The 57,671-nt window shown below is 45.0% G+C and carries 57 protein-coding genes and 2 riboswitches (1 of these 59 running past the window's edge); of the genes, 15 read left to right on the top strand and 42 right to left on the bottom strand.

What is annotated here, in order from left to right; genetic code table 11:
- A protein-coding gene (locus UQ64_RS28630) for an MFS transporter (RefSeq protein ID WP_060626842.1) crosses the window boundary here: on the bottom strand, positions 1-730 show its 5' portion. The gene continues 614 nt to the left of window position 1, outside the view; only the first 730 of its 1,344 coding nucleotides appear in the window; the start codon lies at positions 728-730; its stop codon lies beyond the left edge, outside the window.
- Positions 731-1,074: 344 nt separating this feature from the next.
- Here UQ64_RS28630 and UQ64_RS28625 point away from each other — a divergent pair, with 344 nt between their 5' ends.
- Positions 1,075-1,542, top strand: coding sequence for a MarR family winged helix-turn-helix transcriptional regulator (locus UQ64_RS28625; RefSeq protein ID WP_042123913.1), 468 nt, complete (start codon positions 1,075-1,077; stop codon positions 1,540-1,542).
- 112 nt (positions 1,543-1,654) lie between these two features.
- Here UQ64_RS28625 and UQ64_RS28620 read toward each other — a convergent pair whose 3' ends face one another.
- The 3 genes from UQ64_RS28620 to UQ64_RS28610 form a co-directional block, all read right to left on the bottom strand.
- Positions 1,655-3,163: an MDR family MFS transporter gene (locus UQ64_RS28620; RefSeq protein WP_060626841.1), complete on the bottom strand. Its 1,509-nt coding sequence runs from the start codon at positions 3,161-3,163 to the stop codon at positions 1,655-1,657.
- Between the two features lie 24 nt (positions 3,164-3,187).
- The gene (locus UQ64_RS28615; protein WP_060626840.1) at positions 3,188-3,748 is read right to left on the bottom strand and encodes a GNAT family N-acetyltransferase; all 561 of its coding nucleotides are present in this window, start codon (positions 3,746-3,748) and stop codon (positions 3,188-3,190) included.
- Positions 3,749-4,021: 273 nt separating this feature from the next.
- On the bottom strand, positions 4,022-4,294 hold the full coding sequence (locus UQ64_RS28610) for a hypothetical protein (RefSeq protein ID WP_060626839.1): 273 nt from the start codon (positions 4,292-4,294) through the stop codon (positions 4,022-4,024).
- Positions 4,295-4,520: 226 nt separating this feature from the next.
- Between UQ64_RS28610 and UQ64_RS28605 the strand changes: the two genes are divergently transcribed.
- On the top strand, positions 4,521-5,000 hold the full coding sequence (locus tag UQ64_RS28605; RefSeq protein WP_060626838.1) for a GAF domain-containing protein: 480 nt from the start codon (positions 4,521-4,523) through the stop codon (positions 4,998-5,000).
- Positions 5,001-5,083: 83 nt separating this feature from the next.
- Here the strand turns inward: UQ64_RS28605 and UQ64_RS28600 are convergent, their stop codons facing one another.
- The 3 genes from UQ64_RS28600 to UQ64_RS28590 form a co-directional block, all read right to left on the bottom strand.
- A complete protein-coding gene (locus UQ64_RS28600; RefSeq protein WP_060626837.1) occupies positions 5,084-7,516 on the bottom strand; it encodes a glycogen/starch/alpha-glucan phosphorylase in 2,433 nt (810 codons plus the stop codon).
- A gap of 96 nt (positions 7,517-7,612) precedes the next feature.
- Positions 7,613-8,716: a glucose-1-phosphate adenylyltransferase subunit GlgD gene (gene glgD / locus UQ64_RS28595; protein ID WP_042123900.1), complete on the bottom strand. Its 1,104-nt coding sequence runs from the start codon at positions 8,714-8,716 to the stop codon at positions 7,613-7,615.
- 122 nt (positions 8,717-8,838) lie between these two features.
- Complete coding sequence (locus tag UQ64_RS28590) at positions 8,839-10,002, bottom strand: glucose-1-phosphate adenylyltransferase (protein ID WP_060626836.1); 1,164 nt, start codon at positions 10,000-10,002, stop codon at positions 8,839-8,841.
- Positions 10,003-10,464: 462 nt separating this feature from the next.
- On the opposite strand from UQ64_RS28590, the gene UQ64_RS28580 reads away from it, so the two are divergent.
- The 4 genes from UQ64_RS28580 to UQ64_RS31160 all read left to right on the top strand — a co-directional run bounded on the left by UQ64_RS28580 (position 10,465) and on the right by UQ64_RS31160 (position 13,640).
- Positions 10,465-11,148, top strand: a complete 684-nt coding sequence (locus UQ64_RS28580) for a response regulator transcription factor (RefSeq protein ID WP_060626834.1) — start codon at positions 10,465-10,467, stop codon at positions 11,146-11,148.
- Positions 11,145-12,728, top strand: a complete 1,584-nt coding sequence (locus UQ64_RS28575) for a sensor histidine kinase (protein WP_060626833.1) — start codon at positions 11,145-11,147, stop codon at positions 12,726-12,728. The genes UQ64_RS28580 and UQ64_RS28575 overlap by 4 nt, the downstream gene beginning before the upstream one ends.
- 174 nt (positions 12,729-12,902) lie before the next feature.
- Positions 12,903-13,469 (top strand): FAD-dependent oxidoreductase, encoded by a 567-nt coding sequence (locus UQ64_RS28570; protein WP_060626832.1) that lies wholly within the window; start codon positions 12,903-12,905, stop codon positions 13,467-13,469.
- A 3-nt stretch (positions 13,470-13,472) separates the two neighbouring features.
- Complete coding sequence (locus UQ64_RS31160; protein ID WP_156417710.1) at positions 13,473-13,640, top strand: hypothetical protein; 168 nt, start codon at positions 13,473-13,475, stop codon at positions 13,638-13,640.
- Here UQ64_RS31160 and UQ64_RS28565 read toward each other — a convergent pair.
- From UQ64_RS28565 to UQ64_RS28525, 9 genes are all read right to left on the bottom strand, one after another.
- Positions 13,626-14,606, bottom strand: a complete 981-nt coding sequence (locus UQ64_RS28565) for a glycosyltransferase family 2 protein (RefSeq protein WP_060626831.1) — start codon at positions 14,604-14,606, stop codon at positions 13,626-13,628. The genes UQ64_RS31160 and UQ64_RS28565 overlap by 15 nt on opposite strands.
- A 78-nt stretch (positions 14,607-14,684) precedes the next feature.
- Entirely contained in the window at positions 14,685-16,802 is a 2,118-nt protein-coding gene (locus tag UQ64_RS28560) for a glycosyltransferase family 39 protein (protein ID WP_082651367.1), read from the bottom strand.
- Between the two features lie 211 nt (positions 16,803-17,013).
- Positions 17,014-17,559, bottom strand: coding sequence for a DUF1697 domain-containing protein (locus UQ64_RS28555; RefSeq protein WP_060626829.1), 546 nt, complete (start codon positions 17,557-17,559; stop codon positions 17,014-17,016).
- Between the two features lie 26 nt (positions 17,560-17,585).
- Positions 17,586-18,404: a phosphotransferase family protein gene (locus tag UQ64_RS28550; RefSeq protein ID WP_060626828.1), complete on the bottom strand. Its 819-nt coding sequence runs from the start codon at positions 18,402-18,404 to the stop codon at positions 17,586-17,588.
- Between the two features lie 14 nt (positions 18,405-18,418).
- Positions 18,419-18,715: an antibiotic biosynthesis monooxygenase family protein gene (locus UQ64_RS28545; protein ID WP_060626827.1), complete on the bottom strand. Its 297-nt coding sequence runs from the start codon at positions 18,713-18,715 to the stop codon at positions 18,419-18,421.
- Between the two features lie 19 nt (positions 18,716-18,734).
- The gene (locus UQ64_RS28540; protein WP_060626826.1) at positions 18,735-19,361 is read right to left on the bottom strand and encodes a hypothetical protein; all 627 of its coding nucleotides are present in this window, start codon (positions 19,359-19,361) and stop codon (positions 18,735-18,737) included.
- 124 nt (positions 19,362-19,485) lie between these two features.
- A complete protein-coding gene (locus tag UQ64_RS28535; RefSeq protein ID WP_060626825.1) occupies positions 19,486-20,592 on the bottom strand; it encodes a GerAB/ArcD/ProY family transporter in 1,107 nt (368 codons plus the stop codon).
- Between the two features lie 244 nt (positions 20,593-20,836).
- Positions 20,837-21,982 (bottom strand): Ger(x)C family spore germination protein, encoded by a 1,146-nt coding sequence (locus tag UQ64_RS28530; RefSeq protein WP_060626824.1) that lies wholly within the window; start codon positions 21,980-21,982, stop codon positions 20,837-20,839.
- A 2-nt stretch (positions 21,983-21,984) separates the two neighbouring features.
- A complete protein-coding gene (locus tag UQ64_RS28525; protein WP_156417709.1) occupies positions 21,985-23,535 on the bottom strand; it encodes a spore germination protein in 1,551 nt (516 codons plus the stop codon).
- Positions 23,536-23,762: 227 nt separating this feature from the next.
- On the opposite strand from UQ64_RS28525, the gene UQ64_RS28520 reads away from it, so the two are divergent.
- On the top strand, positions 23,763-24,080 hold the full coding sequence (locus tag UQ64_RS28520; protein WP_060626823.1) for an MGMT family protein: 318 nt from the start codon (positions 23,763-23,765) through the stop codon (positions 24,078-24,080).
- Here the strand turns inward: UQ64_RS28520 and UQ64_RS28515 are convergent.
- The 7 genes from UQ64_RS28515 to UQ64_RS28485 all read right to left on the bottom strand — a co-directional run bounded on the left by UQ64_RS28515 (position 24,077) and on the right by UQ64_RS28485 (position 29,248).
- Positions 24,077-24,778, bottom strand: coding sequence for a DUF1361 domain-containing protein (locus tag UQ64_RS28515; RefSeq protein ID WP_060626822.1), 702 nt, complete (start codon positions 24,776-24,778; stop codon positions 24,077-24,079). The genes UQ64_RS28520 and UQ64_RS28515 overlap by 4 nt on opposite strands.
- 233 nt (positions 24,779-25,011) lie before the next feature.
- Complete coding sequence (locus UQ64_RS28510) at positions 25,012-26,793, bottom strand: SulP family inorganic anion transporter (RefSeq protein ID WP_060626821.1); 1,782 nt, start codon at positions 26,791-26,793, stop codon at positions 25,012-25,014.
- Between the two features lie 100 nt (positions 26,794-26,893).
- Complete coding sequence (locus tag UQ64_RS28505) at positions 26,894-27,220, bottom strand: ArsR/SmtB family transcription factor (protein WP_060626820.1); 327 nt, start codon at positions 27,218-27,220, stop codon at positions 26,894-26,896.
- A gap of 60 nt (positions 27,221-27,280) precedes the next feature.
- Positions 27,281-27,658 (bottom strand): hypothetical protein, encoded by a 378-nt coding sequence (locus UQ64_RS28500; RefSeq protein ID WP_060626819.1) that lies wholly within the window; start codon positions 27,656-27,658, stop codon positions 27,281-27,283.
- A gap of 155 nt (positions 27,659-27,813) precedes the next feature.
- Positions 27,814-28,107 (bottom strand): putative quinol monooxygenase, encoded by a 294-nt coding sequence (locus UQ64_RS28495; RefSeq protein ID WP_060626818.1) that lies wholly within the window; start codon positions 28,105-28,107, stop codon positions 27,814-27,816.
- 28 nt (positions 28,108-28,135) lie between these two features.
- Positions 28,136-28,777: a nitroreductase family protein gene (locus UQ64_RS28490; protein WP_060626817.1), complete on the bottom strand. Its 642-nt coding sequence runs from the start codon at positions 28,775-28,777 to the stop codon at positions 28,136-28,138.
- 42 nt (positions 28,778-28,819) lie between these two features.
- Complete coding sequence (locus tag UQ64_RS28485; protein ID WP_060626816.1) at positions 28,820-29,248, bottom strand: MarR family winged helix-turn-helix transcriptional regulator; 429 nt, start codon at positions 29,246-29,248, stop codon at positions 28,820-28,822.
- A gap of 163 nt (positions 29,249-29,411) precedes the next feature.
- Between UQ64_RS28485 and UQ64_RS28480 the strand changes: the two genes are divergently transcribed.
- Positions 29,412-30,191, top strand: a complete 780-nt coding sequence (locus tag UQ64_RS28480; RefSeq protein ID WP_060626815.1) for a carbon-nitrogen family hydrolase — start codon at positions 29,412-29,414, stop codon at positions 30,189-30,191.
- 69 nt (positions 30,192-30,260) lie between these two features.
- On the opposite strand, the gene UQ64_RS28475 is transcribed toward UQ64_RS28480, so the two are convergent.
- Entirely contained in the window at positions 30,261-31,190 is a 930-nt protein-coding gene (locus UQ64_RS28475) for a lipoate--protein ligase family protein (protein ID WP_060626814.1), read from the bottom strand.
- A gap of 178 nt (positions 31,191-31,368) precedes the next feature.
- Here UQ64_RS28475 and UQ64_RS28470 point away from each other — a divergent pair, with 178 nt between their 5' ends.
- The gene (locus UQ64_RS28470) at positions 31,369-32,253 is read left to right on the top strand and encodes a CHAD domain-containing protein (protein ID WP_060626813.1); all 885 of its coding nucleotides are present in this window, start codon (positions 31,369-31,371) and stop codon (positions 32,251-32,253) included.
- Positions 32,254-32,277: 24 nt separating this feature from the next.
- On the opposite strand, the gene UQ64_RS28465 is transcribed toward UQ64_RS28470, so the two are convergent.
- The 9 genes from UQ64_RS28465 to UQ64_RS28425 form a co-directional block, all read right to left on the bottom strand.
- A complete protein-coding gene (locus tag UQ64_RS28465; RefSeq protein ID WP_060626812.1) occupies positions 32,278-33,477 on the bottom strand; it encodes a Ger(x)C family spore germination protein in 1,200 nt (399 codons plus the stop codon).
- The gene (locus UQ64_RS28460; RefSeq protein WP_060626811.1) at positions 33,474-34,565 is read right to left on the bottom strand and encodes a GerAB/ArcD/ProY family transporter; all 1,092 of its coding nucleotides are present in this window, start codon (positions 34,563-34,565) and stop codon (positions 33,474-33,476) included. Before UQ64_RS28460 ends, UQ64_RS28465 begins: the two co-directional genes overlap by 4 nt.
- A 33-nt stretch (positions 34,566-34,598) precedes the next feature.
- Positions 34,599-36,341 carry a spore germination protein gene (locus UQ64_RS28455; RefSeq protein WP_060626810.1) on the bottom strand — a complete coding sequence of 581 codons (1,743 nt, stop codon included), beginning with the start codon at positions 36,339-36,341 and terminating at the stop codon, positions 34,599-34,601.
- A gap of 163 nt (positions 36,342-36,504) precedes the next feature.
- The gene (locus UQ64_RS28450) at positions 36,505-36,942 is read right to left on the bottom strand and encodes a carboxymuconolactone decarboxylase family protein (protein ID WP_060626809.1); all 438 of its coding nucleotides are present in this window, start codon (positions 36,940-36,942) and stop codon (positions 36,505-36,507) included.
- An 85-nt stretch (positions 36,943-37,027) separates the two neighbouring features.
- Positions 37,028-37,903 carry an RNA polymerase sigma factor SigJ gene (sigJ, locus tag UQ64_RS28445; protein ID WP_060626808.1) on the bottom strand — a complete coding sequence of 292 codons (876 nt, stop codon included), beginning with the start codon at positions 37,901-37,903 and terminating at the stop codon, positions 37,028-37,030.
- Between the two features lie 86 nt (positions 37,904-37,989).
- Complete coding sequence (locus UQ64_RS28440; RefSeq protein ID WP_060626807.1) at positions 37,990-38,325, bottom strand: thioredoxin family protein; 336 nt, start codon at positions 38,323-38,325, stop codon at positions 37,990-37,992.
- A 38-nt stretch (positions 38,326-38,363) separates the two neighbouring features.
- Positions 38,364-38,756 (bottom strand): MerR family transcriptional regulator, encoded by a 393-nt coding sequence (locus UQ64_RS28435; protein WP_060626806.1) that lies wholly within the window; start codon positions 38,754-38,756, stop codon positions 38,364-38,366.
- A gap of 144 nt (positions 38,757-38,900) precedes the next feature.
- Positions 38,901-39,536 carry a ThuA domain-containing protein gene (locus UQ64_RS28430; protein WP_060626805.1) on the bottom strand — a complete coding sequence of 212 codons (636 nt, stop codon included), beginning with the start codon at positions 39,534-39,536 and terminating at the stop codon, positions 38,901-38,903.
- Positions 39,537-39,579: 43 nt separating this feature from the next.
- Complete coding sequence (locus UQ64_RS28425) at positions 39,580-40,302, bottom strand: SDR family NAD(P)-dependent oxidoreductase (RefSeq protein WP_060626804.1); 723 nt, start codon at positions 40,300-40,302, stop codon at positions 39,580-39,582.
- 227 nt (positions 40,303-40,529) lie between these two features.
- On the opposite strand from UQ64_RS28425, the gene ytxJ reads away from it, so the two are divergent.
- The gene (gene ytxJ, locus UQ64_RS28420) at positions 40,530-40,856 is read left to right on the top strand and encodes a bacillithiol system redox-active protein YtxJ (RefSeq protein ID WP_060626803.1); all 327 of its coding nucleotides are present in this window, start codon (positions 40,530-40,532) and stop codon (positions 40,854-40,856) included.
- A complete protein-coding gene (locus UQ64_RS28415) occupies positions 40,853-41,092 on the top strand; it encodes a glutaredoxin family protein (protein ID WP_060626802.1) in 240 nt (79 codons plus the stop codon). Before ytxJ ends, UQ64_RS28415 begins: the two co-directional genes overlap by 4 nt.
- A 103-nt stretch (positions 41,093-41,195) precedes the next feature.
- On the opposite strand, the gene UQ64_RS28410 is transcribed toward UQ64_RS28415, so the two are convergent.
- The 6 genes from UQ64_RS28410 to UQ64_RS28390 form a co-directional block, all read right to left on the bottom strand.
- Positions 41,196-43,520 (bottom strand): histidine kinase, encoded by a 2,325-nt coding sequence (locus tag UQ64_RS28410; protein WP_060626801.1) that lies wholly within the window; start codon positions 43,518-43,520, stop codon positions 41,196-41,198.
- A 90-nt stretch (positions 43,521-43,610) separates the two neighbouring features.
- Positions 43,611-44,237 carry a potassium-transporting ATPase subunit KdpC gene (gene kdpC, locus UQ64_RS28405; protein ID WP_425339631.1) on the bottom strand — a complete coding sequence of 209 codons (627 nt, stop codon included), beginning with the start codon at positions 44,235-44,237 and terminating at the stop codon, positions 43,611-43,613.
- A 37-nt stretch (positions 44,238-44,274) separates the two neighbouring features.
- Positions 44,275-46,308: a potassium-transporting ATPase subunit KdpB gene (gene kdpB / locus UQ64_RS28400; protein ID WP_060626800.1), complete on the bottom strand. Its 2,034-nt coding sequence runs from the start codon at positions 46,306-46,308 to the stop codon at positions 44,275-44,277.
- Positions 46,309-46,324: 16 nt separating this feature from the next.
- A complete protein-coding gene (kdpA, locus tag UQ64_RS28395; protein ID WP_060626799.1) occupies positions 46,325-48,001 on the bottom strand; it encodes a potassium-transporting ATPase subunit KdpA in 1,677 nt (558 codons plus the stop codon).
- 12 nt (positions 48,002-48,013) lie between these two features.
- Positions 48,014-48,091, bottom strand: a complete 78-nt coding sequence (kdpF, locus tag UQ64_RS33065; RefSeq protein WP_076116927.1) for a K(+)-transporting ATPase subunit F — start codon at positions 48,089-48,091, stop codon at positions 48,014-48,016.
- A gap of 126 nt (positions 48,092-48,217) precedes the next feature.
- Positions 48,218-48,634, bottom strand: coding sequence for a hypothetical protein (locus UQ64_RS28390; protein ID WP_060626798.1), 417 nt, complete (start codon positions 48,632-48,634; stop codon positions 48,218-48,220).
- 190 nt (positions 48,635-48,824) lie between these two features.
- Positions 48,825-49,014: riboswitch (cyclic di-AMP (ydaO/yuaA leader) on the bottom strand.
- Positions 49,015-49,434: 420 nt separating this feature from the next.
- Positions 49,435-49,600: riboswitch (cyclic di-AMP (ydaO/yuaA leader) on the top strand.
- A 112-nt stretch (positions 49,601-49,712) separates the two neighbouring features.
- Here UQ64_RS28390 and UQ64_RS28385 point away from each other — a divergent pair.
- The 3 genes from UQ64_RS28385 to UQ64_RS28375 are packed head-to-tail and all read left to right on the top strand — an operon-like array spanning position 49,713 to position 51,255.
- Entirely contained in the window at positions 49,713-50,225 is a 513-nt protein-coding gene (locus tag UQ64_RS28385; protein WP_060626797.1) for a hypothetical protein, read from the top strand.
- Between the two features lie 16 nt (positions 50,226-50,241).
- The gene (locus tag UQ64_RS28380; protein WP_060626796.1) at positions 50,242-50,763 is read left to right on the top strand and encodes a hypothetical protein; all 522 of its coding nucleotides are present in this window, start codon (positions 50,242-50,244) and stop codon (positions 50,761-50,763) included.
- A 39-nt stretch (positions 50,764-50,802) separates the two neighbouring features.
- Positions 50,803-51,255 carry a hypothetical protein gene (locus UQ64_RS28375; protein ID WP_060626795.1) on the top strand — a complete coding sequence of 151 codons (453 nt, stop codon included), beginning with the start codon at positions 50,803-50,805 and terminating at the stop codon, positions 51,253-51,255.
- A gap of 136 nt (positions 51,256-51,391) precedes the next feature.
- Here UQ64_RS28375 and UQ64_RS28370 read toward each other — a convergent pair whose 3' ends face one another.
- Together UQ64_RS28370 and UQ64_RS28365 are read right to left on the bottom strand one after the other, a co-directional pair.
- Positions 51,392-52,180: a response regulator transcription factor gene (locus tag UQ64_RS28370; protein WP_167348535.1), complete on the bottom strand. Its 789-nt coding sequence runs from the start codon at positions 52,178-52,180 to the stop codon at positions 51,392-51,394.
- Positions 52,149-53,735 (bottom strand): cache domain-containing sensor histidine kinase, encoded by a 1,587-nt coding sequence (locus UQ64_RS28365; RefSeq protein WP_060626793.1) that lies wholly within the window; start codon positions 53,733-53,735, stop codon positions 52,149-52,151. Before UQ64_RS28365 ends, UQ64_RS28370 begins: the two co-directional genes overlap by 32 nt.
- A gap of 272 nt (positions 53,736-54,007) precedes the next feature.
- On the opposite strand from UQ64_RS28365, the gene UQ64_RS28360 reads away from it, so the two are divergent.
- Positions 54,008-55,798, top strand: a complete 1,791-nt coding sequence (locus UQ64_RS28360; protein WP_060626792.1) for a flavocytochrome c — start codon at positions 54,008-54,010, stop codon at positions 55,796-55,798.
- Positions 55,799-56,581: 783 nt separating this feature from the next.
- Here the strand turns inward: UQ64_RS28360 and UQ64_RS28355 are convergent.
- Complete coding sequence (locus UQ64_RS28355) at positions 56,582-57,457, bottom strand: aldose 1-epimerase family protein (RefSeq protein ID WP_060626791.1); 876 nt, start codon at positions 57,455-57,457, stop codon at positions 56,582-56,584.
- Between the last annotated feature and the right edge of the window lie 214 nt (positions 57,458-57,671).

Here is a 57,671-nt window from a genome sequence, read left to right as displayed (position 1 = left end):
CCAGTACCAACGTAACAATGCCACACAGTACTACAGGCATTCCTGCAATCACATGCAGACCCGCCGACATTTCTTGGCGGAAGGATTTACGTACCTCCGTCTCCCCCGTGCTTGCTTCCGCGTCTTCCTTCTTTGTTCCAGCTAAGCGCGGTAATCCTATTAAAATAATCGCCGATAAAACGAACGTAGCGGAATCAATCATGTAACAAACAGATATGCCGAAGGCTGCAACCAGCAATCCACCAAGTGCTGGACCCACAATTTTGGTTATCTGTTCTATCGATGAGCTAAGCGCCATTGCTTTATCCATCTGAGCCGCAGGAACAAGTTCCTTAATCTTTCCGCTTTTGGCCGGAGAGAACAGCACATCCATACATCCCTTAGCCAGTAGCAGCACATAGACCTGCCACAACGAGCCTGCAAATACCAAGCAAATAACAACCGCTGCACGGGCTATATCCGAACCAATCATTAGTACCTTGCGGTTAAAACGATCACTTAAATAACCTGCAAACGGTCCTCCTAAGAGCAAAGGCACTGCCATACATAAAGATATAGCCGTAATTTCCCACGGTGTAGCATTCCATTTAAAACCTACCATCGTCAGTAGCGCTAGTATATGCAACCAGTCTCCTACATTCGATACCAGTTGTGCCGCAATAAGCAGCATGAATGGCTTATTCGCGGTTAGCTTGCTTTCTTTTAAATCATGAATGAGATGCTCCTCCATCCTTACTTCACTCCCCGTTACTATTTCTCAATGAAATAATAGTAAAATATTGGAGATTGTCATTCATCCGTCTGGAGGCGTAAATAACACTTGAACCGGGGGATGAAATTGCTATCCTTTCAGAGACTGAAGTAAAAAAACATTCAATTTCAACATCTTCAAAAAATTGTTTGATTTTTAATAATTAAAAGTTGCTCATTGTGACAAATCACATGTTCTTCATTCGATCTTTCACGTATTCTATTGTTATCTCAAAGTTCATTGCACAGGAAAACCGTGCACTAATTAATATGATTACAGACGTGCGACGAGTTCACATGATTAACGATAGAGGGTGGAGAAGCATGATACAATCTTATGAACGTGATACACAATTAACATTACATTTGTACCGGGTATTTGCCAAATCATTCAAGAGTATTAATGAGCATGCTGTTACCGGCAGCAAAATTGAAGGTTTTAACCCTACTGCCTTTGCCGTCATGGAAGTGTTGTACTATAAGGGACCACAGCCCATTCAACAAATTGGTGCCAAACTGCTGCTACAGAGCGGCAACGTGACTTACGTTATCGACAAGCTCGAAGAACGCGGCTATTTGCAACGCAAGCCTTGTCCAAGTGATCGTCGTGTGATTTTCGCAGAGTTGACCGCGGAAGGCGAACGTCTCATGAATGAGATGTATCCGAAATACTCAGAGCGTCTTCATCTTGCTTTCAGCGGACTGAATGATGAAGAGAAGGAACAAATGATCACTCTGCTCAAGAAGATGGGTCTGCAAGCTGAGAAGCTTTCCCCTCTTCCTCGTAAGTAGAACTAGAGTCTAGGCTGCTTTTTACTTCATATGTGTTAGACAAGCTGTTATCGCACGAAGAAGCCCGACCGGCAAATGCCTGGTCGGGCTTCTTTATGCTTTAGAGAATAGATTATGCCTTTTTCAAAGATGACGTAGCATCCTCTACGGAAGGTACACCTTTGCGCAAACCCCAAGATATAACTAGTGACAAGACCGCAAAACCTGCCATCACGATAAATAGTGAATGAAGTCCCCCTTCAAGTGCACCACGTAAACTGTTTGATACTTCACCGGACAGATTAGTGCCTGTATGCGAGCCTAGCAGCTTATTAATGTCATCACCTGTAACGTTTGAATCCGGTTGTTTTCGCAACAGCTGATCAATATTCAAGTTCAGCCAAGAACCGAAAATAGCCACCCCAATGGTCTGACCTAGTGACCTTGTAAATGCATTAAGCGCTGTGGATGCACCACGTTGATCATAGGCAACCGAGGACTGAGCGATAATCGTGAAGACCGTAGAGGAGTATCCGAAGCCTACTCCGCAGACCAGCATCAAGCATAAGAGGATTAGCTGTGAAGACTCTCCAGTCAAGAAAACCAGACCAATAGCTCCGGCAGCAATCATCATCAATCCAAGCATCGCCGTTCGGCGAGAACCCGCTCGCAGAATCATCCGTCCGCCTGCGATTGACCCAAACATCCAACCTACAGACATTGGCGCAAGCAGCAAGCCTGAGATCGCAGCGCTTTTTCCAGATACGCCCTGCACCCATAAGGGGATATACGTAGAAAGTCCAATAATTAATGTGCTTACCAGCAGGTTAGCACCCGTTGATACTGCGATGTTACGATTTGAGAATAGGTTCAGTGGAAGCATAGGCTCTGGCGCACGGCGCTCCACAAACAGAAATAGGATTAGCAGGATAACCGCCGCACCCAGTGTTGTGAGTAGTAACGGAGAGGTCCATGCCAGGTTCTGTCCTCCTGTGGAGAGTCCAAAGAGCAGAGCACCCATGCCTGCTGCGAACAGAAGAACGCCTGCCACATCGATTTGTGTCTTCCGACGCACCTTTTCCTCCTTCAGGTAGCGCGCAATAAATACCATTGCCAACACGCCAAATGGTAGGTTGAACACAAATACCCAGCGCCAGCTTAAGTAATCGACCACATAACCACCAAGCAGTGGTCCTACCAAAGAGGAAATCCCCCATACAGAACTTAGCAACCCTTGTGTCTTTGCTCTTTCTTCAATGCTGTAAATATCACCGATAATGGTAAAGGTCATTGGAATAAGTGCACCCGCACCGATACCCTGTATCGCACGAAACAGGATCAGCTGTTCCATACTTTGCGATATGCCGCATAATAATGAGCCTAATAAAAAAACAGCCGCTCCCCACATGAATACAGGCTTGCGTCCAAACAGATCACTGATTTTGCCGAAAATAGGTGTTGTAATAGCCATTGCCAGCAAATATGAAGTAAATATCCAGCTCAGCCACTGCATCCCCTGAAAGTCGCCTACAATCGCCGGCCCCGCTGGCCCCGTTACAGTCCCTTCAATAGCGGCCAGAAACGTGGCCAGTAATACGCCTGTTAATATTAGTTTGCGTTCTAAATCCCCTGTTGACTTCAATGTTCCAAACCCTCTCTTTATGTATTAAGTAGATTGCCACTCCTCGCGCAGTAGAGCATGGAGAGTAGCATCCTGAAAGCCGGAAGCAACCTGCTTATATTGACGCAATACGCCTTCCTTCTGAAATCCAAGCGTATAAACCAGCCTCTCCGCACGTATATTATCAGGATGACAGAGCGCTTCTATCCGATTCAAGCCCATAATATTGAAGCCAAAATCAAATACAAGCCCAAGTGCTTCTTTCATATATCCATGCCCCCAAAAGGCAGGTGACAGATCACAACCTATCTCACCACGGTAAGCTCCCTGAAGCTGCCAATGGTTATATCCACAGCTACCTATGACTTCCTCCCCGGGTCCAATAATACTCCAACGTAAACTCTCCTCTTCCTGAGCCATCTGTGATAGAAGATCGATAAGCTGCTTCGTCTCTTCTATAGAGGATAATGCCGGTGCACCCAGCCAGTGAGCAACTTCCGGATGAGACCAGACCTGAAATAACGCTGAAGCATGTTCAGTAGTCATAGCACATAATCTTAATCTTCTACCGATCAGTATAGGTGTCACTCCATTGCATAAATACAATTCGCCGCTCCCCCTTCAACTTATCAATTATACATCAATCAAGAGTATATCCTTAAGCTAAAAGTTCTAATTTCTTTAACATCTTACATGCAAGCAAAAACGCCTTTGGTGTCCCCATAAGGACGGTTAGCGTTTATGCGAGAAATATAAGGATAATGTATAGCTTGAAACTTATACTTTCCTATATTTTAAAAAACGTCTGGATCAGGCGGCACACTCACCACTTGATCCAAACGCTTTTTAATAACCTAACCTATTAATGATTCCACTCCGTCAATTCACGACTTCACTACACAACACCTGAAGTTTGGCTCGAATATCCTTAAACTCTTCAATACCCGTGCCAGTAATACTGTACCCTTCACTATGTGCAGTCAGAAAGTTGTCCAGCGTCAGCTTTTCCAATTCCTGTTTCACTTCGCGTTCTCCTACACGATACCCCATGTCTTCCAGTCCGAGCAGCATCTCCGAGATCGTCACATCTTTATCATGGGCAGAATAAAGCATGTGAATTCCTATGAACAAGTTCTGTACATCAGCGCGCATATCCCACTCCTTCTGGCTACAAAGCCTTCGGTATTTACTCTTGCATTACCCTATGACACTTCATCGGAAACATCATCACAAGGTCAGCGTTTCAGTGAAGATTATAACTAATTCCAAGATATTACAAAAGAATGTTGTGTCTTGACGTACCCGGCATAGCTGTACTATGTTGTTAGTTACAGTTATGGTTTCATATTGACTTTAAAGTACAGGAAGGTGATGCTTCATGTTTCAAGCTATGCCATATGATGGAACGCGCAGCGAGCAGTTTGAAGCGGTTCTAATCCAACTCGAAGCATTGATGAAGGACGAACCAAGTGCTACAGCCAATCTGGCTAATGCTTCGGCACTACTTAAACACGCGCTGCCGGATACGAATTGGGCTGGTTTTTATTTATTTGACGGCAAGGAGCTAGTACTTGGACCTTTTCAAGGCCTCCCTGCATGCATTCGAATTCCGCTATCTCGCGGAGTGTGCGGAACGGCAGCAGCAGAGCGGCGCACACTTGCAGTAGGAGATGTGCATGCATTCCCAGGTCATATTGCCTGTGATGCAGCCTCAAACAGCGAGATTGTTGTTCCTTTAATAAAGGATGATCGCTTGCTTGGCGTACTTGATATCGACAGTCCGCTCAAGGATCGCTTTGATGATGAAGAACGCCGATTTCTGGAGCGGTTCGCAGCTTTAGTATCGGAAGCTATCTAAAAATCCCTTCGTTTTATATCATAAAAAAAGCTGTCTTATTTGTAGAGGTTACCTACTTATAAGACAGCCTATTTATGTTGATTCTACAATCGAACTGGACTAATGTTCCAAATTTCAGCTGCATAGCGACTAATTGTGTTATCACTGGAGAATTTACCGGAATGACCAATATTAATAATGGACTTCTTCAGCCATTCTTGCCGGTTGCGATATGCCCGATCAATTTCGACATGCGTCTCAACGTAACTAGCGAAATCCTTCAGCACAAAAAACTCATCATTATTATCCAGAAGAGAGTGGAAAATGCTCTCAAACTCCGTAGCGTGACAACATATAGGTCCTGGTTTGATTAACTGATCCAGCACTTCTTTCACACGACTATCCCCGTTGTAAATATCACGCGCATGGTAACCACCATGCTGGTAGTAATCCATGACCTGCTCAGCACGAAGTCCGAACAGGAACATATTGTTGTCTCCTACCATTTCATGCATTTCCACATTTGCGCCATCCATCGTCCCTACCGTCAATGCACCGTTCATCATAAACTTCATATTCCCGGTACCGGATGCTTCTTTGCTGGCTGTAGAAATCTGCTCACTGATGTCCGCTGCAGGAATGATCTTTTCTGCTAGGGATACCGAATAATTTTCAAGGAAAAAGATACGAATCTTCCCTTTAACATCCGGATCTTTATTGACTACCTCCGCAACTGTATTAATCAATTTGATAATCCGCTTCGCCAGATGATAACTTGGCGCTGCCTTTGCTCCAAATATAAACGTGCGTGGGACCATATCCATCGAAGGATTATCTTTGATTTGATTGTACAAATGCAGGATATGCAAAATATTAAGCAACTGACGCTTGTAGGCATGCAGACGTTTCACCTGTACATCAAAGATAGAGTCCGGATCGACATGTACTGAATGCTTACTGTAGATGTACTCTGCAAGACGAAGCTTATTCTGGCGCTTAATACTGGCTACTTGTTCCTGGAAGGAAGCATCCTCACAATATTTAATTAAGCCAATCATTTCTTGAGGATGGCTCACCCAACGGGTCCCTATCGATTGATTGATCAAATTAGCCAGATCTGGATTGGCATGCAGTAACCATCGCCGATGAGTAATTCCGTTCGTCTTATTATTGAAACGGTGTGGATACATTTCATTAAAAAGTCGCATTTCGCGCTTCATTAATATTTCTGTATGCAGCGCCGCCACTCCATTGACACTATGGCTAGCTACAATCGCCAGATGAGCCATCCGAACCTGATCCTCATGAATAATTGCCATTTGTTCAATTCGATTCTGATCACCTGGATAACGACTCATGAGCTCGCCACAGAAGCGGGCATTAATCTCTTCAATGATGAGAAAAATACGTGGCAGCAGCTCCCTAACCATTTGAATAGGCCATTTCTCAAGCGCTTCGCTCAGAATGGTGTGATTGGTATAAGAGACCATACGAGTCGTGATACTCCATGCCTCATCCCATCCTAAACCATGTACATCCATCAGAATCCTCATCAATTCAGGAATCAACAACGTTGGATGTGTATCATTAATATGAAGAGCTACCTTGTCTGGCAGCAATTCTATAGGTAGCGCAAGCTTGTTGTAGGTCCGCAGAATACTTTGCAGCCCCGCGCTACAGAGGAAATACTGCTGCTTCAGGCGAAGCAGCTTGCCTTCGTATTGAGAGTCATCTGGATATAGGAACTCCGAAATGGATTCTACAGAACGCTTATACTCCAGAAACTTATGATAATCCGTCCCGGCAAAAGAACCAAAGGTTCTAGAGGGCTGGGTGATAGATTCTGCACTCCAGTTACGCAGTGTATTCACATGCCGGCGATCTGCACCAATGATAGGGACATCGTAAGGTACTGCACGAACAGCCTCATATTGCGTATGATCGAATACGAGTCGTCCGTTCTCTTCGCGGGTCTCAATAGCCCCCCAGAACCTAACTTCTACCTGCTTATCTTCGCGGCGCACTTCCCATACATTATCATTCTGCAGCCAGTAATCAGGCAGTTCCACTTGATACCCATCAACGATCTTCTGCTCGAACAGGCCATATTTATACCGTATGCCGCAGCCATGTCCCGCATATTGCAGAGAAGCGAGTGAGTCCAGGAAGCAGGCGGCCAAACGACCGAGACCTCCATTCCCTAACCCAGCGTCCGATTCCTCCTCCTCTATATCCTGCAAACAGAAGCCAAGATCAGCTAAGCCCTCACGCACTACTTCCAGCACGCCCATATTCAGCAGATTGTTCCCCAGAAGCCTGCCGATCAAGAACTCCATTGAAAAATAGTAAACCTGCTTATCTTTATCGACCTTATACTTCTGGTTGGTCTCTGCCCAATTTTTTCCAGCGTTCTCACGAATCATGTTACCCAGTATTTTATAGACATCGGCATTCGAGGCCTCCTCAAGTGGTTTACCTAATTTACCGATGAGGGTCTCACGGAATACCTGTTTGAAAGATTCTTTATCGTTAAACAACAGTAGGTCCTCCTGACAAATGCTTTTTTTAGAAGTGCAGCAGACTGTGCCATTAGATCAGATAGGTTATACTGCTCAATTCATCTAATCCAGTCGTTAGATCTTGCTGCTCTTGGCGATGACGAATGGACGTTTACTATCTCCAACAAGAATTCGATTCTTACTCAAATGTACGTCTTTATCCATAATTACATTCTCAATGACCGCATTCTCTTCGATGACGCACTTTTGCATAATTACTGAGTTGATGATTTTCGCTCCCTTACGTATCTGTACCCCCCGAAAGATCACGCTATTCTCCACCGTTCCACCTATAATGCAGCCATTAGCCACCAGAGAATTGCTGACATTCGCACTCTCCAAATATCGGGTTGGAGCCTCATATTTAATCTTCGTCTGTACCGGGCTTTCTTTGAACAAACTGAAGTAATTCTCCTGCTGGAGCAGTTCCAAACTGTTCTTATAATAACTCTCTAATGAATTAATGACGGCATGATAGCCATGATATTCGTATGCGGCGATATTAAATTTGTGTCGGTTCTTCTGAATCACATCACGGAAAAAATAACTCTCTCCATGCGCAATGCAATGCTCCACCTGCTCCAAGAACAGTTTCTTCTCCATAATGAAGATATCCAAGTATAAATTAGGATGGTCCTTCTCATGATGGATATTGGTCACCTTATTCTCTTCGTCTACTTCAATACGCTGGCATAGATCATGCTCTGGCTGTAGTTCTTCAATCTTTTTATACACTACTGTAACGTCGGCACCCTTCTCCAGATGATAGCTGTACAAATCCTGAAGATCGATCGTATTGATATGCTGGCTGCCGGAAAACACGATATATTTAGCAGATCCCCGTTTAAAAAGATCCAGATTGTTATGATAATGCTGTAAGTCCCCGAGAGAAGTATCCGTTGGATCGTTCCAGTCTGGAGGCAAAATGAATAACCCCCCATGCTTGCGGTTCATATCCCAGGATTTCCCGTCACCTAAATGGTCCATTAGCGAACGGTATTTACGGCGGACAAACAGGCCAACGCTCTCCAGGTCTGCACGCATCATATTAGAAAGCACGAAATCAATCAACCGATAACGACTGGCAAAAGGTACGGCTGCACCACAGCGGAAATAAGTGAGTTCATTTAGTTTGTCGAGTTCATGATCCAGATTAATTACACCCATGAGTTGCTTCATCGGAATCCACCGTCCTCTTATCATTTATAAGAAAGTATAAGTTTCACGATATACTTTATCCTTATAAATCTCGCATAAACGCGTACCGTCCCTAGAAGGACGCCGAAGGCGTTTTAGCTTGATTATATGGTTTTGGCTACAACTGATTTTCGCTTCTTGCTTTTATTGTCGATCAGCAGAATTTCATTCTCATTCTCCCGTTCGATGCCTATTTCCATATAATCGTCGATTACCGTATTCTCACTAATAATCGCTTTATGAATGCGTACGTTCTTGCCAATCTTGACCTTAGGCATAATCACAGAGTCCGTAATTACACTGCCCTCACCCACCTCTACACCATAAAAGAGGACCGAGTGATTCACTTCTCCGTGCACAATGCAGCCTTCATTAATAATGCAGCCTGACACTTTCGCCCCAGGGGCGACATATTGGGCAGGTTGATTTGGATTACGTGTAAAAATGCGCCAGCTGGGATCATTTAGATTAAGTGGCGGGGTATCGCTCAGCAAATCCATATTAGCTTCCCATAGACTGGTTATAGTTCCTACATCTCTCCAATATCCTTCAAAAGGGTACGCAAATAAGGAGTTTCCGTCCTCCAGCATTAAAGGAATGATATCCTTGCCGAAATCGTGGGATGAACCTACATTCTCCCCGTCCTCCAGTAGATGCTTGCGGAGAATCTCCCATTTGAAAATATACACGCCCATAGAAGCTAAAGTGCTTTTTGGTTGAGGGGGCTTCTCCTCAAATTCGTAAATTTTCAGATCGTCCTCCGTATTCAAAATTCCAAATCGGCTGGCTTCCTCCAGCGGAACGTCAATGACAGAAATCGTGCAATCGGCGTTTCTTTCCTTGTGGTATTGAAGCATAGCGTGATAATCCATTTTATAAATGTGATCACCGGACAGAATAAGAACATGCTCTGGATCAAACTGATCCACAAACTTAAGATTCCGATAAATCGCATCGGCCGTTCCCCGATACCAGCTACTTCCATTCTCGCGTTCATGTGGCGGCAATACGAATACACCACCGTTCTTACGGTTCAAATCCCAATCACTGCCTACTCCGATGTAAGAATGCAGTATGAGTGGCTCATATTGAGTCAGCACACCCACTGTATCAATACCTGAATTGGAGCAGTTACTTAAAGGGAAGTCGATGATCCGATAGGTCCCTCCAAAATAAACAGCGGGCTTGGCAAGCGATTTGGTTAAACCTTTCAATCTTTTGCCTTGGCCTCCAGCCAATAGCATGGCTACCATTTCCTTTTTCTTCATGGAAAAGCCTCCCTTGACTTATGGGTAATATGAAATTCAGCAAGCACAGGTTGAATGAACAGAAGTTCCAGAAAGAAGTGAATTAACAAGAAATACACTTAATAGAAATGAGCCTTGATAGGAAGTTGGACAAAGTTGAAAAAAACGTGGAAGGAAATGTAATACAATCGAAAGATCTAACTAAAATGGGGAACTCCCTCCAAAATCAGGAGATTATCCTTATTGTAAAGTGTTCTATATCCGGCGTCAAAACCCTTTATCACATTTTCGGAAATCCGGAATTTTTAACCCTGTTTGTTATTAAACACATTAATATTACTTATAACTAAATGAACCCCTTTGAATCATCATGAAAGAACAAATGGCTTATTTAAGCGTATAGCAAAGGGACGGATCTTCAGCAAACATTCAACCGAATATGTCATAATGTAGCTATCTATCACTGATTTGGAGGTACCTATGATGAAAGCTGCTCAAGGCGTTCGACTACTGCTCGTAGATGATGAGCCTCATATACTACAATTTCTGGAGCTGGGTCTCCTTAACGAAGGATTTGAAGTCAGAACCGCACCCGACGGAATCACAGCCATCTCGGTTGCTGCTGAGTTCAAGCCACATGTAGCCATCCTGGATGTCATGATGCCCGGCATGGATGGATTCGAGTTATGTCATTACCTTCGCTCGGAAGAGACGGAAATAGCCGTCATTATGCTAACTGCAAAGGATGAAGTGGACGATCGAGTCAAGGGGCTCACTATTGGCGCTGACGATTATATGGTTAAGCCCTTCAGCTTCGACGAATTGCTTGCCCGAATTCAAGCGCGGCTACGTAATCAGTTTCCAGGTCTGCTAGGTGAGGTGCGCTGCGGCCCATTCCGAATGGACAGCCGCCGAAAAGAAATTCGCTTCAAGGAAGAAGTGCTTGAACTCTCCCCCACAGAATACGAGTTACTGCAGTATCTCGTTATTAATCACGGCCTTGTACTAAGTAAGCCCATGATTCTTGATAAGGTGTGGGGCTATGATTTTGGCGGTGAGGAAAATATCGTTGAGGTCTATATCCGTTCGCTTCGCGAGAAGCTCGGGGATAAGGAGCACCGTATTATCCGTACCCTGCGGGGAGCAGGCTACCGGGTGGATCTATGAGCACGCGCATCTCTAAATGGTTTCGTAAGCTGCCTGCTTCACGCTCCCTGCGCAAGCAGCTTCTAGCCATTTCGCTGCTCATTCTATCAGGATTGCTGCTGCTAATCGGAGTATTACAATATATACTCATGAGGGATATCATATATAGCAATAGAGCGAAGTCTATGGAAGCGCAAATACGTTCTGTTCCCCGTGAGATGTTTTTCAACTTTTTCAATTCCTATGACGAAGACACTACAACTCCGAATGAAGGAAACACCGAGCATAGTGGTAATCTGCCGGGGGAAAGAGACGGCGAGAATAAAATTCCAGAAGGTCTACGAACGGGTGAGAATAGGCGTCCACTCCTGCTGGATGCCCATACGACCCTCGCCATTTATAGCTCGGATGGTACCTTCAGGGACTTGCAGCAAATGACTTTATCTGATTCAGCCGCGCCGAGATTAACGAACGAGCAATACAATAATCTGCTCATTCATATCACGGATAGAGCAACAGGGAACTACAAACTCATAGAGGCCGAAGACGGCACTGAACATTTAGCCATATTCGTGAACCTCTATAGACCTGGAAATACTAGATTGCTGCTACAAATGAGTGTGAATACAGGACCGCTTACGGATGTAATCTTACAGCAATTGATGATCTACGCAGGTTTGTCAGTGATTGCTTTATTGGCTGGCTTTTCCCTATACTTACCTGCCCTTCGAAAGACGCTGGTCCCCCTTTCAAATATGGGAGAATCCGCCCAGATCATTAATGCCGGTAATCTGGATATTCGGTTTCCAATTAATCAAGGACAGGCCGAAATCGACAAGCTGGCTCTTTCATTCAATGGTATGCTCGAGCGTCTCGAAATATCCTTTCATAATGAACGCGAAGCCAAGGAACAAATGCGCCGCTTCGCTGCCGATGCTTCTCATGAGCTGCGAACGCCGCTGACCTCGATCCACGGTTTTCTGGAGGTCTTACTGCGAGGTGCTGCGGACAACAAAGAACAGTTATACAACTCATTGCGTAGCATGCATGGCGAATCGAAACGGATCAACAAGCTGGTGGAAGATTTGCTGCTGCTCGCTCGGATGGATGGCGCCCCGCAATTGCGGATGACGGATCTACTGCTCGGTGAGGTGGTTTCCGAAATGAAGCCGCATCTGCTCTTGTTAGCGGATCAGCGCAAGGTTACTTTTGATATCTCGTATGGCATCCATGGTAAATATGAACCCAATAAGATCAAGCAGGTGATTCTAAATCTGTTCCACAATGCAGTTCAGCATACGGATGCAGAATCTGGCACCATACATCTCTCTTTACATGCTAGTGGAAATGAGGCAATTCTAACGGTGCGGGACAACGGCTGCGGGATCTCCGCAGAGCATATCCCACATATCTTCGATCGCTTCTACCGCAGTGATTCCTCCCGCACACGTAAATACGGTGGATCCGGACTCGGCCTTTCTATTACCAAGTCTATCGTCGAGGCACATCACGGCAAGATTAGTGTAAACAGCACCCTCGGTGAGAGAACAACCTTTAGGGTTACCCTCCCTTGTGAGGAAGGATTAGCCAAGAGAGAGTAACAACCGTTATAATAGATGATAGACTTTAGCCTATGTCTATGAAGCCAGTTATGCTATGTTGTCCATTCTAAGGAGCATCGCTTCACAAAACTTAAGCCTATGCTTACGAAGTAGTTTTGCTATGTTGTCCATTCTAAGGAGCATCGCTCCGCAAAACTTTGAGGAGGTCAAATCATGTACGAAATCGCCGTAATTGGAGCCGGTCCTGCCGGTGCAAGCGCAGCCCTATTCGCCGCCAAGGCGGGCAAAAAAACGCTGCTGATCGACAATGATAAGGGCATGACCCGCAGAGGATGGTTCGAGAACTTTTATGGAATTTCCGAAGTAGGCGGTCCTGATCTCGTAGAAACCGGACATAAGCAAGCCGTCAAATTTGGCGCTGAGCTAGTTTCGGAACAAGCGATCAACCTCACTTCCAGCGGCAACGGATTCGTCATTGAAACCGAAGACGGAATCATTTATGAAGCCAAACATGTTATTCTTGCAACAGGTGCCCTTACGGATCTAGCCGCCAAAGCTGGCGTGGAGACTAAGGATGGCACAGAGCCAAGAATCAAAACAGTCGTCGCTGTTACTCCGGAAGGCAAAACAAATGTTGAAGGCATTTGGGCCGCAGGTACCGTTGCCGGAGTAAGTGTACATGCCATTATTACGGCAGGTGATGGCGCGAAGGTAGCGATTAATGTAATTAGCGAGTTAAATGGTGCACGTTACGTGGATCATGATGTGCTAAAGGCTTAATCAATGACTGAAAACATAGATCCGGAGACGATTCTTAGGAATCTGTTCTCCGGATTTTTTATAACGCAAAAAATAACTGCACTTGGTGCAGCTGGTGCAGCTATTTCAACCATTAGCACTCCTGAACTCTTTTTACAACGAATTCCTCCCTTGCATTTATTGACGATGTAGAACTTGCTGCTCACGAACATCCTGCTGTTTCTTACCTTCATAGAAATCTTGAACAATATAGAGCGGACGTCCCTTGGTCTCATCATAAATCCGGCCGACATACTCACCCAGAATTCCTAACATAATGAGTACAAAGCCATTAAAGGTCACTGTGATTCCAATCATCGATGCCCAGCCTTTAACGACTGAATCCGTAAAAATCACCAGATAAAGTACATACATCAGGTACAGAAACCCAGAAACCGACAATAGTGCTCCCAGATATCCTGCCAGTTTCAGTGGCTTATAAGAGAAGGAAGTAATTCCGTCCAGTGAGAGCTTGATCATGCGCTTCAGCGGATATTTTGTCTCTCCAGCCAGACGTTCATCGCGTTCATATTCAATGGCTTTTTGGCGAAATCCGACCCAGCTGACCAGACCACGTACGAACCGATTCTTCTCAGGTAGACGCTTGAGCTCTTCACAGACTTTACGATCGATGAGGCGAAAATCCCCCGTATCCACAGGTATTGAAATATCGGTTGAATAACGTAGCACTCTATAAAAGAGGCTGGCCGTCCACTTTTTGAACAGGGATTCTCCGTTTCGCTTTATCCTTTTGGCATATACAACTTCATACCCCTGCTTCCATTCCGCAATCATGTCCAGAATCAGTTCCGGTGGATCTTGCAAATCGGCATCAATGATGACGACTGCATCCCCTAGGGCATAATCCATTCCGGCAGTAATAGCGATCTGATGTCCAAAGTTACGAGACAAATCGATCAGCTTCACACTCTCATCCCAGTAGCTATATTCCTCAATCATCTGGGCACAATTGTCTGTACTGCCGTCATTCACAAAGATCAGTTCATACACTTCATGGGTTAAACCCATTACTTTTTTGATCCGGCGATAGGTCTCCTGAATAACCGCCTCTTCGTTAAACATCGGTATAACAATGGAATAGCGCACGTTGGTACTCATGAGCAGCTCCTCCTTAAATTTGAATAATGAAGCGTGCCAGATCCATCTCATAACACGCCTCATATGATTAACATTCGCCTAGTTTACAGTGACTTTATACAACGTCCCGCTGTTTCCTGCATCGTTTCCTGCCCAATCAGCTGTTGGAATTTCTGTACCATTCTCCGTGATCCAAGTCGTCAACTCGGAGCTCCCCCCACGTCCGCCACCCATACCACCGCTATTGATCAGAAAGTATTTCACCTTACCACTCTCTACTAACTCCTTTAGGGTATCTGGGGTATAAACTGTGTCTGAGTTAGAAAATCCGTTCAAAATAACAACCGATGCCCCCTTGTCAACGATATAAGGTGCTGCTGTACCATAATCCAATGCAGCGAACAGATAAGGCTCCCCGGTATTATTCTCCTCCAAATAGGACAGCAGACTCTCATTCGCACTTGCGGCGTTATTACGTCCAAAATTACTTGAATTGCCGCCCATCCCCCCTCTACCCTCACTACTGCTCGGGCCTGCCTCTGGGGTTTGACTGTTCAAGCCATAAGTAATGGGGGTAGCTGCCCAGTAGAGCGGCCCAATTAACATTACTAATACGGCTGCAATACCTGTCGCATAAATAAAGGACTTCTTGCCTTTAAGAACTACCAGTGCCAGTGAAACCACTATGCCTGCAGCTAGAATCCCAATGGACCAGCCACTTCCAATCGTATCGTCATAAGGATGAACAATGTACCATTGGAAACCTGCTGTAACCAGTGTTGCGGCTTGCAATAGCCAAGACAGCCAACCAGAGTTCTTGCGATATAGCGTCCACAGCTTTGACCAGCCTGCGCCGGCTAACGCTGCAATTGGCGGAGCCATCATCACCAGATAATATTGATGGAAGAACCCTGCAATGCTGAAGAATCCCATAACGGGCACTAGCCACGCTAACCAGAAGAGAGCTTCCTTATGGGCTTGGGTGAAGTTTTTTCTCCGCAGATTGGCGAATAATCCAATACAGCCTAGCAATACGAAAGGTAGCAGCCAGCTAGCCTGTCCTGACAGCTCTGATTGGAACAGACGCAGTGGTCCTGCTGTTCCTGTATTGAACATTCCGCCTCCGCTTCCACCGCGATTTCCTCGCCCGCCGTTATCTCCACCAAATTGTCGGCCTTGGCTGACTATTCCACCAGGAGGTTGACCTGGTGAACCTCCATCATCATCACCAATCTGGCTATTCGACGTCGAATTTGTGCCTTGCCGCTCCGAAGATGATCCACGTTCACCATCCGTGCCATTGTTGCCACCTGCCCCATTCATAGCGGGCATCTCACCATTCATGTTTGGCAAATCACCGTTCATTGCCGGCATCTGACCATTCGCTCCCGGCATTCCACCTCCGCCTCCGCCTGTCCCTCGATCGCCCGTCAAACGTGCGACACCATTATAACCAAAGGCCAGATTCAGCACGGAATTAGTACCGCTACTGCCGATATAAGGACGTTTGCTGGCGGGAATCGAATCCACGATCACTGCCCAGGACAAGGAGACTACAAGCAATATTGCTGTCGAGGCTGCCAATACTCCCGTTTTCCGCTTCCAGTTCACTTTGGCAACCAAAATATAAAAGAAATAAAACGCCGGTAGAACCATATATGCCTGCAGCATCTTCTCGTTAAACCCTACACCGACTAACGCAAATGCGGTTAGAAGACTGCCCAGCTTGTTGCTCTTCGTCCCTTTAAATAGAAACCATGCCGCGAGCAGAAGGGTGAATACAAGCAGCGCATCAATATTATTCGTCCGGCTGACAGCCGCCGCTACCGGAGTAGTCGCCATGACCAGAGCCGCTATACGTGCTGACGCTCTGCCAAAGGTAGGCTTAACTAGCAGGTATAGGAGTAGCACAGAGCCGACGCCCCCAAGGGCTTGAGGCAAAATCACACTCCAGCCATGCAGCCCGAAGATAAGTGCGCTCAGCGTCTGAATCCAAAAGGTAACCGGTGGTTTATCCACCGTTACTGAACCCGCAGAGTCAAGTGAAGCGAAGAAGAAATTATGAAAGTTCTGCAGCATACTTCCCACCGCGGTGGTGTAGTATGTATTCACATAGTGGTCATTCCAAACTCCATAACCGTACAAAAAAGCGGCAAGTAATAAAATGAGCCACAGTATAAGATCCGAGCTTATTTTTTTGACCCAACTCATCTCCATCCACTCCTATCCTTTGATCGTCTATATCCGGCAGTTCTGTGCCCCCGGTTCAAACTTTCTGTAGGTGTATTATTTCACCCGTACCTTAACTCTCAATGAGTCCAAGCTGAATGTTTGCTGAATATACAAGGCTGCCAGAACGCAAAAAAAGCCCCACAACTGTGGAGCCTTTCTGTTCAAATCCCAACCCAAGCAAATATTTTAAAATAAACTATTCCATCCTGCCCATAGTAACGAGCTTATTCACTGTATTCCAGTTGCGTGCAGTAACAGACATACCCAATATTTTGTCAAAAGGAACCTTAAAAAGTGGCGATTGGCTCACACTGACATCATATAACACGTACATCTCTCTGCCGATAAAATGCATTTTATCCGGTCCATCCTCATAAATACGCAGCTTATCTAACGCTTCCGCTGAAGGCTCTGTTGGTAGAAAAGAAACATACCATCTTTTGAATTCCTCTGGCTCGGAGAGCTGAAAGGGATCGTTAGCGATCACGTTCTCCATTTCTGCTAAGGTACGGATAATAACAGAGACCTCGAATCCAAAAACCTCATGAATCTTACGTTCAATGACTCCAGTAAGCAGACTCTCCGAACCTTCATCACTCTCAAACACAACATTTCCGCTCTGAATATACGTTCGTACATTTTCAAACCCAAGAGTCTGAAACATCGCCTTCAGGTCCAACATTTTAATAATTTTGTTGCCACCGACGTTAATGCCACGCAGCAGCGCAATATAGGTAGTCATGGAATACACTCCGTTTCTTATCATGATCAAGTTATTCCCACGGTTAAGGTCTGCAGACGTTTACGCACTTCTTTTACTAGAAGCTCCTTCTCCGGTGGCGGAAGTCCCTCCACCAGACGCGCGGCAGCGATTGGCAAAATCCAGCGGTCTACGTCCTCATAGGTGAGACCTGATAAACGGAGATACTCCCGAATGTATCCCTTAGTTAATTTCTTTCTAATAAAACCTATCATCATTCTCGATAAGGCAGAGGCTCCAGGGGGCATGGCTCCCATACTGAACATCACTACAGATCGCGCAGCATCGGCCGCTGGTTCTCCTGCCACTCCTGTCATCCAGTCGATTACCCAGAGCTGATCGTCCATAAGTACATTGTCAGGATGAAAATCTCCATGACATAAATGATTTCCTTGTGGCAACTTCTCCAGATAGCTCAGAATGGCAGACTTCTCATCTTCACTAAGCATAGGAGCGCCCATGATATTCCACTTTAATATATCCTTCTGCTGTCCGATCTCCTCAGTAATTTCAAGCTTATGCAAATCGTAGTGAAGCCTAGCCATCATTCTGACATACATACTAACTTTCCAAGGCTTCTCACCCATCACCTTTAGCAGAGAGGAACCTTTAATTTGTTGAAATACAATACCTTGTCTTGTCTGTTCAGTAATGAGTTCAAATGGCTGCGGTGTCCGAACGCCCTGTGAGTGTACAAACTGGCTGATGTTATATTCTCGGCTAATGTTCTGCTCTGAAACATCCTCTAGGTACAACTTAAGAATCTTCTGATCCTCATGCTCCCAAATCTCCGCTGTTCTGCCTCTCCCAACAAGCTTCGCCTTCACTTGGCTTCCTCCATTTAGTCCAGATTAATACGGGTGAAATGTTCAACTACCGGAAATGGGTCGTAGTAATGGTGAAGTAGTGCTTTCCATTCCTGATACTGGCTCGATTCTCTGAATCCTATGGTGTGGTCCTCAAGCGTTCTCCACTTCACAAGCAGCAGATACTTATGATCATCCTCTAAACAATGTTGTAGTTCATGCCCCATGTAGCCCTCGATCGAAGAAATTAAGCTTGATGCCTCCTTGAAACTTTTTTCAAATTCAGTAGTCAAACCAGGCTTCACTTGCAGCATCGCAGCTTCCAAAATCATAATCAGCATCCTCCAAAGGTTATGTATTTAAAGCATCACGGAAAAACTCATGATAAAAATTAATAATAACAAGCAGGATTGCCAGTGACTCGTTGACCTGTCCTACCTCAAGACTATGATTAGCATCATCGATTCTATACACTTTTAAATGATGGAGTTCACTGATTTCACCGGAATGCTGTTCACTAAATAAAGGATCGCCTCCGCCATAAATAACACTGCCTTTACTCTGCTGAATCAGAGGGATTGCCTCAGGTAATGGTGTTATAAATAGATGAGAAGTCTTTTTCTGTATCTCCAGCTCTTCTGCAATTCTCCCTGCTATGACCGCACCTACGCTTTTGCTGATAAATAGTATCTTTTTGTATTCAGGAAGAGAAGCAATGGCCGCCTTACATTCCTGAATGAGAATAATCATTTCATCACGCTTAAATCCTACTCGCGCACTCTGATAGCCATACTCAAGTAGCAGGACGTCGCAATTATGTTCCCGTGCTGCTTTGGCCGCATAATCCAGCAGGGGGCGCTCAGCCGAATAATTTTTACCTGGAAAAATAACAGCCAGTGTCTTAGATCCTTGAGTGATATATTTATGTCTAACCTCTCTACCCCAATAAGAGGACATAATGATATTGCTGACGTTCATACCTGTTTCCCTCTCTTCTAAAACAACCATTCTATGTATCTATCATTATAGCTAACTTATGTTTAGTTTTGAAATCAAAGAATTCCCAATCTTAACTAGAGATCAGGAATGGTTGAAAGTAGGTCTATTGCTGTGATGCTACCTGCTTATGTTTACTTCTACTAACCATAATCTCAGCGCAAATCCACAATACCAGTGGAATAATCACCTGAAATGGAAAGGCGTAGATTTTATAAATATGGTAGGAAAAATATTGCATCTCCATGATATCCTTGTACACAAAATCCGCAAAATAAATCATTAACAGTCCCATTTGGAGTACAACAGATCGATAACTCTTTAACTTGAATACTTTAGCTACTCCGCAGCTAGCTACATACAGACATAAGCTCGCTTTTATGAAGGTTGTGATTACAAATACAACAGCTGTGGAAGCCTCAATTCGGGACAGAAAATCACCTACATTAATACGACTCGCAGACACATAAGAGGGAAAATTCAGACTGGACACTACTTCAGGGCCGAGCATCAATAGATTACGTAGCGTAGCCGAAAGAATAATCATCCCAGAAATCAGTACACTACCAAATAATATTTTCTTACCTGCGGCTTTGTTCGATATAGTACTAAATGCCCCCAGTATTATTATAATCTCTGCAAATGTAACAGAAAACGTGCCCATAGTATCACTTAATACCGACTGTAAGCCTTTGTCAAACAATGGGAGTAAATGATGATACTCTAGCTTGGAAATAGATAATGTGAAAATAATCAAATTCACAGCTATAGTAAATAGAAGCAGAAGTTTCGCGCTTCTTCCCAGCACCTCAATCCCCGCCTTAACCACCCAAATGCACAATAACCCAAGACATAGCATAGGAACAAGCATCGGTGTTTCGGTCAAGGCGACCGATCTACTGAATTCTCCAAAGACCCTGAGAGCCAGTGCCCCCAGATGAAAAGCATACCAAATATAGAGACAGGAGATCATTCGCCCGAGAACTCTTCCATATACAGCGATCAGCATATCAAACAGATCCTTACCCGGAAAAAGAACATGAAGTCTTGCGTATATCAGTATAAGAGGAACTACAAGTACCATGGCAAAAAGCAGAGCGATCCACTTGCTGTTACCGGATTGTCCTGGCAAGCCCATAAATATGGAAGTTCCTACAGTAAACAAAACCGTAACGCTAATCATATGCCCTACAGGAATGATCTCCTTATTCATACACTTTCTCCTTTTAAGCTTGTTCCCTAAAATAGCTTCTTGATCCAATTTGCAATTAGTGGTGAAGGGCTGGGAATCGACCACTTCATGGACAATGCAATAGCAATACCAAATGAAACTAGACATAAGGCTGAACAAACCCAAAAGTCCCGCTTTATCCCCTGCTTTAACAATCCGTAAGAATCGAACAATACGATAACCGCATAGACAAGAATAACTATAGCAACCAATTCATCACCTATTTTTAATGAGTCTGGATAGATCTTGAAGTTTGCCCACTGCTCTTAATTATCACTTTGGAATTTACAACCACGTCCAATTCGCTGAATTCCTGTCCCCAGTTTTCCTTAACTTTCTTCCAGGTTTGCGGCATTCTCTCATGGATAAGCTCTCCAAATCCAAAAATATCAGCATGATAATCCTTCTGTACCCTATGGATAATGGAGAGGATCCGCTCCTGTAATTCCTTTCCGGCCCGCTCCTCAAGTACATTCTTGCTATTAATATTATTGAATTCTTCCGGAGTCATTACCTCATCCAATCCGACTTGCGTTTCTGTGTTAATTTGCATTTGTAATTTGCCATCGATCCATACAGGCTTTACTTTTGTTTTATTAGACAGAATCTCTAGAGAAAAGGCGGTTTTTCCTTGCTTATCATTTACAGTTAACACCCCACCCTGGATTTGATCTTTTGCAAACAACATATACTTCGTTTCTTCACCGCTGATCGTCCCAACCATTTTATCCATACTGAATATAGCGGTCCCACTTACCCGAGCATTTTTTATCTTATTTTGTTCATGAATATAGATAAGCGGAGCCATTGCAAATTCTCCAGAAGCCTCTAACTTATCAATGAAATCCCAAATTTCCACGACGGGAGCCGTACTGACATTCTTCTCAGACCTCATCTGTTGTGCTAGTGCAAAGGCTGTAATACTTTCCGTTACACTGCTTAGACTGATCACTTCCTTAGCCGTCTTCTCTTTAGAGACGAATATGTATACATCCGATCGTGTCTCTGTATCTCTGTTATACCAATCAATCACTTTGATAACTCCTTCCCGGGCTACCTCTTCACTGAGAACAATCGCTTTGGAATGACTCCAAAATAATTTTTTTCCTGTTATGGAGATTATTCCTCGCGCAATCTCAAAAATCGTCTTGCCAGAGAGTGTTAGTATTTTAAATCCAGCTGGACTTGATTTCATCCCTTCCTTCGTATCCACAATCTCTACCGTTACCGACAGTTCCCCTTCAGATTCGCCCTTGTCAATCCCCACCCCGGCTACAATCGATATATCATCCACTTCAGAGTAGTTCCAACAGCCAGTTACACTTATAAGAAGGATCAGGGATATAAAGGCCAGGATTACCTTTTTCAGCATGTTCATGGCCTTCTCTCTATTTTATTGGACCCTTTTCTCTTCCTGTTTCGTGCCCCGATCATCGCTGGACGCAGATGCATATGCCACCACGGTGCCCTGATCGCTGTATCTTTAATATCCTGCGGACGGATAGAGCCTATCCCAAGCATGTATGATACCCCAAAGGAGCGCAAACTCATCAAATGAATAACAAGCCCGAGCATTCCCAGAAAGTACCCATAAATGCCCAGCATAAAGCTTGCACATAATAAAAGTGCTCTTACTATAATTAACGGGCCTGTCAATCTAGAATTGAGCAGCGTCATGATTCCGGTTAAGCCGACGACAATAATCATTGGGGCACTCACTAATCTTGCTTCTACGGCCGCCTGTCCCAACACAAGAGCCCCTACAATGCTGATCGCCTGTCCAATATAGGTAGGAATCCGTTCTCCTGCCTCTCTTAGGATTTCAAATATCGTTAACATGAACACTGCCTCTACTACTGTCGGAAAGGGGACTGCTACTCTTGAAGTAGCAATGCTGAGCAATAACTGGGTCGGTATCATTTCCTGACTGAAGGTGACCAAAGCCACATAAAGTGCGGGAATACTAATAGACAGAAAAGCTCCAACCATTCTTAGCATTCGGTTAAATGAACCAAAATAATAGTTAATGTAATAATCAGAACTTGCTTGAAAATTTTCCACAAATAGATAGGGTACGGTCATCGCATACGGGCTACCTTCTATAAGTAAGGCCACTCTACCCTCCATCATTTTACTGACTAAGGAATCCGGGCGTTCTGTGCTTCCTGTCATCTCAAAGGGTGAAAAAGGTTCGTCTCTTATTAATTCCGAAAGATAGGCCGTATCCAGAACAAGATCTATATCAACCTGTCTAAGCCGATCCTGCAATTCTTTAACAATACTTGGTGATGCCAGGCTTTCCATATAGCAAATACATATCTGTGTGTTAGAACGGGATCCGATCTTGCTAAAAATAAACTTCAAGTCGGAATCTTGTACTCTTCGGCGGATTTGGGTCAGGTTTACTATTAACGATTCTGTAAATCCTTCCCGCGGGCCATAAACACTTTTCTCGGTCACTGGCTCCGTAATAGCCTTTTTATCCCAGCCTTGTGCACCAATAGTGAGAACACCGGCATAACCGTCGAGTAGCAATAAAGTCTTGCCAGCTATAATCGCACTAATCATTTCATTCAAATCTGTAGAAGTAACCACATCAGTAACATTAATGACCTGCGTCCTAATTTTCTCCATTAGCTCCGCTGTGTTGCCATACTCCATTCTGGTGAAGTCAAAAGCCATCAATGGCTTAATAACTCCCTCCTGAATCATATGCTTGTCAACCATCCCGTCAACGTTAACTAACCCGAAGCGAAGAATTTCACTACCCTCATTATTTAGCACTCTGATTCTAAGTGTTCCATCATCCTTGAATATTTGTCGAAACAGGTTCATCATTTCATCTAGTGACGTACTCGGAGTCTGCCCAGACGTCGTATTTTGTTGAGAATCTTTGCGGTTACCTCCTGCTGTCTGTTCCTCCACAGTAGTCACTCCTGTCACAATAGGTTTCCTAGAAATTATCCCCCATCTCACTAAATACTATCCGCCAAAATTATACTGAAAAGGGATCAACTTCTTCGTAAAGGAGAGTAGTAAACTCCCTCCATTAAAAATGAAAAAAGCCGCTTCGGCGGCGGCATTAATGAATGTTTATGATTGCAGTGACCATCTGGTATAATTTGATAAAAATAAGAGATAGGAGCTCCCCTATGACACCATTTACGGAACAAGTGATACGTATCATACAGTCCATACCTGAAGGTAAAGTGATGACCTATGGAGGTATTGCCCGTGCGGCGGGAAGCCCAAGAGGAGCGAGGCAGGTTGTGCGTATCCTTCACTCCATGAGTAGAAAATATAAACTTCCTTGGCACCGGGTCATCAACTCCAAAGGAATGATCTCCTTAACTGAAGATGAGTCTAGTTCCCTCCAGAAGCTTTATTTGCAGGAAGAAGGGATTATTTTTGATGAAAAAGGTGTGGTAGAACTTAAGCAATTCCAATTTGATCCGGAATGTGCGGATTAACCATGTATGTGTTTGGAGCCCTTTCCTCTTGCACCGGTTCCAAGACCATTTAGCAAACAGTACATCGTAGCGTAGATAACCAGCAACACAAAGGCAATAAACAAGCTAAAAAATACCGACTGACGATTCAAGCTATCCATAACCAGTTGATACAACTGATGCCGGTCTGTTAGTACGTCCCAGCTATTCAGCCTGTAGACTCGGCCAAGCAGTACACCATACCCCCCAAGCACACATGCTGCGAGGACGAATACCCAAGAGAACAGCAGGCTGCTTTTGCGATATACAACCGTCTGGAACTGGTATAAAGAGAAGAACCCGGTCAACCAGCCGCTCCAAGTGAATAATAGGAGGGTAACCATATCATACCAATACCGATTCTGAATGGTGCCATCCACGATATATCTGCTTTTTCTTATCGTTAGATGCACCAGATCCGTCATGAGATAAGGCGCGTTCGGAAAGAACAGCAGCCAAGCGACGCCTAGTGGAACAAGCAGCAAGCCACCTATCTTCCTTTTATCCAGTTCATAAGCAGCCATAGAGAACAAGAACGGAATCCAAGCCAGGAACAAATTCCAGATTAAGAAAGCATAAAACGAATCCGTCTGAAGTGACACTACACGATATACGGCCAATGTCGCCACAGAGAGACCTGCCAAGAGCATAAACACCTTTGGATAATTCAATTCCTTCATGAGCTTATATTCTCCTTATCGATATAGTTTACATTTAACTTATACCCAATTGTACAAATTTGGCATTCTTAAGTCCAATCTCAAGCATAAACGTCTTCATCATCCTTATTAGGATGATAAGCGTTTAAGCGAGAAATATAAGGATAATGTATAGTGTGAAACTTATACTTTCTTATATTTGAATACAAAAGCCCGGACGCAGAAACGTCCGGGCTGACTCTTATCTATTTAACTCAAAGACCACTATTTAGTTCAGGTGCAATTACAGGTTTCTTACGCCCTTTCACACCGCGCAGGCTTCCCGCCTCTTCCAGACAGGAGAACGCTGTACACTCCCTAAATGCGGCATGGCTACATCCAATGCACTTATTGTAATCGATGCTGCTAAGCGCATCATTTATCGCTTCCCCAGTGTGCTTATAAAACTGCGCCTCACCTATGGTGCTATACAGGCCAGTTCTCTTGAGTAGTTCAAGCGGCTGTGGCTGAATGCCGGAGATCATTAGTTTCCCTCCAACGGCTTGTAAATGCCTCACCAGCTCTGCTAAATTGGATTCTCCGGTGGTATCCATGAATGGTACTTTTCCCATCCGCATTAATATAATTCTGGGTTGATCCGAGCCGCCATAGCTTGGCATAGTGTCATCGAATCGATAAGCAGCGCCAAAAAACAGCGGACCCTCCACCGTGTAAATTCCAATTTGCGGACAATCATGACTCTCCGTAACCATATGTGCTTCAACCTTAACGGAATTCGGATCAGGCAGTACTTTGGCTACCAAATGAACCTCTCCCATTCGTTTCACAAACAGAATGACTGCAAGAATCAATCCCACCTCTACAGCCAGCGTTAAATCTGCAAATATCGTTAACAAGAAAGTGATGAATAACACCAAGGAATCGCCGGTCTTGATCTTTAGCAAATGAAGAAATTCTTTGCGCTCACTCATATTCCAGGCAACCACCATTAAGATAGGTGCCATCGCAGCCAAAGGAATACTGGAAGCATAGGGTGCGAACAACAGGAGAATTAGAAACACTACAACCCCGTGAACGATCCCTGAGATTGGAGAAACAGCACCACTCTTGATGTTCGTCGCTGTTCTAGCAATTGCACCTGTCGCTGGTATGCCTCCGAACAATGGAGCGGCAATATTTGCGACCCCCTGACCAATCAGCTCACGGTTGCTATTATGGCGGCTACCTGTCATCCCATCCGCTACAACAGCGGATAACAATGACTCTATAGCACCGAGCATCGCTATGATAAATGCCGGACGAATTAGCAGTGTAATTCGTTCCCAAGTAATGTTCGGAAATCGAAAGCTTGGTAAGGTATTAGGGATATCTCCGTAAGCAGAGCCAATCGTAGTCACTTGGCCGCTAAAGAATAACGCGGCAATCACAGTCGCGCACAGAAGACCTACCAATGATCCAGGCACCTTCGGAGCGAATCGAATCGCTAGAATGACCACGGCAAGACAAATCACGGCGGTCAGGATACTGTAACCATTCAGCGTCGATAGATGAAGCCCTATTTCTTTCATGTTATCTAGAAAGCTCTCATGCCGTTCTATATTCCTTAATCCAAGAAAATTAGCAATCTGTCCGGTGAAGATAATGACTGCTATTCCCGCTGTGAAACCAATCGTTACCGGCCTCGGAATAAACTTAATCAGTACACCCAGCTTTAATAATCCCATGAGGACTAGTATTACCCCTGCCATCATCCCGGCGATAAGCAGGTTCTCATAGCCATACTCCATCGCAATGGCAAACAAGATAGGAATAAAAGCACCTGTCGGCCCGCCAATCTGAAATTTTGAACCTCCGAACAATGAAATACATATGCCGGCAACGATCGTCGTGTAAATGCCATACTCCGGTTTAACACCAGAAGCAATAGCAAATGCCATCCCCAAAGGAATGGCAATAACACCGACGATTGTCCCCGAAATCAAATCCTTGCGAAATGCATTCATGTTGTAGCCTTTATACCGGCCCCACCCTGTCATGATCAAACCTTCTTTTCTTTAAATATCTGATTATTTGAATATAAGAAAAACATTACTCTAGGGCGCGACTGTTGTCAACGCCAAAATAATGTTATTCCATTTATTCTCCGCGCATACCTTCGAGCAATGAAATGGTATTCACCAGATGGTTATCAAATATTTGTTTAGCTACGATTAGCAGATCTTTAATCAGAGGATCACGTAACGAATAGATCACAGTAGTACCCTCTTTAACACTGGCTACTACATTCTTGGCGCGTAAAACGGCTAACTGCTGGGATACAGCAGAGCCCTCTGATCCTAGAATCGCCTGCAGTTCATTTACATTCTTCTCACCTTCGCTGAGCAGTTCCAGTATACGAATACGCATCGGATGAGCCAGCGCCTTGAAGAATTCGGTCTTAAATTGCTGAATTTCGGTGTTCATAGACTTCTACTCCTCATAGCTTACTTCTAAATCTAATGTTATCTTAGTCCCTGATAAGCGTCAAATACTCAAGGGGTAGATGCTTACATCACGGACCTGTACTTCTACAAACACACCAAGTGCCATAGGCTCACCGAGACACTCGAACATCACTAAGCTTTCACCTAATCGCAAATATCCTGTTCCGTCTTCTTCAATATTCTCCAGCACACCCGTAAAAACAACCTTATCTCCCTCTAACCTGATGTTGAACCCACTAGCAGGTACAGGTAGAATATCCACCCATCTCATGAGCAGCTCCGAAAGCTCGAATTCTACATCCGTTTCTGTCCCTGGCTTCACAGGAGCACTGCACCAGATCCCCCGGCCCTCGCCGAATTCTGTAAGAAAGAATACCTCGTCCTTTTTTAAACCACTCTTTGTAATTTTGATTTTCATAGCGATTACTCCACCTTGATAATTTATAACGATCATTATACATGACAATGGGCCTTATATAACGGGGAAGACAAAAACAGGGATGCCCGCAGCCATTATGGCTATGGATCATCCCTGTTTAGGATAAAACAAGATTCCCTAAGAATCGAGATAACTTATTTCACTTGCTCTGCGCTAAATACTTTTACGTCTAGTGGCGCAGCCAAGAATTCACCAGCTTTAGCTGAGAACGTGGTAAAATGAGGGCTCGTATTGTGGTTGGATACGGCTTCAGCGTCGCGCCATGTCTCCACCATAATAAATGAATTTGCTTCTCCTGCATTCTCATACAGCTCGTAAGAGAGATTTCCCTCCTCAGCGTGAGTAGCAGTGAGCAGTGTTTTGGACTCCTCCAAAAACTGCTCGCGACGTTCCGGATTCACTTTGAGCTCAGCATGGATAATGATCATTGTATATTCCTCCTAAGGTGTAATTTATTTATTTCCACTCAGCAATCTTATCGATAGGCAAACGGACAGATGGGTAACCTGCATCAACAGCCTTACCAATGGAAAGCAACATTACAGGAACGTAACGATCTTTTTCCATGCCAAACGCTTCTGCGATTTGATCTTTCTCATAACCACCAATTGGATTCGTATCGTAACCATGTGCACGGGCAACCAGCATCAACTGCATCGCAACAAGAGCACCATCGATCAGCACAGTATCTTTGTTAACTTCACGTGGCAAGGTAGCAAAGTGAGCGGATAATCTAGTCAATTGGTTTTCTTTAACTTCAGCAGGCATTAGTCCACGTTCAACAGCTGTACCATAAATCTCCTCAGCATAATCGAAATTATTCAAATCACCGAAGATGGCAATCATAGCGGCAGAGGTTTCAACCTGTACGCCATTAAAGCGAGCAAGTGGAGCTAAAGTCGCTTTCGCTTCGTCACTTTCAATGACAAGAAACCGCCAAGGCTGCATGTTTACAGAAGAAGGTGCAAGGGTCGCTTCCGTAAGAATCTGTGTCATCTCTTCTTTGCTGATCTTAACGGTTGGATCATATTTGCGGATAGAGCGGCGACCCGTAATAATTTCTTTAAAATCATTGGTTTGTGTTTGTGTAGCGTTCATATGTGTATTTCTCCTTTGAATGTGTAATTTAGGTAGTTACAGTTACAACAGATTGATATTAGATTGCAGACGATTAAGCATATCTATAAGCACTGTTCGCTCCTGATCGTTAAATCCAGTAAGCAGAGTAGCGACAAACCGCCTCTTCTCTTCGCTATATTGAATCATTCTTTCCCGCCCTTGATCCGTTAATGAGACCAATGTAACCCTGTTATCTGCTGGGTTATTGCGGCGAGTGATCGTACCGCTCTCTTCCATCCCTTTCAAGTGCCGAGTGACGGCGGCCGCATCTATATCCATGCCCTTTTGCAGAGTAATTTGGCTGACTTCGTCTACCTGGAATAGTTCATGCAGGAGGCGAAGCCGTGTAGGACTAATCCCAGCACATCGTTCGAATTTCGGACAGATTCCCTTGTTTAATGCCTGCAGCAGTTCAAATATGCGGTCTTCCTCAGGATAGTGCTCCGTCAAAATATACCTCCTCTATAAATTTAATTGTATGCAATTGTTTTGTATAAAATTATATTAACTGATAATCATTGACCCGTCAACTAATATATCAAATCATTTTTTTAAAATCAACATTGCTTAGCACCTTAAGGTGCTATATTCTTGAACAAAAAGGAGGAATCCTATGAGAATCTCCCTGATTCAGCTGGACATAGCATTTGGCAATCCCGATATGAATTATGCTACTGTAGCAAATAAAATTAGAGAATCTGCTGACGCAGCCCCCGACTGTATAATTCTTCCTGAGCTTTGGACCACTGGCTATGATCTAACCCGACTAGAAGAAATTGGTGACCCAGATGGAGAATTTACCAAAGAATTCATCTCCAGCTTGGCTAAGCAATACAACATCAATATCGTCGCTGGATCAGTCGCTAGCAGGAACGCCTCCGGTGTAACTAATCGCATGTTTGTTTTTAATCGATCTGGAGAACTCGTAGGCGAATACAGTAAGCTGCATTTGTTTCAGCTCATGGATGAACATCTGTATTTACAGCCGGGAGATGCCAAAGGACTCTTCCAGTTGGAAGGCATATTATGTGCGGGGCTAATCTGTTATGATATCCGATTTCCAGAATGGGTTCGTACCCATACCGCGCAAGGCGCAGAAATCTTGTTTATCAGTGCAGAATGGCCGCTATCCAGGCTGTCCCATTGGCGTGCGCTACTGATTAGCCGAGCCATCGAGAACCAATGTTATGTAGTAGCCTGCAACCGTGCAGGAAGCGATCCTAACAATACCTTTGCTGGGCATTCCATGATTATTGATCCGTGGGGAGAAATTTTGTGTGAAGCTTCTGAAGGGGAAGAAATCCTAACGGGGAATACCGATTTACATAAGGTGCGTGAAATCAGAGCACAAATCCCGATTTTTGCAGACAGACGTCCGGACTTATATGATTAAAAAGGACGTAACAGATGCTGGCCTCTTGCCATGTTTCTGTTACGTCCTTCTTAACGATGCTCAATATCCTTATCCTTGGGAATAACGTTCATGCAGGACTCGCGCAGCATCCAGCACACGCGGATCCTCGTAGTCCAAGAAATATCCTGTCTCCTGCTGCAGCCTATCAGAGGATTTAAGCAACACTCCTCGGCGAGCTAATGCTTGTCTAATCCCTTCGGCAAATACTTCAGTGGCATTGGGTCCACCTAGTTCACCAAGCCCAGCGATCGTCTCTGGACGAACCTGCGGATAAGATAATACCGAGTCTCCTCCAGAGGCATGCTCATAGAATTTATGAATGAGTTCACCACGTTCCTGTCCCGAACCCGAAACCACTACAAATGCATGTACGAAATAGGCATTATTTTGTCTGCGCTGGGCAATGCCGCAAAATTTTCGCCCGCCGATCGCCAAATCGAAGTCCCCCGGGCAGTAAGAACCAACAATTTCACCCGCCTCAATTTGAGCCGCAGCCTGTGGATGACTCATAGCAACTGCCTCAGTGATCAGAGAAGCCAGTAGCCTAAAGTCATCATGAAAGTCCAGCTTTCTGCGTCCTTTGGGGAGTACTAGCGAAACATTAACAATTCCATCATCCAGAGGCACCGCAGCACCACCGGAATGTCTTACCGCTGTACGAATTCCTTGCTGCTCCAGCTTATCCATCGCTTGAGCCGCGTACGGAAGCTTGCTGTCCCGTAGGCCGAGCGCAACCCCCCCGGAATGACTCCATAGGTGCAGACTAGGAGGGACAAGCCCCGCTCCGACATCCCTACATAGGGTCTCTTCAAAGGCGAACGGAATCAACATCTCCCCAGAGCCCCCTGCTTCCACCTCTTTACTGTTATCCTTTAAGATCAGATGCTGAAAGAGTCCCATTTCTGCAGGAAGTCCGATGACTTCCTTATTTCTATCAAAAGATCCATTGATCATTGCATCGTACTCCCGAGTATCCACCGATTCCCCTCTTTCCCGTATTATCCGTGATATTGTAACCGATCTGCCTCGCTAGTGCGAAATCAGAATTGAAATGAGGTTATGATAACGCTATCCTTATAGTATACGAACACGCCCCAGCTCGAATAGGGGGGAGCCTTAGGTTCATGCTATACACAACGTTAAGGAGTGATGCCGCATGACAGTGGAAGTGATGAAGGAACGACAGTTAACTAAGACAAGACAATGGGAAGAAGCACTTAACCTGCTGTATATTGATTTTTGGGATTACTGCCATGATGCACTTAGCAAATTCGACGACGAGGAGATTCACCTTGCAAGAGTGAACTGCCGCAAACTGTTGACACTGCTATCTATTCTCGATCCAGGCCATACTCTAGGGCTTTACCCCCTTTTTGAGAAAGCCCAAAAGAGATTAGGCAAGGTCAGAGATGCAGACGTTCTCATCGAATCGTTCAAGACTAAACGCAAACAGGCTAAGGAAAACGGTGATACAAAGACCGCAGAATTGTTGAAGGCAGTGATCGACCACCAAAAGGACAAACGCAAAACTTATCGGAAGAAGCTGGCCGATGAGCTGCCTAAGCTAATCAATGAAGATCTGGATGAGAAGTGGAAAGCTTTCCTAAGTGAACAGCTTGAGGCTCTGGTAGCGAAAAAGGATGCCAACGTTGTCATGCGCGAACTTGAGGTGGCTTACGAGCAGAAGAAAAAAGCTTGCAAGGCTATATTTCGTAGACAAGATGCCGAATCAGAATCAGCCTTCGACTCACTGCATGAGCTGAGGATGGCTGCTAAGGAACTGCGATATACCGCTAGTGCAGCCTCTTTTGCGTTAAATCAGAAATTTCATGCCCATGAGGAAATATATAAACAGATCCAAGATCAGCTCGGGCTGATTAACGATAAACGCCTTTGGCTGGAAACACTAAATGCTATTGGGCGAGAAGAGCTGAATGTTGGCAAAAAAACATGGACTACCTTTACTGAACAATTAAAAACCGAAGTACTCGATGCGCTGCACCAAAATGATGTTATACCTATCATATATCAGAAGAAGTAGCTCTGAATCCATTACATTCGCTCTCTATTCAGCCGATGTATCTGATGCACCGTATTCTTCAATATTCAGATTTACTTCATAGGTTATCGGAATTTCGCTGAAGGTTTCGTCCCAGTTATCCTTGACGCTCCGCCATACCGCTGGATGCTGATTACGTAGACTGGTGCCGAAACCGGCAGCTTCGGTATGCAGTTCCTTCTGCATTTTCTTTACAGTGGTTTGCATCATTTCTACGACATGCTTTTGCAGCACAGCTTTATCCTTTTTTACAATCCCATCGTGTAATTTTTTCGATTCCTTGGCAAAGACCTCCGCATATCTACCTGTAGATTTTACCTTTACGTTAAAAGAGATCTGACCATTATTCACATTGGCCTTGATCTTGCTATGCATGGATTTCACTTCATAGGTTATGAGGTTATGGTTATTTGGGTCATACGTTTTCAGCACTCCGCCTATTCCTTTTCCGGTTAGCCATACCATTCCCTCCAGCTCAGACTCATCCAAGAAGCCCACAAGCTTCCCCGTTGACCCTTTGATTACGCCTGCCCCTGCTAATTTTATCTCCTTTTCATAAGGGATAACATTTTGTAATAGAAAGCTTCTCTTTCCCTCCAATGGGCCCACTACTTTAGCTAGAGTTACCGGCTCCCATATCCCCATATTCCGGTCTCTGTTATTGAAGATCCCTTCCAGTACAAATGAAGGAGCCTGACCTGGCAGTGTATTTTCAAATACATCTTTGGCCTTTCCCTTGGTTACAAATAACATAACACTGGGACGAATATCATTATCCCGAGTAAAAAAATCTATGAGTTTAGTGAGGTTATTGGATCTCGCCAGTTCTTCACTAATTACAATAACCTTAAGGTGATGGCCAATCGGGGTGCGTCTAGTACGCAGTGAAAGCTGCCGTATTGCTTCAAAGATAGAATCGCTAGTTTCACTCATATTATAATAATTCTTAATTGAATTCCCAGCAGACTTCATTAAGGCCCCTCCCGACCCTTGCGGAATCGTAAATTGATAAGTACTTATTATTTTCGCAGGCTTCGTATGGTTTCCATATTCTGGATTAGCAACTCCCGTCTCTCCTGACTCTTCCGCACTGTCCAGAGCAACACCAATCTGCATGTCTAAATCCTCAATAGGTGTGCTGCTCCAGCAGCCGGATAAGATAGAACATAGAACAGAGAGTACGATCCACATCCTCCATTTTTTCATGAAACAGTCCTCCGGAAATATGTGATGATTAACAGTGGCAATGGAAGTAATCCGAATAGAATGAGCATACAATCACCGATACCTGTTCCTAATGCAAACAGAGCATTTACATTTGGAGGAATTCTAGAAATTATATATACAACGGGGAGCATAGCCAACAAACAGCTTTTAAAGTTCTTATGAATGACTTGAGACAATCCTAAAGCCCCCGCATAAATTGCTATGCAAAAGGTACAAAAGATCTGCATAATCCAGATCACCAATAACAACGATTCAAATCTTTCAAAAATGAGATAGTTCACCTCAAAACTTCTTACAAGATCGAGAAACGGCCAAGTTCTTGTGACCACTCCATCTATAGAAAAGGCACCTATAGTCGCTACAACTGCCAGGACATAAAATATTGTCGATATACAAGTTCCAGCTATAATTACCTTCACTGCTTTTTGGGGCTTGTCCATAAAAGCAACAACGAACAGCATTGCTTCTCCAGCTGTAAAGGTCAGGATGGATGGCCTAATCCCTTTCCACACCGGTTCCAATCCGTTTCCAAGGACGGGAAGCAGGTTATTGAGGTCGAAAACTTGGAAACTTAACAGACAAACCCCCAGAAACACTGTCCAGGTAATCGGGACAATAAGTCTGCACATGCTAGTGATTGCATTAATTCCTCCTCTGCATAAATAGAAGGCAATCCACATAAAAGCAGCCACTATCGCCCAAGGAGGTGTTCCTTCCAGTAGAAAAAAAGAGGTCACTTCCTGCACCGAACGTATCTCAAGGCCGGCGATACAGAGAAAATACCCAATGACTCCTAGTGAGAGAACTATTCCGAGTGGCTTGCCGATGATCTTCCCGATATATTGAAAGAACGTTAGGCCTGGGAAACGTTGACTAAGCTTGACTATGATCAATCCTAACAGAAAGGAAATTACTCCCCCTAAAAAAATACTTATCCATACATCAGGACTACCGCTGGCCTCTACAATGGTCCGAGGAAGCGTAAGTACCCCTGCCGCAATTGTATAATTGGCTAGAATGATCGTCGCTTGAATTGCCGTAACTCGGTCCTTTACCTCGGTGCTCATGTTCTCATCCTCCTTCTCCTTTACCTAGACTTCTCATCCTTTACGCAAGGGGTCCTTTGGTTTCAACAACGTTGGGCGACCTGTTAGAAATTGCAAAGGCATACGGAATATAAAATCCTTCCAATTTACTGTCTTGTTTGGGACTGCCAGACCAAGATAGGGAACACCAAAGCTCTTCAGCTTAATTAAATGACTACTAAGCAAAAGAAAAAACAGTACAACTCCGTATAATCCAAAGATTGCTGCAAAAAACATGGCTGCAAACCGGAGCATTCGAAGTGTCATCCCTGCACTATACATTGGCATAGAGAAGGAAGAAACAGCCGTAACTGAAACTACAATGACTAGGATTGGACTCACAATTCCAGCTTCTACTGCGGCTTGCCCGATGATCAGACCGCCAACAATCCCCATCGCTGGACCGATAGGTTTAGGTAAGCGAAGGCCAGCCTCTCTTAAAATTTCAATCGAGATCTCCATAATCAATGCTTCAATTAATACAGAGAAGGGTACCCCTTGCCTAGAGCTGATAATAGAAATAGCCAACTTCGTTGGAATCAATCCTGGCTGGAACGAGAGGAAGGAAATATATAGTGCTGGCGCAAAAAGTGATATCGCAGCCGCGAAAAAACGCAAAAGACGTATCAGCGATCCTACCATCCAGCGATCGTTATAATCCTCTGGCGATTGCAGTAACATCCCGAGGGTAACTGGCATAATCAAGGCGAAGGGAGTACCATCAATTAAGATAGCTACTCTTCCTTCCAGAAGTGCTGCCATTACGCGGTCCGGTCTTTCTGTATTCTGAATCTGCTGGAAAGGACTATAGCTATTATCTTCAATTAGTTGCTCGACATAACCAGATTCTTGAACATCATCTATATCTATCGTTTTAATTCTTCGTTTGACCTCTTCTACAAGTTCATCATTCGCAACATCTTTGATATAAGTTAGGATCAATTCCTTCTGCATTCTCTTTCCTACGGTAAAAGAAATCATCGCTAGTTCTGTACTCTGCCCGTGTCTGCGCAAGATTGCTGTGTTATCGCTTAATGTCTCGTTAAATCCGCTTCGTGACCCTCGCAGGACTGCTTCAGATTCTGGCTCCTGAATCCCTCTTGTATTTCCCTTCGGACTACTAAGCACAAGAGCCCCAGATATCCCCTCTACAAGCAGTACTACAGATCCAAATAACACCTTCTGTAGGGAGAGGTTTGTATCTTCTGTAAGCTCAATCTCCGAGATGAGTAATATCTCATGAATGAGAATATCTTGTAGATCCTTCGCTTCCGGTATGGTATCCATATTCTTAAAAGGCTGATATGCATTCATTAACGGCTTCAATATATTCTGATCCATCTTATCTTTGTCCGTTAGCCCGTTTACGTACAAAAGCGCTGCCCTTGTCTTTATGCTTCCGATTCGCAATTCCCTTACATTCACATCATGCATATCGGCGCTGAGCTCCTTGAATTTCTGCAAATCCTCCTTTAAATGACCGCTATAAGTTATTCTTGTACCCCTATCTTTAGTTACTATCTCCGAGCTAGACTGCTCCTCTGGTCCTTCTAAGATGCTTGTTCTTCCAGATGCTCCTACATTAGAAACACCTCCACCTTTGCTGCCAGTAGCTTTTTCCGCTCTAGTCGTTATCCTGTCTTCTTTGGCTTTAGCCCAGCTTATGGTACGAAGTAGGAAGAAAGGGACACAGAAGATCATAATCCCTTGGAAAACCACACCCCAACTTGGAATTAACTCTATTACCTCATTCCACACCCTTAACACCCCCTTTATAGCTGTGACCGTATTTTTTACCGAAGATGGATAATTCATGCATACAAAAAAGACCCCACAATATGGGGTCTTCGGCTTCGACAAAGGTTCTGTTAAAGAAGTGTCGGATACCAAGCCTTGGACGTTCGGCTGATGTGATTAAAATTTATTGCGGCATCATGCGAGTGGTGATCGCGATGCGATTCCATGCATTGATTGTAACAATTGCCATGATGATCTCACCAAGTCGCTTAGTATCGAAATGGCGCTCCGCTTCCGAATAGACATCGTCCGGTACATGTCCTTGCGTCACGAGCGTAACCGATTCGGTCAGCGCAAGCACTGCGCGTTCCTCGTCGCTGTAGAACGGCGCTTCACGCCATGCGTTCAGCATGTAGATGCGCTGTTCCGACACGCCTGCCTTACGAGCATCCTTCGTATGCATATCGATGCAGAAGGCGCAGCCGTTAATTTGTGACGCTCTGATTTTGATTAACTCCAATAACGACTTCTCCATGCCTGTCGATTGTACGAACGCTTCAAGACCCATCATCGCTTTGTATGCGGCTGGAATTTCACCGGCCAGATCCATTCTTTGTTCCATGTGGATAGCTCCTCTCCGGCTGTAGACCGGTTATCTTTTGATTGTTTCACTACTAAGACAATGCAGAAGCTCCTTTTGTGACAGGTTACCCTATTCGTTGTAATTTATCGGGATTGAGTACGATATAAATATGCTCGATCCGCTCCCCTACCGCATCAAGCTGGAAGCTGATCGCCTTATGCGGCCGGCCATCCCGAAAGATGACGATGCCCAGCTGGCCGTTAAGGAGCACCATACTTTGCGAATCTCCGAGGAAGCCCTTCGGAATTACGCCTTCAATGAAAGCTTGAACACGATCTCTGCCCGTAATGGTGAAGATCGCTGCGCGAACTTTACCGCCGCCGTCCGACGTAAGCAGCGCGTCCTCGGTCAGCAGGCTGACAAGCGCATCGACGCTGCCGCCTCGTGCAGCTGCGAGGAATGCTGTCGCAAGAGGTGCTGCCTGAGCCGTGTTGCCTGGCAGAACGGGTGATTGTTGATGCAGCTTATCATTAGCGCGGCTAAATATTTTTCGACAGTTGGCTTCTGTTTTTCCTAATACATCGGCAATTTCGCTATATTCGAAAGCGAAGGATTGGCGCAAGATGAAGACGGCTCTCTCGACAGCCGACAAATGTTCCAACATGACGAGCAGGGCGTAGGATACATTTTCATCGTGATCGAAGAGGTCGGCAGGATTATCGCCGCCTCCATTCGTAAAGCTGACGAGCGGCTCCGGCAGCCATGTGCCGACATATTGCTCTCTCCTTATACGGGCGGATTGCATATAGTTGATGCAACGATTTGTAGTCATACGGATTAAGTAAGCTTTCGGATGGGTGATATCTATAGTTTGTAGCTTGCTGTACTCGATGAATACATCTTGAACGAGGTCCTCTGCATCTGCTATAGAGCCGGTCATACGGTAAGCGATGGCTTGCAGCAGAGAGTGATAGTTGGTATATGCGACCTGAAAATCCATACGGGCTAAACTCCTTCCTTCTAAAGCTGTGCCTTTCATACTCACGGCTCACCACGGCTTGAGATCAATATAGCATCCAAATACAACTAAATTCCAATCGCTTGAATAACCTTATTCAATATCCCTTGGTAGGCTGCTATAGGACGTAGGCCAACCAACTTTTCTATTGGCTGCCCATCTTTATATACAATGACTGTAGGCATCCCCATAACACCAGCTTCCCCAGCCAGATCCGGCAATTCGTCACAATTCACCTTCACAATAGAGACATCGTCTCCATATTCCTGATGAAGATCTTCCAAAAGAGGCAGCAGCACCTTGCACGGGGGACACCATGGCGCACCGTAATCTACCAATACCGTTCCACCACCGCTTATTTCTGCTCGTACCCAATCAGCGCTATCTGCATTTGTAATAGCCATTTGTCATTCCTCCTAACAGTTTTCAATACCAGCAGTACCTACTCCAAGTTCTCCAGTTTACATGCACCTAAACTACTCTCGTTCTGCTCTTGCAAGATAGATGCCATTCTTTCTTCCAAATTGCGTTTGATCTGATTCAGTTCTACAAGCTGACGTTCAATATCTTCAAGCTTACTGCGGTATAGTGGCATCACTTCTGCGCAGAAAGCTTCTTTGTTCTTCAAGACACAATGTAGAAAGCCCGCGATCTGCTCTGTGGACAGACCCAGGTTCAAATATAATTTTATCGTTTCTACCGTCTCCACAGCGAGCGGAGAGTACTCCCGATATCCGTTGGCCTGACGGATCGGCGAAATTAATCCCTGACTCTCATAATAACGAAGTGAACGGACGCTTACGCCCGTCAGTTTAGCAAGCTCACCTATTTTCATAGCATTCTCCCCGGGGTTCATGAGAATTGTTCTACACCAGTATAAACCCTGACATCAATGTAAGAGTCAACAAAAAAATCCAACCGTAGTTATCCCACAGTTGGTCTCATTTATAATCTTACAACAAATATATCCGATTATATTCTACAATAATCCTGCTGCCCAAAGCCCACCTCTACGAATCATTTCGCGGAATGGCTCTACTGAGAATGAAGGTAAATGATGCCCTGGCATTAAATAAACAACCCGGCCCAAACCAAATTCGTGACACCAAGCCGCTTGGCGCATAGCTCCCTCATGAGGATATTCAGCGAGCACCGTCGTTTCGAAATAAGGATGCCTCTCAAAATAATACGGCTCATCCTCGATCACAAATTCTTCTATCCCCTGCATAATGGGGTGCTCGCGTGCGGGTATAGACATCTGTAGCGAAGTGTATTCTGGATGATGAGTGAAATGTGCGCCCAGCATAGCACCTAGCTCCTGATTGCGCTGTAAGGAAATTCCGTTATGTACCACTAGTAGTCCGCCCCCGCCAGCCACATAGGAGAGCAAAGCACTGCTTTGTTCTGCCGGGATTTTGTCATCAGAAAATTCGGTGTAGGAGATTACCAGCTTGTAATCAGACAACGTTTCTTTATTAAGCAACCCATGATCCTCTGAAGAGAAAACCTGTAGGTCATTTGCAAGTATTTGCTCGATCTCCCGGTCCACACCTGCAAATGGGTGATATTTAACCTCCGAGTAGCTTCCAAGTGCAAGTGCTTTTAGTGTAGACATGTTATCAACGCCCTTCTTCTTATCCTATTTTGAGATATCTGTTCTACCACGACCAAGGGCTGCCATCCGTATCCAGATAGGCCGGTTCCTCGCCCATATATTTTTTATAATTCAGAACAAGATCGATAATCTGCTCTGCCGACTGGTCCGGAGTCATTTCCGCTTGCTCATCCTTCTTCCCATGCATATAAGTCTGCAGCCAGCCAGGATGGAACACCATCACTTGACCCCCAAGCGTTTTCAGATGATTATGCATCAAGGAGGACTGCATATTCAGTGCTGCCTTCGACATACAATAGCCATACATGTTGATGCGCTTATTTCGGGTAATACTGCCTGCCTCCGATGAAATATTGACGATTAATTTATCCTCACTTTGTAGTAACAGTCCCATAAGTGCATTGCTGACTCTTAACGCGCCAAGCGTATTTACATTATATATTTCTGCCATGCCTTCATCATCCAGTTCCACCAGCACAGTAGCATTATCAGCAGAACGAATAATACCTGCATTATTAATTATAATATCGACATATCCAGTTTTACTGGATATTACTCGTGCAGCCTGCTTTACACTATCTTTATTGCTGATATCTAGGGGAATAAGCTCCAACTGTTCAGGATATCGCTCTTTAAGCGCTTTCAAATCTTCTGATTCTTTCAAAAACTGTCCTGCAAATACTGAGAACTGTTTGGCTAATAACGAACGTACAAGCGACAGTCCGAGCCCCTGGTCAGCTCCAGTTACACATGCAACTCTCTTCATTCTTCTGAACACTCCTATCTCGTAGCGATATGGTTAGGCATGTTGCTTCTTTTCACCTTAGCATGCGATACTCTTTTTTTCAACGCGACTGGATTCAGGTATAGCACCTCTTGTGCAAGCCTTTCAGAATCCTTTTTGTTTTAATTTTGATATATGTTACAATCATGATTACAGGTTGTTAACAACACAATTGTTAGCAAAATAACGATCCCAGGAGGGTGATATCTATGTCTATTCAACAACTCCATACGCTGGAGGATCTTGAGCAATATGTAGCTAAGCCTGGCAAGAAGCTGCTGTTCAAACACAGCACCACCTGCCCGATTAGCGCTAAAGCTAATGAAGAGTTTCAGGTTTATCTGAAGGATGCGGATACTGCTGCAGCAGTGGTCTTAGTCATCGAGGATCGTTCCGTTTCTAATCAAATTGCTGAGGATTTTGGCATCAAACATGAATCTCCACAACTCTTCCTGCTTGAGGACAATGAGGTTCGTTGGAACACTTCCCACTGGAAGATCACACGAGATGCTATTAAAGAGGCTGTGAACCAATGAGTGAGCCAGTGATTGTCTATTCAACCGCAGGGTGCAGTGACTGTAATTTGGTTAAAAATTATCTTACGGAGCAGGGTGTCCCTTTTGAAGTAAGAGATGTTATGACCAGCACAGTCTATCAAGAGGAAGTTGAGAAGCTTGGATTCATGGGCGTTCCTGTCACCGTAGCAGGGGATCAAGCGATCAAGGGATTTAATCTTCCTGCGCTGCAAGCACTCATCGAAGCTGCCCAATAATTCAGCTATTAAATTATTCAGCACATGATGTAATTCATAGCTGCAAAAAAGGGTATCCTCATAGCCAACCGGCTTGAAGGTACCCTTTTTCATTAGTCATTGTCTATGCTTCCTCACGTATGAGATCTGCCACGACCAGCACATCCACGTTTCTGGCAGAACGCAGAATCTGCTTGGTAACATCGCCGCGAAGACTTTTTCGCAGCCATGAGCGCTGTGATTGACCGATAATAATCTGAGTGCTCTGCAAAGCTTGAGATCTTTCAAGCAGCAAGGACGCCACTCGGGCGGGGAGCACGTTAGGAATCATTTTAAACGTTCCACCCAGTCGTTCCGTCAATTCCTTTAAATCATTTATACGTTTATCATAAACGGGTCCATTCTGTTTAAGTTCCTGCACATACGTAACATACCAGCAAGCTTTTAGACGATATGCAATCCGAAAACCACGCCGAATTAAGCGCTCCGCATGATCCCCCAAGGTGATACATACATAAATGACTTCCTGACGCCTCCAAGGCCCCCGTAGCGAACCGACACGCTCCCAAGCTTCTAACCGCTCATCCACATCATCAGCAATTTCCCGCAGCGCCAGCTCCCGAAGAGCGATCAAATTCCCGATTTTGAAAAAAGCTCCCAGCGCCTGGTCCACCTTGGCCATGGCATATATTTTTCCGTCCTTCATCCGCTCTTGAAGCGTCTTAGGGGATACATCAATAAGCTCTACCTCGTTCGCTCGCTGCAGGATACTGTCTGGAAAAGTCTCTCTTACTCTAACTCCTGTAATTTGCTCTACCGCATCATTCAGACTTTCTAAATGCTGAACGTTCACGGTTGAGATCACAGATATTCCCGCATCCAGCAGCTCCATAACATCCATGTAACGCTTCTTATGTTTGCTGCCTGGCATATTGGTATGAGCGAGTTCATCCACTAGCACGACTTCAGGATTGCGCTTAATAATAGCTGCCGTATCCATTTCCTCAAGGACAGTCCCGCGGTACTCCATACGTAGACGTGGAAGGATCTCCAAATCGCCGATTTGTTCAAGAGTTTCTTTGCGGCCATGCGTTTCAAGGAGTCCTATCACGACATCGATCCCTCTCTTCAAGAGATCATTTCCTTCACGCAGCATCTTGTAAGTCTTGCCCACACCGGGAGCAGCCCCAATATATACCTTAAAGGTTCCTCCGCGAATCGCATCGATTTTATCCTTTACTTCCTGACTGCTTAACCTGTGATAGGCATCCGCTTTCCGTTCATTACGACTCTGCCGGGTTGGAAGTACACGTTCTCCTTCACGATCTGCGCGATCCGCCACGAAGAACACATCCACACCTCTGATTTGCTTCAGTAACGAATTAGCGATTGAGCCTTTCCATAATTCCTGCCAAGCGGTCTGCTTGGAGTGTCCCATAACGATTCGGGTAATATTGTGTTCGATCGCGTATTTTACCAACAGACGTGGGATCTCCCGCTTCGAGCGAAAGGTGATCTCCTCCATAGAGGCATCAATCTTCTCGGTCAGCTTCCAGAGGGAACGCTTAAAGGTAGCTGCTTCCTTAGAAAGGGTGAGACCCTGCTTCCAGAATGACACTACTGAAAGATCGCCATTTAACCGCTTGGCAATCTGCTGTCCACGCCGGATATGGATCGAGCCATTCCAATAATACTGTGCGGACACCAACACCTTCTCTGCGATCCCCGAAGCTCCCTGCAGCCCTTGTTCTTCCCGGTGTTTCTCCAATGAATCATTAACATCCTCAGCGACCATCCGAAGTGCCAGCTCCCGCAGTTTGCTTAAATTACCCTTGTTAAAAAGCGATCTCTGCTGGCGCTTCCCTAAATGTCCTTCGGACAAGCGCTGAAGTATCTTTTCTGGAGTCACATCAATTAGAACGATATCATCGGCAAGGGCAAGCACCTCAGCGGGAAGAGAATGCTCTACCTCAATCCCGGTCCATTTCCGTGCCAGATCCGCAGCACCTTCCAGTTCGTATACGTTTACAGTTGTGATGACACTAATCCCATTGCTCAATAAATATTTGATATCGTCCAGTCTTCCAGACCTCTCCGCACCCTCGCGGTTCTGGTGCGCCAAGCCGTCAGTAAGCACAACTTCAGGATTACGTGCCACAATAGCTTCCACATCAAGATCCTTCTTCTCGATATCCTTCTGAAACCAATGAATACTTGGAATCCGTTCCAAATCGCCCAGCTGATCCTTAGTTTCTGGACTCTGATTCGTCGAAACCGCACAGATCACGACATCGATTCCCTGCGCTTTTAGCGCCTGGCCCTCACGCAGCATCTGATACGTTTTGCCCGACCCACTGACCGGACCAATATAAATCTTCATACGTCCCCGATGCAGCTCATAGATCGAGAGCAGCAGTTCCTCCGGCGTCTTCCTCCGGTATGTTCCCATCAAGACCACTCCTTCATAAACCCGATCATGCACTAGAAAGCAAGATATCCCTGCCCGATTCTAGAGATCTGGCAGGGACATTTGCAATATTTATTTGTTCGATAGTTTCAGAAGATCCATGTTCAGCTTCAACACATTTACCCGTTCTTCACCGAACAGCCCCAAATCACGACCCTCGGTATGCTTATTCACGAGCTCTTCCAGCTGTGTGGCAGGAATACCCGTTAAATTGCTAATCCGAGGAATCTGTACGATAGCCGAACCAGGTGTGATATGCGGATCAAGCCCCGAACCCGAGTTGGTCACCAAATCGACGGGCAATTTGTTCACGGGCACATCCGGGTTATCGAGCTGCCACTGCGTAATGAAGTCCTTGGTCCGCTGAAGCATATCCGGATTGGATGGAGCGTAGTTATTGGAGCCCGAAGCTTCTGCTTTATACTCAATACTGGACACACGACCATGAAATAAAGCTGGATTCGTAAAGTTCTGACCAATGAGCTCCGAGCCTACAACTACTCCAGCATCATTCTTAAGCAAGCTACCGTTCGCTTGCGACGGCATCAGAACCTGGGCAAGCGCTGTAGTCGTCAGAGGATAGATCACTCCGCAGAGAACAATAAATACTAAACTTAGTCGTAGAATAATAAAGAAATAAGCACCTTTCGATGATGACAACTGCTCTTCAGTGTCCTCAATAGAGTTTCCGTTATTCACGATGCTCTCACCCTTCCAATAATTAGTCAACACGTCTTTAAATCCATACACTTACGATCATATCAATGAGCTTGATGCCCGCAAAAGGAACCACCACTCCACCTAGCCCATAGATAAAAATATTTCGTCCGAGCAGCTTCGTAGAGCTCATAGCTTTATACGAAACACCCTTCATAGCCAGCGGAATGAGCAGCGGAATAATAATTGCATTAAATATTAATGCGGATATTATAGCCGAGCTTGGCGAGCCCAGTCCCATCACATTCAGGGCTTCCATTTCCGGAATGGCAATCATGAACATCGCCGGAATAATGGCGAAATACTTTGCAATATCATTCGCAATACTAAAAGTTGTCAACGCGCCCCGCGTCATCAGCAGCTGTTTACCAATCGCAACGACCTCAATAATCTTCGAAGGGTCGGAGTCCAAATCTACCATATTTGCTGCTTCCTTAGCAGCTGTAGTACCACTGTTCATGGCTAAGCCCACATCAGCTTGTGCAAGGGCCGGGGCATCATTTGTACCATCCCCTGTCATGGCAACCAGTTTGCCCTCGTTCTGTTCGCGGCGAATAACTGCTATTTTATCCTCAGGTGTACTTTCAGCGATGAAATCATCTACACCCGCCTCGCGAGCAATCGTAGCGGCGGTCAGCGGATTGTCACCCGTACACATGATGGTCTTGATCCCCATTTTCCGCAGCTCATCAAACCGCTCTTTCATGCCTGGCTTAACGGTATCCTTCAAGTAAATAAGTCCATAGATCCGATTATCTACCGCAACCGCTAACGGGGTTCCCCCCATCCGAGCGATAGCATCAGAATTACTGTCAAGATTCGCGGGAATGACTCCGCCTTTCGACTGTACCCACTTCTTCACGGAGTCTACTGCGCCTTTACGTACACAGCGTCCATCTTGCAGATCAATACCACTCATCCGGGTTTCCGCCTTAAACTCTACGAATTCCCCACCTTCAGCAAGCTTGCCGTCATAGCTGCGTTCCAGCTTCTTGGCCAGCTCAACAACAGATCGACCCTCAGGCGTCTCATCCTTTAGAGAACTAATGGTCGCCCATGCCGTAAGCTCAGCTTCGGATTCATTTCCGACAGGTACAAATTCACTCGCCATCCGGTTTCCGAAGGTAATCGTACCGGTCTTATCTAAGATCATCGTATTAATATCGCCGGCAGCCTCAACGGCCTTCCCTGACATCGCGAGTACATTAAACTGGGTCACCCGGTCCATACCCGCTATTCCGATTGCGGAGAGCAGTCCCCCAATTGTTGTCGGGATCAGACAGACCAACAAGGCGATCATGACAGGAATATCAAGATCAACGCCTAGATAAGTTGCAATCGGCCGCAAGGTCACTACTACTATCAGAAAAATTAGCGTCAGACTGATCAAGAGCGTATTTAGTGCAATTTCATTAGGTGTCTTCTGACGTTTCGCCCCTTCTACAAGGGAGATCATTCGATCTAGAAACGACTCACCAGGATCGCTTGTAATTTTGACTTTAATCTCATCACTGACGACCCGTGTGCCGCCTGTAACGGAACCAAAGTCCCCGCCAGCTTCCTTGATTACTGGGGCAGATTCACCAGTAATCGCTGATTCATCTACGGAAGCCAGCCCTTCAATCACCTCACCGTCACCAGGGATGAGTTCTCCCTGACTGACGATGACGATATCTCCTTTACGTAGCTCGGAAGAAGAGACTGTCTTCACCGCTCCTCCAACCAGTTTGTTAGCTGTGATATCTTGTTTTGTTTTCTTGAGCGAATCTGCTTGGGCTTTCCCCCGGCCTTCCGCCAGTGCCTCAGCGAAGTTCGCAAACAGCACTGTAAATAGCAGAATGAACAACACTGTGATATTGAAGCCTATCGATTGCTCTGCATTAAAATATCCAGGAGCCAGCACCATGAGGAGGACAATGATCGTACCGACCTCTACCACGAACATGACTGGATTTTTGATTAGTGTTACTGGGTTAAGCTTTATAAAACTATCCTTTACAGCGCTAAGGAGTATGGGTCCCGTCAGCAGCTTTTTTCTTTTTACAGTACTCATCTTATTCTCCCTCTTCCTACCGTAAGGTTAGATATTCTGCAATGGGGCCGAGTACAATGACCGGCAGGAACGTCAGCGCACCGATAATCACTACGGTACCAATCAGAATCCCCGTAAACAGTCCATTGTCTGTGCGGAATGTGCCAATCGTCTCAGGAACCGGCTTCTTCTTAAGCAGAGAACCTGCTACTGCCAGCATTGCGATCATAGAGACATAACGACCTAGCAGCATGACAATCCCGGTTGTAACATTCCAAAAGGTTGTGTTGTCCGCGAGTCCTTCAAATCCTGAGCCATTGTTCGCGGCAGAAGAGACATATTCATATAACACTTGGCTGAGTCCATGGAATCCAGTGTTCGTAATCGCCCCTTGCCCCAAATCGGTCAGGAACGCAGCTGCGGTTGGCACAAGGATAATGAACGGATGAACAAGGATCGCAATGGCAATCAGCTTCATCTCCTTGGCCTCTATCTTCCGTCCGAGGAACTCCGGTGTCCTGCCGACCATCAGACCGCACAGGAAGACACCCAGAATCGCATACATCAGCATATTGATCAGTCCGACACCTTTACCACCGAAGACATTGTTGAGCATCATCAGTGCCAGAGGCGTAATGCCTCCCAGCGGTGTCAGCGTATCATGCATATTGTTAACACTACCTGTCGTAGCTGCGGTTGTTACTGAAGTAAACAAGGAAGATTGCGGTATGCCGAAGCGTACCTCTTTACCTTCCATGCTACCTTGTGAAGATTCGATTCCTAGTGCATTGATCGCCGGATTACCCTTTGATTCAGCATAGAAGTTTAGGCTTAATAGCAGAACAAACAAGGTCATCATTGCGGTAAAAATTACCCAGCCCTGACGTTTGTTCTTGGCAAACAATCCGTACATATAAGGGAGCGAAGCTGGCAGCATCCACATAGAGAGAATCTCCAGAACGTTCGTTAGTGGATTAGGGTTCTCAAAAGGATGGGATGAATTGGCCCCGAAGAAGCCGCCACCATTCGTGCCCAGATGTTTGATCGATTCCAAAGAAGCTACTGGACCGATAGCAATTTGTTGTGTTTGGCCCTCTAGTGTAGTGACTTCAAGTGATGGCTTGAGCGTTTGTGGCACATGCAGTCCTACCAGCACCAATGAAACTAACAAAGCTAGCGGAATGAACACACGAATATGTGCTTTGACGAAATCCTCGAAGAAGTTCCCGACTGATTTCCGTCCTGTGATTCCTCTGACAAAGGCAACCGCAACAGAAAATCCGCTCGCTGCAGATGTGAACATCATCATCGTGATGACAGCCATTTGTGAAAAATACGAAAGCCCTGTCTCCCCGCTATAATGCTGCAGGTTCGTATTGGTCATAAAGCTGATCACTGTATTGAATGAAAGCGTCTGTTCCATATCCGTAATTCCATTCGGGTTTAACGGCAATCCCCGCTGCAATCTAAGAACAATATAACTGAAAGTAACCAATACGATATTTGTTAACACAAAGCTGAGCGCATACTTCTTCCAGGACATTCCGTCCCGTTTTTTCAGGCCGATCAGCTTATAAACTCCTTTTTCCATGCCTCCAAACCATCGATCCGTACGGTTCGGTTCATTAGAAAATACATGATATAAATACGTGCCCATCGGCTTAACCAGCAAGATAAGAATTACGATTACAGCAACTATTTGCAAAATGCCCATGAATGCCCCTCCTTAAAATTTCTCCGGATGAATCAATGCGTAAACCAGATATAGAAACAGCAGTAGGGTAACAGCGATTACTAGAATCACAGCTTATCCCTCCCTGTATCCTCAACTACACCTGCGCACCAGCGCATAAATCCATAAAACAACCCGTAAATTACAGCTAACGAAGCCACCATATACAGATCCATCATATCTCCCGCACTCCTTCTTTTATCCTTGATGAGGTGATTTATCTACCAGAAAATCAGCATCACCACTGTGGGAATAGATTACATAACTCGCGCCAAGTCTTTTATAGACCAATCTAGGATTTATTGAACTTGTGATTACAAAAATCGGCTGCGTCGTCCAGGTGCGGCACATCTGAATATAGCGGCAGCATAACGTAAAGCTGCTTTCGAACAGATATACCCGGCCTACCGGGAACGATGGGCGAAACCAAGTATTCTGATGGCGGGTATCTACTAAAATAACTCGCTCAATCCCCATCTCTTCGAGTAGGGCTTTCTCAGCTAAGTTGTTGGTCAACCCCGCCATCTTAATGCCTCTGAATTTCAATAGCTTAATGAAATGTTCGCCAGCCTTCGTTGGCGCACATACCAGTACGTATTCATTCTGATCCGTCATCTCTTATTCTCCTCAAATGCTTTACTTGTAAGATCAGAGAGTGATCACCCTAATCTTTGTAAGAAAAGCTACCGCTAATAATGAATTTAACGACCTCTTCGTGAGGGCTCCATAAATGCTTTGCTTAAAAAAGCACAGCAAAAAGCCACAAAGGATTCTCCTCTGTGGCTCGCTAGCGGTCACATTGCACTCATCCTCTCTCCATACGCTTACGAGGTTAGCTGTCGGATTCGGGCGGTGAGAGTCGCCCTACCTGTATAGATGCGAGCTCACTCGCACCCTCTACAGGATTCACCCCATAACCGGCTTCCGACTCTCACATCGTCTGCCGATTGTTGGTTCCCCCGCTTTCCTTAACGGAAATTAAGCGGATCAAATATTCGATTGTTGTTGAAACAGGAGTAATCATACCCTTATGCAGGAAGAATTGTAAAACCTGAATGATGGCAAAATAATGCAAATTAAAAACCATTTTCCCATTGGATAGCGCTTACTTGATATCCAATCTCTCTATATCTCTTGTTTACTCGAGTTTGGATCCATTAGCGAAAAGCGGGCATGCCATGTGATTTTATTCACCACAAATTGAGAAATCTCCAAAAATCGCCCTAATAGGTAAGAAAACAAAAAGCCGAGATTAAGCGAGGAAGAGGCTCGATAACTCGCAATAAATACCTATTTGGTTCTCTTTTTCGTCGTAGTCGGCAGGATATGGTTTAAATTGCGCTCAAAAGAACACTTTCTGTTTTTACAGAAACACCTTGAAAAGAGTATGATTCGGGTTGAATCTATTTCACGAAATACATTCAACGCTGAGTTCCTGCATTTGCAGGGAACGGGGGAACCATCAGGCCACATGGCCTACTTGGGGTGAATCCGAAGGAGACTGTTCAAGTCTCACATAGGTAGGGCGACTCTCACCGTCCGAATCCGACAGCTAACCTCGTAAGCGTAAAGAGAGAGACCCTTGATCCGCCACGCTTTGGTACAGGTGTGTGTATACCTGTATTCCAAAACCGCAGCAGAGGTCCTCCTCTTGCTGCGGTTTTTGCGTTACCTGAATCTATAGGGTGATAGCATGCTGGACGGGGTGAAAGGAATGAAACACTATTATTGGGGAACTCAGAAAGGGCTGCTTGAGCCGATAAGTCTAAATTATGTTTGCTTTGGAGCGTTATGGTTCGAAGAGAATCATCACAGAACGATTGTCGGCTACGCATTTGGTCAGAACCAGATTGAATCACTGCGCCATTTCGGCAGCCCATCTACCTGTGAACACTGTATGGACCGAAGAATAATATACGAAATATATAAAAATATCCGAGAAAAGCAGCAGCTGCAGGATTGGTCTGCACACCAACGTTTTCCGTGGCTCACCGCTTTTAAGGAACCTTGGAAAGATGTTGCTGTCGGTTGGTACGTAATGAGATCCCGCAACACCTTTCCCTTACATTTATCCGTTATACGCAAACAGAAATTTCGATTATGGCTGGAGCATGCCGCAGTCTGTGAGAATGAAGCTGAAATGCTCGCCTGTATAGAGAAGGCTAACGTCGCTCACCATGTTGATCTTAAGCTTTTGGAAACCTAAGGAGGAGAAATCTGTCATGGACCAGCGAAGACTATCTCGCATAGAAGTATTCGTCTTTGATTCACCTGAGCCTATTCACTATGGAATGGAGGCCGATCCAGGCAGCCGTTATGGCATCCTGAAGCTTACCTGTAAAGGAGGTAGCAGCTGGGGGGCATGTCTTATCTCTGCCAATACCAAAACCTTCGACCTCATTAAATGGAGCTCTTTTCTCAGAATGATTTACCATTGTCGACTTGAGGAAGCTATAGATCGAGTGCATACCCATGGTTCAGAGTGGGATCAGACTCAGTTTGAACTAGTTCAAGGTGCATTACAGGATTTAAAAGCCAAGCTGCAGGGTAAATCCTTGGCAGGGCATATTGAGCAAGGTCGTCTGTACAGAGCTGTCGCCGGCGGGAGAGACTCCAGAGGAGGGCGGCTATACTATAAACCGTCTAAGGCTATATCCAGTGTTGCGCTTCAAAAACATAGTTATCCAGAACCTGATACCACCGAGCTTATCAACAAATCCATTTCTTACTTTTCTATATTATAGGTTCATCCCATAACTCATTTTGAAAGGATCGTGTTTATCATGCCTGACCCCTTACCTGCCGAATCAACCCGCAGAATTATATTTGCAGAGTGTGTTCAAAAGTATACGAATGATATCTATACGCTCAGTTCCATGTTGTTACAACAATCAGCAGAAGCCGAGAAAGTTACGATACGTACTTTTAAAGAGCTTCATAAAATATTCCGTCAAAAAAGCTTCGACAGCCAGCTATTCTCTATCGAAGCTTACCGCTCTTGTATCCGACAATGCGCCGATTATTACGCACGCCGGTCTCTCCTGTCTGCCAAGGCATTGCCTTGGGAGGAGCAGCTTGTAAAAGTGATGTGGTATGGCCTAAAGCTATCTTTACCTCAAATAAGCATCATCCTGCAAAAGAGTGTTCCTGTACTTAAAACGCAACTTAGGCATGTGCGGGAGCAACTGACAGCTCAAGAGGATTTGCTGCCTTGTGGTAATCTATCCGTTGTATAATTTTTCAAGCAGCAAATAGATTTCCGTCCAACCGTATTGATAGAAGGCGGCTCCGAACATAGCATCCGTGGCGTGCTGCAGAGGGCTTCAATCTTATTATAAGGCAAGTTTATACAACAGGATGAGAATGGCCCTTCTATCCACTACCGAACGGATGCTTCTTGTACTCTAAGGGGCTTGAGCCGACTCTATTTTTGAACACACGACTAAAATAATACTGGCTCTTATACCCTACCTTCACGGCCAGATCCCCGATCTTGATATTCGGCATTACGTTATCCAGAATCTCCTTCGCCTTCGATATCCGAAGCTCGGTGACATAGTCAAGGAATGAAGCACCGATTTCTTGCTTCATACGCTTGCTAAGATAGGTTTGATTGATATGAAATAGCGCTGCTACTCGAGCAATAGATAGCTCCGAATCCTGATAATGACTATCAATATACTCGGTCACTTTTTGGATAAGCACTGTTCCATCTCCTGTAAACCCGGGAAGCTCCCGCTCCTTATCCACCCTGCTTTCATGTGAATGCAAAGGATATTTTGCCTGAAGATGCTCATTGATTCGATGAAGCAGCTTGTTCAGATCACTCTTCGGCACAGGTTTTAATACATAATCGAATGCCTGCAGTTGCACGGCTTGACGCGCATATTCAAAGTTATCGTAGCCGCTGATGATGACAACCAGAACCGACGGGCAGCGTTCACGCAATATATTCATTAGATCGAGTCCATTCATATTCGGCATGTTGATGTCCACAAGACATACATGTGGTGGGGCTTCCTCCACCATATTCAATGCTTCGTTTGCACTTTTCGCTTCTCCTGCAACCTCAAAAAGATACGGACTCTCCTCAATGTATTGTCGCAAGCCTTTGCGAATGATCGTTTCATCATCGACGATGACAATCTTCCACATCTTCATTCCACTCCCCTTCCAAAGGTATTCGAATGTCCATAACGGTAATACCATCTTCGCTCTTCACTGCAAGGCCATAGGGCGCCCCGTAAGCTAGTCGAATGCGATGGTTTACACTGTATAGCCCAAAGCCTGTGGCAGAACGATCATATTTATCATCAAGAAGGGCTTGATTCATCTGTTCAAGCTTCTCTTCCGGAATCATAACCCCATTATTTTCAACCTTAATGACCAAATAATCGACCTGTTTATATGCTGTAATCGAAATTTTGCACTTTTGATCCCCAAGTGGCTTAATCCCGTGATAAATCGCATTTTCCACCAACGGCTGCAGCATGAAGCGAACGACTTGGCACTGAGCAAGCTTTTCATCATATCGAAGCTCGTAGTCCAGAATCTCCTCATATCGCACGCCTTGAATACGAAGATAACTCTCGACATGGTACAACTCCTGATCAAGCGGAATGTAGGGACTGCCTGTGCCAAGCCCTAATCGGAAATACGCGCTAAGCGCTTCCACCATCTCCACCACATTGTCTGCTCCATGTTCCATTGCCATCCACTGGATCGTATCCAATGTGTTGTATAAAAAGTGCGGCTTGATCTGCTCATGAATCAGTCTGAGTTCCATCTCCTTTCGGTCCTGCTCCACAGCGTACAATTGAACAAGCATGTCATTGAAGCTTCGCCCAAGATCACCGATCTCATCCGAGCGCGTAACATCTGCTCGTATGGTTTGGTTGCCGTTCTGTACAGTTTCCATTACCTGGCGAAGCAACTGAATTGGACGAATAATGGAAGAAGCAAGCAGCATCAGCAAGACGAAAAACACACTACCGATCAGAACGCCTACCAGTAATGCAGTCCGCTGGGTTTTGATCACCGCTAGCGATAGACTTGAATTCGGTACTTCGAGTACGAGCTTCCAGCCTTCCACATTTTGAATTGGAGCCTCAAATACACTCATGTTCTTCTTATCTGCTGCATCCTCCGCTCTATCTCCTTCACCCAGCTCTCTACAATCGACGATAAGCTGGCCTGACTGGTCATATAGCATTACATCTTGAGCAATCTCCTTCATCTTCTTGACGGAGACGGCTGCGGCAATATAAGCTACCTCATCATTCACCGATGGATTCACGCGATAGAGAATGACGACGATTTCGGCTGCATTCGCTTTGGATACGATCGGATTGCTCACCACATAATTGGAATCTGAATTCAGCAGTTTTCGATAGTAGGGTCGGTTTAGTATCGAAAAAGGCTTGTCCCTTGCTGACCAGGAATTCCCGTCAATATCTACCACGCGTATGGATTCGTACTCTACTTGCTTCTTCGCCTCGAACTTATCGATCTCTTGCAGCAATTCATCTCGTGTCCACTGATGGTCCGAAGCTAGAGAAGCAAGCATGTCTATCTCACCGATGCGCTGATTAAACCAATAATCGATCTGGTCGCTGCGTGCAGTAACCACTTGCTGCGTTAAGTTCTTATTCAAAGGGAGAACCGTATGGTTCATCTCCAAATATATCGTTACAAGCAATGCAACGAACAGCAGCAAGAAGCAGCCTCCTGCGATTAACGTTATTTTTAAGTGAATTGATTTCATTGTAATCATAGCCTTTCACAATATCCGTTTCTTACATGCCCGAAAAAGACAAAAAAACGCTAATCTGTGCAAATACATAATGCTGTACTAAATCTATAATAGGTCTTGTGCATATTTTCACATGAAACACCATTCATGTCTAGGCTAGAGATAAAGCATTTGCCTAGCAGATCTTTCTCTCCCTAGTGTATGTAACCAATTCACAACAGAATGAAGGAGATATTATGCGAACTCACACGAAAAAGCTGTTATCTATTCTGCTAGTCCTCAGTCTTATGTTCACGCTTGCTGCCTGCGGCGGTAAAGATGCAGCACCCGCTGCAGATGCAAACGGAGTTCAAGTCTTTGAAGGAGTTGGGCAAGGTAAACATGGCGATATTAAAGTACAAGTTTCCTTATTAGATAACAAGATCACTGACATTAAAGTAACAGAGCATAAGGAAAATGAAGTACTTGCAGAACCTGTTTATACGCAGCTCAAGCAAGATGTCATGGCAACTAACAGCGCAAAAGTTGATGCCGTTAGCGGATCTACGGTTACAAGCAAAGGATATCTCGAAGCCATTCAAGATGCAATTACGAAGTCTGGACTTACCCTTGCCGCTGGCACTGCAGTCAGTAGAAGCAAAGACAAAGAAGAAGCCGAGCAAACCTATGATGTTGTCGTCATCGGTGCCGGGGGTGCTGGCTTTAGTGCGGCTATCGAAGCGAAGAGCGCTGGAGCTAATGTAGTTCTGCTCGAGAAAATGCCAGCTGTTGGCGGCAACACATTGATCTCCGGTGGTGAGATGAATGCGCCTGACAACTGGGTTGAACGTGCTCTTGGCATCACAGATGACACGGCTGACTTGTTCTATAATGATACGATGAAAGGCGGAGACAACCTCGGGGATCCAAAGATGGTTCGTATTCTTGCCGACAATGCTCTAACATCTGCCGAATGGCTGCGCGATGAGATCAAGGTAGAGTTCTTACCTGATCATCTGTTCCAATTTGGAGGCCATTCCAGAAAACGTGCGTTGATTCCTGTAGGTCATACAGGTGTTGAATTGATTACCAAGTTAAAAGCCAAAACAGACGCTGATCGAATCACGATCAAAACGAATATGAAAGCCGAAACCTTGCTGAAGGACGAAAGCGGCAAAGTAACAGGTGTAACTGCGACTTCGGGTACTGGCGACAAGATCACATTCCATGCGAACAAAGGCGTCATCATCGCTACCGGTGGTTTTGGATCCAATGTAGAGATGCGTAAAAAGTATAACCCTAAAATGGACGAAAAATATATGTCTACCGATACACCAGGATCTACAGGTGACGGTATCGTTATGGCAGAAACGATTGGCGCCAAGCTGACAAACATGGAGAATATTCAAACGTATCCAATCTGTAATCCTGAGACCGGTGTTATTTCCCTGGTTGCAGACTCCCGCTTCGATGGTGCGATCCTGATTAACCAAGAAGGCAAGCGCTTCGTTGAGGAATTAGAACGTCGTGACGTTATTTCTAAAGCAATTCTTGCCCAAACGGGCGGATATACGTATCAATTATGGAATCAAGGCATTGCGGATATCGGTAAAACGATCGAAGTTCATCAAGACGAATACGATCAACTCGTTAAACAAGGCTTGCTCTTTAAAGCCGATACGATTGAAGAGGCGGCTAATTTCTTCAAAATTGACGTGAACACTTTGAAAGAAACGATTAATAAAGTAAATGATTATGCGAAAACAGGTAAAGACCTTGATTTCAAACATCGCGGTGGATTGAAATCTCTTGAAAAAGGTCCATACTACATCGAAAAAGCTGTACCATCCGTTCACCATACAATGGGCGGCTTGGTGATCGACGAGAAGACTCGCGTATTGAATGAAAAAGGCGAAGTCATCCCTGGGCTGTTCGCTGCAGGTGAAGTAACAGGGGTCATTCATGGTGCAAACCGTCTTGGCGGTAATGCCATCGCTGATATCTTCACATTCGGCCGGATTGCAGGCAAACAAGTTGTAGCAGAGTAATCTTAAAAACGTGCAAGATAGTTTGTTGAGCGCAGGTTGTCTACTAACGTTCAAGCTGCCCTCTATGACATAGAAAACCGCCCTGTCAGCAACATTGCGAACAGGGCGGTTTTCTATGTATTCGTCTCTTCGTCATGAAAAAAATAAGCACTGTGACCAAAAGTGTGACCACGAAGATCTTCACGGTTTTTTTATGGTGGAGCCTAGGGGCTACGCTCGTCTAACTCGCTGCTCTTTTATCGTTCTCTGTTAGTGGAATCAAAATTGCCCATTTATTTTCTGGTACTATCAACAACTATCATTATTAGATATATCCCCATAAGCAATGGCATTAAATGATAATTACTATGAATGGGTAAGTAAGCGTTACGTAATTCAAACCCTTCTGACAGCAATACTGTGATTGGAAGGGCTAAAACAATATTAGATAACAAATTGCTTCCACGCGCATACCACATAATATACGCACAATCAGGTGCTACAGCCGCTAATTTGGGCGAATAAAAACCGATAAAAGTGTCGCAACAAAAAACATATACCAAGACGATTACCTATATTAGTGAATATTGGGTTGAAATCAGGACTATCCATAATTTTTGCTACTAAACCAAAAAAAACTCCGGTAATAATTGCATATACTATTGAAAAAACTTTTTGTTTTGTAGTTTGATTTGTTCACAATTCTAATCTGATTTAACCTATTGTGAATTTACATTACCCCCTCCTATAAAATATTTTACCAGGACTTAACCAGTTGAGAACCCTGCTGATCCCTTCGGATCGTCAGTTGATTTCTATGGTCAGGGAGCTTGTGAAATTCGCCCCCGGCTCCAGGGTGATTATTCCCTCTTTAGCTTGAAGTTCACCTTCGAAGACGTCCATATCCGCTACTCCTTGCCAAGGCTCGATGCATATGAAGGGAGCGTTCAAAGGCTGCCAGATGCCGAGGTCGGGAAAACCCTTATAGCTGACAACTACGCTTTTGGCGGAGTGCTTGCTTCTAAGCGAAATCTGCCGAGAGCTCACATTTCGGAAAATCAATGCGCCTTCGGCGAACATTTCATGGGATAAAGGCAAGATGGTCTCTTGTTTCAGAACGGGCTCCGATTTGCCGCTGATCAGCAGGCCGTCCGAATTCAAGAACAACCTTTCAAGGTTTTCCGATTCAGCGAACTCCAGATAGTAATCGTTCAGGCTACCGTTGTCATCAAGCGGACAATTGAACGCCGGGTGGGTTCCGAGCTGGAAGAAGATATCCTGTTCATCGCTATTTTCCACCCGGTAACTAAGTTCCAGTGTGCTTGCATTCAGTTTATATGTAATATATAGGTTGAATTTAAAAGGATAACTGGCCAGGGTTTTCTCATCATAAGAGAGGCGGTAAACCGCGTGGGTGTCGCTTTCTTGGACCAGCGTAAATTCGCTGCGTCTGGCGAATCCGTGATTGCCGATCTTATAGGCTTTGCAGTCCACCTTAATCTCTCCGTTCCGGGCCGCACCAATAATGGGAAACAGCACCGGAGAACGGCCTGTCCAAAACGTGGCGTCACCGCTCCAGATGTATTCAGCTTCCGGATCCAGCTTTCTGAAGCTGATCAGTTCCGCCCCAAGGGTATTAATCTCAGCTTCCGCCGAGCTGCTGCGCAAAATTTTATTCATTGTTGTACTCCCCTTTCATACTTATAGTCTAGATACCCATATTATATCAAAGTTCTTGAGGGAGTTGAGAAAAAGACAGCCAATTCATCAGCTGCCGTTTCTTCGTGCTTATTGAGCTCCCTCAGTACGATTCAGTTTTCTCATGAATGCTCGCTTATTCGCAGGATTTCACCCCTGTCAGATTTACCGAAGGATTGTTAGAGCAACCCGGTTG

Origin of the sequence: Paenibacillus etheri (assembly GCF_001012825.1) — a bacterium.
Taxonomy (GTDB): Bacteria; Bacillota; Bacilli; order Paenibacillales; family Paenibacillaceae; genus Paenibacillus_AQ; species Paenibacillus_AQ etheri.
Note: the sequence above shows the minus strand (reverse complement) of the source record. Positions and strands in the feature narration are given on the sequence as shown.

What these genes read in the sequence shown, in the direction of transcription:
- UQ64_RS28625 (WP_042123913.1), top strand. Translation starts at nt 1,075, where the DNA reads ATGATACAATCTTATGAACGTGATACACAATTAACATTACATTTGTAC.
- UQ64_RS28610 (WP_060626839.1), bottom strand. Translation starts at nt 4,294, where the DNA reads ATGCGCGCTGATGTACAGAACTTGTTCATAGGAATTCACATGCTTTAT.
- UQ64_RS28605 (WP_060626838.1), top strand. Translation starts at nt 4,521, where the DNA reads ATGTTTCAAGCTATGCCATATGATGGAACGCGCAGCGAGCAGTTTGAA.
- glgD (WP_042123900.1), bottom strand. Translation starts at nt 8,716, where the DNA reads ATGAAGCAACTCATGGGTGTAATTAATCTGGATCATGAACTCGACAAA.
- UQ64_RS28590 (WP_060626836.1), bottom strand. Translation starts at nt 10,002, where the DNA reads ATGAAGAAAAAGGAAATGGTAGCCATGCTATTGGCTGGAGGCCAAGGC.
- UQ64_RS28580 (WP_060626834.1), top strand. Translation starts at nt 10,465, where the DNA reads ATGAAAGCTGCTCAAGGCGTTCGACTACTGCTCGTAGATGATGAGCCT.
- UQ64_RS28575 (WP_060626833.1), top strand. Translation starts at nt 11,145, where the DNA reads ATGAGCACGCGCATCTCTAAATGGTTTCGTAAGCTGCCTGCTTCACGC.
- UQ64_RS28570 (WP_060626832.1), top strand. Translation starts at nt 12,903, where the DNA reads ATGTACGAAATCGCCGTAATTGGAGCCGGTCCTGCCGGTGCAAGCGCA.
- UQ64_RS31160 (WP_156417710.1), top strand. Translation starts at nt 13,473, where the DNA reads ATGACTGAAAACATAGATCCGGAGACGATTCTTAGGAATCTGTTCTCC.
- UQ64_RS28565 (WP_060626831.1), bottom strand. Translation starts at nt 14,606, where the DNA reads ATGAGTACCAACGTGCGCTATTCCATTGTTATACCGATGTTTAACGAA.
- UQ64_RS28560 (WP_082651367.1), bottom strand. Translation starts at nt 16,802, where the DNA reads ATGGAGATGAGTTGGGTCAAAAAAATAAGCTCGGATCTTATACTGTGG.
- UQ64_RS28555 (WP_060626829.1), bottom strand. Translation starts at nt 17,559, where the DNA reads ATGACTACCTATATTGCGCTGCTGCGTGGCATTAACGTCGGTGGCAAC.
- UQ64_RS28545 (WP_060626827.1), bottom strand. Translation starts at nt 18,715, where the DNA reads ATGATTTTGGAAGCTGCGATGCTGCAAGTGAAGCCTGGTTTGACTACT.
- UQ64_RS28540 (WP_060626826.1), bottom strand. Translation starts at nt 19,361, where the DNA reads ATGAACGTCAGCAATATCATTATGTCCTCTTATTGGGGTAGAGAGGTT.
- UQ64_RS28535 (WP_060626825.1), bottom strand. Translation starts at nt 20,592, where the DNA reads ATGAATAAGGAGATCATTCCTGTAGGGCATATGATTAGCGTTACGGTT.
- UQ64_RS28530 (WP_060626824.1), bottom strand. Translation starts at nt 21,982, where the DNA reads ATGCTGAAAAAGGTAATCCTGGCCTTTATATCCCTGATCCTTCTTATA.
- UQ64_RS28520 (WP_060626823.1), top strand. Translation starts at nt 23,763, where the DNA reads ATGACACCATTTACGGAACAAGTGATACGTATCATACAGTCCATACCT.
- UQ64_RS28515 (WP_060626822.1), bottom strand. Translation starts at nt 24,778, where the DNA reads ATGAAGGAATTGAATTATCCAAAGGTGTTTATGCTCTTGGCAGGTCTC.
- UQ64_RS28510 (WP_060626821.1), bottom strand. Translation starts at nt 26,793, where the DNA reads ATGACAGGGTGGGGCCGGTATAAAGGCTACAACATGAATGCATTTCGC.
- UQ64_RS28505 (WP_060626820.1), bottom strand. Translation starts at nt 27,220, where the DNA reads ATGAACACCGAAATTCAGCAATTTAAGACCGAATTCTTCAAGGCGCTG.
- UQ64_RS28500 (WP_060626819.1), bottom strand. Translation starts at nt 27,658, where the DNA reads ATGAAAATCAAAATTACAAAGAGTGGTTTAAAAAAGGACGAGGTATTC.
- UQ64_RS28495 (WP_060626818.1), bottom strand. Translation starts at nt 28,107, where the DNA reads ATGATCATTATCCATGCTGAGCTCAAAGTGAATCCGGAACGTCGCGAG.
- UQ64_RS28490 (WP_060626817.1), bottom strand. Translation starts at nt 28,777, where the DNA reads ATGAACGCTACACAAACACAAACCAATGATTTTAAAGAAATTATTACG.
- UQ64_RS28480 (WP_060626815.1), top strand. Translation starts at nt 29,412, where the DNA reads ATGAGAATCTCCCTGATTCAGCTGGACATAGCATTTGGCAATCCCGAT.
- UQ64_RS28470 (WP_060626813.1), top strand. Translation starts at nt 31,369, where the DNA reads ATGACAGTGGAAGTGATGAAGGAACGACAGTTAACTAAGACAAGACAA.
- UQ64_RS28465 (WP_060626812.1), bottom strand. Translation starts at nt 33,477, where the DNA reads ATGAAAAAATGGAGGATGTGGATCGTACTCTCTGTTCTATGTTCTATC.
- UQ64_RS28460 (WP_060626811.1), bottom strand. Translation starts at nt 34,565, where the DNA reads ATGAGCACCGAGGTAAAGGACCGAGTTACGGCAATTCAAGCGACGATC.
- UQ64_RS28450 (WP_060626809.1), bottom strand. Translation starts at nt 36,942, where the DNA reads ATGGAACAAAGAATGGATCTGGCCGGTGAAATTCCAGCCGCATACAAA.
- sigJ (WP_060626808.1), bottom strand. Translation starts at nt 37,903, where the DNA reads ATGGATTTTCAGGTCGCATATACCAACTATCACTCTCTGCTGCAAGCC.
- UQ64_RS28440 (WP_060626807.1), bottom strand. Translation starts at nt 38,325, where the DNA reads ATGGCTATTACAAATGCAGATAGCGCTGATTGGGTACGAGCAGAAATA.
- UQ64_RS28435 (WP_060626806.1), bottom strand. Translation starts at nt 38,756, where the DNA reads ATGAAAATAGGTGAGCTTGCTAAACTGACGGGCGTAAGCGTCCGTTCA.
- UQ64_RS28430 (WP_060626805.1), bottom strand. Translation starts at nt 39,536, where the DNA reads ATGTCTACACTAAAAGCACTTGCACTTGGAAGCTACTCGGAGGTTAAA.
- UQ64_RS28425 (WP_060626804.1), bottom strand. Translation starts at nt 40,302, where the DNA reads ATGAAGAGAGTTGCATGTGTAACTGGAGCTGACCAGGGGCTCGGACTG.
- ytxJ (WP_060626803.1), top strand. Translation starts at nt 40,530, where the DNA reads ATGTCTATTCAACAACTCCATACGCTGGAGGATCTTGAGCAATATGTA.
- UQ64_RS28415 (WP_060626802.1), top strand. Translation starts at nt 40,853, where the DNA reads ATGAGTGAGCCAGTGATTGTCTATTCAACCGCAGGGTGCAGTGACTGT.
- UQ64_RS28410 (WP_060626801.1), bottom strand. Translation starts at nt 43,520, where the DNA reads ATGGGAACATACCGGAGGAAGACGCCGGAGGAACTGCTGCTCTCGATC.
- kdpB (WP_060626800.1), bottom strand. Translation starts at nt 46,308, where the DNA reads ATGAGTACTGTAAAAAGAAAAAAGCTGCTGACGGGACCCATACTCCTT.
- kdpA (WP_060626799.1), bottom strand. Translation starts at nt 48,001, where the DNA reads ATGGGCATTTTGCAAATAGTTGCTGTAATCGTAATTCTTATCTTGCTG.
- UQ64_RS28390 (WP_060626798.1), bottom strand. Translation starts at nt 48,634, where the DNA reads ATGACGGATCAGAATGAATACGTACTGGTATGTGCGCCAACGAAGGCT.
- UQ64_RS28385 (WP_060626797.1), top strand. Translation starts at nt 49,713, where the DNA reads ATGCTGGACGGGGTGAAAGGAATGAAACACTATTATTGGGGAACTCAG.
- UQ64_RS28380 (WP_060626796.1), top strand. Translation starts at nt 50,242, where the DNA reads ATGGACCAGCGAAGACTATCTCGCATAGAAGTATTCGTCTTTGATTCA.
- UQ64_RS28375 (WP_060626795.1), top strand. Translation starts at nt 50,803, where the DNA reads ATGCCTGACCCCTTACCTGCCGAATCAACCCGCAGAATTATATTTGCA.
- UQ64_RS28370 (WP_167348535.1), bottom strand. Translation starts at nt 52,180, where the DNA reads ATGAAGATGTGGAAGATTGTCATCGTCGATGATGAAACGATCATTCGC.
- UQ64_RS28360 (WP_060626792.1), top strand. Translation starts at nt 54,008, where the DNA reads ATGCGAACTCACACGAAAAAGCTGTTATCTATTCTGCTAGTCCTCAGT.
- UQ64_RS28355 (WP_060626791.1), bottom strand. Translation starts at nt 57,457, where the DNA reads ATGAATAAAATTTTGCGCAGCAGCTCGGCGGAAGCTGAGATTAATACC.